The 44,970-nt window shown below is 44.9% G+C and carries 47 protein-coding genes and 3 CRISPR repeat arrays; of the genes, 20 read left to right on the top strand and 27 right to left on the bottom strand.

Annotated features, from left to right (window positions below):
* Positions 1 to 209 (top strand): transposase (locus E5S67_RS16540; RefSeq protein ID WP_172189069.1); only part of this gene is annotated, 209 nt, incomplete at its 5' end.
* Positions 210 to 707: 498 nt separating this feature from the next.
* On the opposite strand, the gene E5S67_RS16535 is transcribed toward E5S67_RS16540, so the two are convergent.
* From E5S67_RS16535 to E5S67_RS16510, 6 genes are all read right to left on the bottom strand, one after another.
* Positions 708 to 950: a hypothetical protein gene (locus tag E5S67_RS16535; protein ID WP_172189067.1), complete on the bottom strand. Its 243-nt coding sequence runs from the start codon at positions 948 to 950 to the stop codon at positions 708 to 710.
* Positions 951 to 995: 45 nt separating this feature from the next.
* Positions 996 to 1,655: an adenylate/guanylate cyclase domain-containing protein gene (locus E5S67_RS16530; RefSeq protein ID WP_172189065.1), complete on the bottom strand. Its 660-nt coding sequence runs from the start codon at positions 1,653 to 1,655 to the stop codon at positions 996 to 998.
* A 216-nt stretch (positions 1,656 to 1,871) separates the two neighbouring features.
* Positions 1,872 to 2,159, bottom strand: a complete 288-nt coding sequence (locus tag E5S67_RS16525) for a hypothetical protein (RefSeq protein WP_172189063.1) — start codon at positions 2,157 to 2,159, stop codon at positions 1,872 to 1,874.
* Positions 2,160 to 2,606, bottom strand: coding sequence for a hypothetical protein (locus E5S67_RS16520; protein ID WP_246276819.1), 447 nt, complete (start codon positions 2,604 to 2,606; stop codon positions 2,160 to 2,162).
* A gap of 123 nt (positions 2,607 to 2,729) precedes the next feature.
* Positions 2,730 to 3,374: a Uma2 family endonuclease gene (locus E5S67_RS16515; RefSeq protein WP_172189061.1), complete on the bottom strand. Its 645-nt coding sequence runs from the start codon at positions 3,372 to 3,374 to the stop codon at positions 2,730 to 2,732.
* Between the two features lie 39 nt (positions 3,375 to 3,413).
* Positions 3,414 to 3,614: a hypothetical protein gene (locus tag E5S67_RS16510; protein ID WP_172189059.1), complete on the bottom strand. Its 201-nt coding sequence runs from the start codon at positions 3,612 to 3,614 to the stop codon at positions 3,414 to 3,416.
* 296 nt (positions 3,615 to 3,910) lie between these two features.
* Between E5S67_RS16510 and E5S67_RS16505 the strand changes: the two genes are divergently transcribed.
* The 5 genes from E5S67_RS16505 to E5S67_RS16485 all read left to right on the top strand — a co-directional run bounded on the left by E5S67_RS16505 (position 3,911) and on the right by E5S67_RS16485 (position 8,925).
* Positions 3,911 to 4,528 carry a hypothetical protein gene (locus tag E5S67_RS16505; RefSeq protein ID WP_172189057.1) on the top strand — a complete coding sequence of 206 codons (618 nt, stop codon included), beginning with the start codon at positions 3,911 to 3,913 and terminating at the stop codon, positions 4,526 to 4,528.
* Entirely contained in the window at positions 4,525 to 4,710 is a 186-nt protein-coding gene (locus tag E5S67_RS16500; protein ID WP_172189055.1) for a hypothetical protein, read from the top strand. The genes E5S67_RS16505 and E5S67_RS16500 overlap by 4 nt, the downstream gene beginning before the upstream one ends.
* Before the next feature lie 140 nt (positions 4,711 to 4,850).
* Positions 4,851 to 4,994, top strand: coding sequence for a hypothetical protein (locus E5S67_RS16495; protein WP_172189053.1), 144 nt, complete (start codon positions 4,851 to 4,853; stop codon positions 4,992 to 4,994).
* A 116-nt stretch (positions 4,995 to 5,110) separates the two neighbouring features.
* Complete coding sequence (locus E5S67_RS34440; protein ID WP_172189052.1) at positions 5,111 to 5,983, top strand: exonuclease domain-containing protein; 873 nt, start codon at positions 5,111 to 5,113, stop codon at positions 5,981 to 5,983.
* Positions 5,980 to 8,925, top strand: coding sequence for a DEAD/DEAH box helicase (locus tag E5S67_RS16485; protein ID WP_246276818.1), 2,946 nt, complete (start codon positions 5,980 to 5,982; stop codon positions 8,923 to 8,925). The genes E5S67_RS34440 and E5S67_RS16485 overlap by 4 nt, the downstream gene beginning before the upstream one ends.
* On the opposite strand, the gene E5S67_RS16480 is transcribed toward E5S67_RS16485, so the two are convergent.
* Both E5S67_RS16480 and E5S67_RS16475 read right to left on the bottom strand, forming a co-directional pair.
* Positions 8,906 to 9,298, bottom strand: coding sequence for an HNH endonuclease (locus tag E5S67_RS16480; RefSeq protein ID WP_172189051.1), 393 nt, complete (start codon positions 9,296 to 9,298; stop codon positions 8,906 to 8,908). The genes E5S67_RS16485 and E5S67_RS16480 overlap by 20 nt on opposite strands.
* Positions 9,299 to 9,361: 63 nt before the next feature.
* Complete coding sequence (locus E5S67_RS16475) at positions 9,362 to 9,574, bottom strand: hypothetical protein (RefSeq protein ID WP_172189050.1); 213 nt, start codon at positions 9,572 to 9,574, stop codon at positions 9,362 to 9,364.
* A gap of 308 nt (positions 9,575 to 9,882) precedes the next feature.
* Between E5S67_RS16475 and E5S67_RS16470 the strand changes: the two genes are divergently transcribed.
* A complete protein-coding gene (locus E5S67_RS16470) occupies positions 9,883 to 10,143 on the top strand; it encodes a hypothetical protein (protein WP_246276817.1) in 261 nt (86 codons plus the stop codon).
* Positions 10,144 to 10,241: 98 nt separating this feature from the next.
* On the opposite strand, the gene E5S67_RS16465 is transcribed toward E5S67_RS16470, so the two are convergent.
* The 4 genes from E5S67_RS16465 to E5S67_RS16455 all read right to left on the bottom strand — a co-directional run bounded on the left by E5S67_RS16465 (position 10,242) and on the right by E5S67_RS16455 (position 13,538).
* Complete coding sequence (locus E5S67_RS16465) at positions 10,242 to 10,847, bottom strand: hypothetical protein (RefSeq protein ID WP_172189049.1); 606 nt, start codon at positions 10,845 to 10,847, stop codon at positions 10,242 to 10,244.
* The gene (locus E5S67_RS16460) at positions 10,831 to 12,558 is read right to left on the bottom strand and encodes a hypothetical protein (protein ID WP_172189048.1); all 1,728 of its coding nucleotides are present in this window, start codon (positions 12,556 to 12,558) and stop codon (positions 10,831 to 10,833) included. Before E5S67_RS16460 ends, E5S67_RS16465 begins: the two co-directional genes overlap by 17 nt.
* Before the next feature lie 154 nt (positions 12,559 to 12,712).
* Positions 12,713 to 12,919 carry a DUF6753 family protein gene (locus tag E5S67_RS34775; RefSeq protein WP_422614753.1) on the bottom strand — a complete coding sequence of 69 codons (207 nt, stop codon included), beginning with the start codon at positions 12,917 to 12,919 and terminating at the stop codon, positions 12,713 to 12,715.
* A gap of 268 nt (positions 12,920 to 13,187) precedes the next feature.
* Positions 13,188 to 13,538, bottom strand: coding sequence for a hypothetical protein (locus tag E5S67_RS16455; RefSeq protein ID WP_172189047.1), 351 nt, complete (start codon positions 13,536 to 13,538; stop codon positions 13,188 to 13,190).
* A 177-nt stretch (positions 13,539 to 13,715) separates the two neighbouring features.
* On the opposite strand from E5S67_RS16455, the gene E5S67_RS16450 reads away from it, so the two are divergent.
* The 8 genes from E5S67_RS16450 (at position 13,716) to E5S67_RS16425 (ending at position 19,504) form a co-directional block, all read left to right on the top strand.
* The gene (locus E5S67_RS16450) at positions 13,716 to 14,024 is read left to right on the top strand and encodes a nucleotidyltransferase family protein (protein WP_172189046.1); all 309 of its coding nucleotides are present in this window, start codon (positions 13,716 to 13,718) and stop codon (positions 14,022 to 14,024) included.
* The gene (locus tag E5S67_RS16445) at positions 14,021 to 14,362 is read left to right on the top strand and encodes a HepT-like ribonuclease domain-containing protein (RefSeq protein WP_172189044.1); all 342 of its coding nucleotides are present in this window, start codon (positions 14,021 to 14,023) and stop codon (positions 14,360 to 14,362) included. The genes E5S67_RS16450 and E5S67_RS16445 overlap by 4 nt, the downstream gene beginning before the upstream one ends.
* Entirely contained in the window at positions 14,359 to 14,586 is a 228-nt protein-coding gene (locus tag E5S67_RS16440) for a hypothetical protein (RefSeq protein WP_172189042.1), read from the top strand. The genes E5S67_RS16445 and E5S67_RS16440 overlap by 4 nt, the downstream gene beginning before the upstream one ends.
* 143 nt (positions 14,587 to 14,729) lie before the next feature.
* Positions 14,730 to 14,873, top strand: coding sequence for a hypothetical protein (locus tag E5S67_RS32485; protein WP_216670508.1), 144 nt, complete (start codon positions 14,730 to 14,732; stop codon positions 14,871 to 14,873).
* A 225-nt stretch (positions 14,874 to 15,098) separates the two neighbouring features.
* Positions 15,099 to 18,053 (top strand): pentapeptide repeat-containing protein, encoded by a 2,955-nt coding sequence (locus tag E5S67_RS16435; RefSeq protein WP_172189077.1) that lies wholly within the window; start codon positions 15,099 to 15,101, stop codon positions 18,051 to 18,053.
* A gap of 266 nt (positions 18,054 to 18,319) precedes the next feature.
* On the top strand, positions 18,320 to 18,670 hold the full coding sequence (locus E5S67_RS16430; protein WP_172189040.1) for a hypothetical protein: 351 nt from the start codon (positions 18,320 to 18,322) through the stop codon (positions 18,668 to 18,670).
* Between the two features lie 229 nt (positions 18,671 to 18,899).
* Positions 18,900 to 19,022 (top strand): DUF6753 family protein, encoded by a 123-nt coding sequence (locus E5S67_RS34770; RefSeq protein ID WP_422614752.1) that lies wholly within the window; start codon positions 18,900 to 18,902, stop codon positions 19,020 to 19,022.
* 86 nt (positions 19,023 to 19,108) lie between these two features.
* Positions 19,109 to 19,504 (top strand): hypothetical protein, encoded by a 396-nt coding sequence (locus E5S67_RS16425; RefSeq protein ID WP_172189038.1) that lies wholly within the window; start codon positions 19,109 to 19,111, stop codon positions 19,502 to 19,504.
* Positions 19,505 to 19,621: 117 nt separating this feature from the next.
* Here the strand turns inward: E5S67_RS16425 and E5S67_RS16420 are convergent, their stop codons facing one another.
* The 8 genes from E5S67_RS16420 to E5S67_RS16385 all read right to left on the bottom strand — a co-directional run bounded on the left by E5S67_RS16420 (position 19,622) and on the right by E5S67_RS16385 (position 32,334).
* Complete coding sequence (locus E5S67_RS16420) at positions 19,622 to 20,677, bottom strand: GIY-YIG nuclease family protein (RefSeq protein WP_339382888.1); 1,056 nt, start codon at positions 20,675 to 20,677, stop codon at positions 19,622 to 19,624.
* 75 nt (positions 20,678 to 20,752) lie between these two features.
* Positions 20,753 to 21,400 (bottom strand): tyrosine-type recombinase/integrase, encoded by a 648-nt coding sequence (locus E5S67_RS16415; RefSeq protein ID WP_343045296.1) that lies wholly within the window; start codon positions 21,398 to 21,400, stop codon positions 20,753 to 20,755.
* Positions 21,401 to 22,080: 680 nt separating this feature from the next.
* A CRISPR array of direct repeats spans positions 22,081 to 23,500; the repeat unit is 36 nt; unit sequence GTTTCCATTCAATTAGTTTCCCCAACGAGTGGGGAG.
* 127 nt (positions 23,501 to 23,627) lie between these two features.
* A CRISPR array of direct repeats spans positions 23,628 to 24,613; the repeat unit is 36 nt; unit sequence GTTTCCATTCAATTAGTTTCCCCAACGAGTGGGGAG.
* Positions 24,614 to 25,049: 436 nt separating this feature from the next.
* On the bottom strand, positions 25,050 to 26,642 hold the full coding sequence (locus E5S67_RS16410) for a hypothetical protein (protein ID WP_172189032.1): 1,593 nt from the start codon (positions 26,640 to 26,642) through the stop codon (positions 25,050 to 25,052).
* Positions 26,642 to 28,387, bottom strand: a complete 1,746-nt coding sequence (locus E5S67_RS16405) for an RAMP superfamily protein (protein ID WP_172189030.1) — start codon at positions 28,385 to 28,387, stop codon at positions 26,642 to 26,644. The genes E5S67_RS16410 and E5S67_RS16405 overlap by 1 nt, the downstream gene beginning before the upstream one ends.
* Positions 28,384 to 28,809 (bottom strand): hypothetical protein, encoded by a 426-nt coding sequence (locus E5S67_RS16400; protein ID WP_172189028.1) that lies wholly within the window; start codon positions 28,807 to 28,809, stop codon positions 28,384 to 28,386. Before E5S67_RS16400 ends, E5S67_RS16405 begins: the two co-directional genes overlap by 4 nt.
* Positions 28,809 to 29,636 (bottom strand): RAMP superfamily CRISPR-associated protein, encoded by an 828-nt coding sequence (locus tag E5S67_RS16395; protein ID WP_172189026.1) that lies wholly within the window; start codon positions 29,634 to 29,636, stop codon positions 28,809 to 28,811. The genes E5S67_RS16400 and E5S67_RS16395 overlap by 1 nt, the downstream gene beginning before the upstream one ends.
* Complete coding sequence (locus E5S67_RS16390) at positions 29,612 to 30,757, bottom strand: type III-B CRISPR module-associated Cmr3 family protein (protein ID WP_172189024.1); 1,146 nt, start codon at positions 30,755 to 30,757, stop codon at positions 29,612 to 29,614. Before E5S67_RS16390 ends, E5S67_RS16395 begins: the two co-directional genes overlap by 25 nt.
* Entirely contained in the window at positions 30,733 to 32,334 is a 1,602-nt protein-coding gene (locus tag E5S67_RS16385) for a Cas10/Cmr2 second palm domain-containing protein (RefSeq protein ID WP_172189022.1), read from the bottom strand. The genes E5S67_RS16390 and E5S67_RS16385 overlap by 25 nt, the downstream gene beginning before the upstream one ends.
* 144 nt (positions 32,335 to 32,478) lie before the next feature.
* Between E5S67_RS16385 and E5S67_RS16380 the strand changes: the two genes are divergently transcribed.
* Positions 32,479 to 33,864 carry a helix-turn-helix transcriptional regulator gene (locus E5S67_RS16380; RefSeq protein WP_246276816.1) on the top strand — a complete coding sequence of 462 codons (1,386 nt, stop codon included), beginning with the start codon at positions 32,479 to 32,481 and terminating at the stop codon, positions 33,862 to 33,864.
* A 523-nt stretch (positions 33,865 to 34,387) separates the two neighbouring features.
* Positions 34,388 to 35,525: a CRISPR direct-repeat array (repeat unit 36 nt; unit sequence CTCCCCACTCGCTGGGGAAACAAATTGAATGGAAAC).
* Between the two features lie 856 nt (positions 35,526 to 36,381).
* Here the strand turns inward: E5S67_RS16380 and E5S67_RS16375 are convergent.
* From E5S67_RS16375 to E5S67_RS16360, 4 genes are read right to left on the bottom strand one after another with little or no spacing between them, the layout of a single operon-like run.
* Complete coding sequence (locus tag E5S67_RS16375; RefSeq protein ID WP_172189004.1) at positions 36,382 to 36,798, bottom strand: CopG family transcriptional regulator; 417 nt, start codon at positions 36,796 to 36,798, stop codon at positions 36,382 to 36,384.
* Positions 36,795 to 37,097, bottom strand: coding sequence for a hypothetical protein (locus E5S67_RS16370; protein ID WP_172189020.1), 303 nt, complete (start codon positions 37,095 to 37,097; stop codon positions 36,795 to 36,797). Before E5S67_RS16370 ends, E5S67_RS16375 begins: the two co-directional genes overlap by 4 nt.
* A 35-nt stretch (positions 37,098 to 37,132) precedes the next feature.
* Positions 37,133 to 38,242, bottom strand: coding sequence for a ParB/RepB/Spo0J family partition protein (locus E5S67_RS16365; protein WP_172189018.1), 1,110 nt, complete (start codon positions 38,240 to 38,242; stop codon positions 37,133 to 37,135).
* Positions 38,242 to 39,042, bottom strand: coding sequence for a ParA family protein (locus E5S67_RS16360; protein WP_172189016.1), 801 nt, complete (start codon positions 39,040 to 39,042; stop codon positions 38,242 to 38,244). Before E5S67_RS16360 ends, E5S67_RS16365 begins: the two co-directional genes overlap by 1 nt.
* A 327-nt stretch (positions 39,043 to 39,369) precedes the next feature.
* On the opposite strand from E5S67_RS16360, the gene E5S67_RS16355 reads away from it, so the two are divergent.
* Positions 39,370 to 40,269, top strand: coding sequence for a DNA/RNA non-specific endonuclease (locus tag E5S67_RS16355; RefSeq protein WP_339382887.1), 900 nt, complete (start codon positions 39,370 to 39,372; stop codon positions 40,267 to 40,269).
* Between the two features lie 12 nt (positions 40,270 to 40,281).
* Here E5S67_RS16355 and E5S67_RS16350 read toward each other — a convergent pair whose 3' ends face one another.
* Both E5S67_RS16350 and E5S67_RS16345 read right to left on the bottom strand, forming a co-directional pair.
* Positions 40,282 to 40,446 (bottom strand): LysM peptidoglycan-binding domain-containing protein, encoded by a 165-nt coding sequence (locus E5S67_RS16350; RefSeq protein WP_172189014.1) that lies wholly within the window; start codon positions 40,444 to 40,446, stop codon positions 40,282 to 40,284.
* 81 nt (positions 40,447 to 40,527) lie between these two features.
* Complete coding sequence (locus tag E5S67_RS16345) at positions 40,528 to 40,923, bottom strand: nuclease A inhibitor family protein (RefSeq protein WP_172189071.1); 396 nt, start codon at positions 40,921 to 40,923, stop codon at positions 40,528 to 40,530.
* Positions 40,924 to 41,060: 137 nt separating this feature from the next.
* Between E5S67_RS16345 and E5S67_RS33405 the strand changes: the two genes are divergently transcribed.
* A complete protein-coding gene (locus tag E5S67_RS33405; RefSeq protein ID WP_172189012.1) occupies positions 41,061 to 43,241 on the top strand; it encodes a pentapeptide repeat-containing protein in 2,181 nt (726 codons plus the stop codon).
* A gap of 73 nt (positions 43,242 to 43,314) precedes the next feature.
* Here the strand turns inward: E5S67_RS33405 and E5S67_RS16335 are convergent, their stop codons facing one another.
* Positions 43,315 to 43,683: a DUF4087 domain-containing protein gene (locus E5S67_RS16335; RefSeq protein ID WP_172189010.1), complete on the bottom strand. Its 369-nt coding sequence runs from the start codon at positions 43,681 to 43,683 to the stop codon at positions 43,315 to 43,317.
* A 362-nt stretch (positions 43,684 to 44,045) separates the two neighbouring features.
* On the opposite strand from E5S67_RS16335, the gene E5S67_RS16330 reads away from it, so the two are divergent.
* A complete protein-coding gene (locus E5S67_RS16330; RefSeq protein ID WP_216670506.1) occupies positions 44,046 to 44,564 on the top strand; it encodes a hypothetical protein in 519 nt (172 codons plus the stop codon).
* 131 nt (positions 44,565 to 44,695) lie between these two features.
* Positions 44,696 to 44,878: a hypothetical protein gene (locus tag E5S67_RS16325; protein ID WP_172189006.1), complete on the top strand. Its 183-nt coding sequence runs from the start codon at positions 44,696 to 44,698 to the stop codon at positions 44,876 to 44,878.
* The last annotated feature ends 92 nt before the right edge of the window (positions 44,879 to 44,970 follow it).

Genomic DNA, 44,970 nt, shown 5'->3' with positions numbered 1-44,970 from the left:
AGAAAGATATTCTGAGCCAAATATCAGCCGAAATGCCTTATATTATTTTAGAATTTTTGCCACCTTACAGCCCAGATTATAATTTGATTGAGTTGGTCTGGCATTCAGCGAAAGAATATATAGCACATCGACTGTTTAAGTCAGTAGAAGAATTGTCAGAATTACTACATAGATTATTAAACGAAGGAGAAATGGTTATCAAATGGTAGCGAAAAATCAAAAATAAAGGCAATGCTATTTTATCCGGTTTAGCTGCGTAGCAGCTTACCCCCCTCAACTCCCTCAACTCCCTCAAACCCAGTACCAGTAACGATTAAAACTCCCTCAGTAACTCCCTCACAACTACCACCGACTACCCCCCTAACTCCCTCAAATGTGGGAGCTAGCCATAAAACGTTTGTAGAAGGCGACCGCGTGACAATTGTGGAAAACGACAACATCTATAAAGGGCAAACCGGGACTATAACCAAATCCCGCAAGGTTGCGGAGTGAACTGAACACACAATCCAATTGGAGAAAGAATCCCATTTTGCCCACGTGGTTGTCGTTACGGTTCCAACAGCCCCACACTTCCCTGTACTGATGAAGCTGTAGCAGTTCTGGCGGGTTAGGTATGTCAAAGAGCGCTTATAAATATCTAACAGCCACAACTGCTACAGGTTACCCAAAGCATTCTGTAACCGCTATATGTAACCGCTAGTTTTCTATCAACTCCTTGTGTCACGCGGTTCAACCTTAGAAATATCCTCTTGAATTTCTACCGCCGGAGAATTCGGGAGAATGTATCCATAATAAGTTGCTGCTGCTTCCCAATTATTTGGATACATTATTTGCAAAGTAAGAAGGTCTGGTCTGATAATTTCGGATTTTGAGGTAATTACCTCTGGATTAACCAAGGCTTCCGAGTACATCTCTTTGAATTCCTGCAAATACTCAGCGTTTTTGGACAATATCGGTCGTTGCGGTCATAAAGCAAGATTTTGGCTCGACAAAAATTAAGCCTTCAATCCAATCAACTCATAAACATTGAATGGGTTTCCTTCGGGTGTCAGTTGGGTCGAGTCTCTTTCTCTCACTTGAACATACTCCGCACAACTTTCATACGTCTTTTGACCAATCAAAATATCGCAGGCATATTGCTGCGTTTGTTGACTCAAATGATTAGCCACATTCACCCCATGCCCCACGGCAGTAAAGTCCATTCGTTGAGGGGAACCAACATTACCACAGAAAACACGATCTGTATTGATGCCGATTCCTATACTCAGCGGATGTTGCTCTTCTGGAAACCAGGAACTGTTGATTTCTGGTAGTCGCTCTCGCATTGCCAATGCCGTTTTAATTGCCATCAGTGGATGGTCTTCTAGGGGCATTGGTGACTTAAAAACTACCATAATCGTTGAGCCAATGTATTTATCTACTGTGCCTTGATGTTCAAAAACAGTCTCCACCATCACTTGAAAATAGTGGTGGAACAGCTCGACGCGAGTTTCTACTTCCATTTGCTGAGTTAAGCGCTCAACTCCGTAAAGATTTACGAAGAAAATGGAAACTTCTTTCTCTTCACCGTGAAAGTTTTTCAGTTGTTCCAGTAAGTCAGGATTGGGGCGAAAGTTTTTCAGTAATTCATCAAACTCATCAGATTCATTCGGCATATTAACCAAGGGTACGTTTTATAGATGGAACACTAACTGATATTCTGCCAAAGCCGATCGCGAGTCCGTTAAGAGCCACTCTAGCTGCCTGTAAAGACTTATGAACGATCAAGATATGAGCATATCCTGACCCAGGACTTAAAAGCGCTAAGGCTAGGTCAGGAAAACCAATATTGCGGGTATACACCAAACTCTGACAGGCATCTTGGTCTTAGATTAAAGTTGAGTTTTGCTTTTCTTCCAAAGTTTAACTAGCCGTTTAAAATCCTCATTCTCATCGTTGCTTAGCATCGCTTTCACCGCTTCTTTGACTCCCAATTCATGGACGCGGCAATAGACATCACGGGCTGCTGCGGGGTCATTGTCGGCGATCGCTTGGAGCGCACGCTCAACCAGTTCTAGTTCGTTTTCGTTGAGATTTGAGTCAGCAGCGGATTCTAAAACTAAATAACGCCTGTCAAGGAATTTTGGAATTAGAAAAACCCCAATAGTTGCCGAGTGCAATTAGCCCGGTTCCTCCTCACCCCCCGGAATTCTCCAAGGATCGATGCCGTTCTCTCTGAGTAAACGCTCAAAGTAGTCGCGCTCGGCTCTGGCTTCATCGTCAACCCAAAACGCTTCTCTGATATTGCGCTCAAGTTCTTGAACTCGCTGGCTGAGCAATTCGTTTCTTTCAGTCTCGGTGCGGGTAACGCCGAAAGCTTCGTCAAACCGACGTTCGAGAGATTCGGTAATCAGTCCCATGCTCATAGTCAAGGCAGCTTTGTTCCCCCGGTGAGCTTGCCACAGCCAGTAAGCGCTGGCAATTTCTGGAGGGACGGACAGAAACCGACTTTGCCCCCGACTACCGGGTTCAGACTCGATTTCGATTTCTTCTCGCTCAAAAATCGTACTCGTGTAACCTTCACCCAGCAAGCTTTCGCCGGCGTTTGAGCGTAAAAAATCGGACACGTTGCGCTGTTTGAGAGCCCGCTGCTTCGGCGACTTGGGTTTGGCTCATCCGATACGAGCCGTCTGGCACCATGAACCCATCGTGTAATGGAACCTATTTGCCAGATCGCCCCCCCAGTCCTTCTAGCTCGGCTCGGTTAAGGGCAGACCGGCTCGAAAAATCAACTCGGCAGTCAAGTTCAATTCCGGGAAAGCCAGCGATTCAACTCGGTCATCTCCCCGAAACTGTTTTACCTGATACTCGCCGTCAACCAACTGGCAAACCGAGAGCGTGGGTTGTTTGGGAGTGCCGATGAACTTGCGGCCGCCCAAACCGAGGTAGTCCGCAATCCAGTATTCGGGGATGCCCATTTCTTCGTAGTCGGCGAATTTGAGATGGTAATCGTCCCGCCAGTTCGTGCTGACGACCTCTACAGCCAGCCGTACCGAAGACCCCATCGCGATGATGGATTCCCTATCCCAGCGCGGTTCTCTCTGGCGCAGAGCTGCTTCGTCTAGGACAACTGCGTCTGGCAGGTAGCCCGCCTCGTTGCGGACGGGTTTGAGCAGGCAGTCGCCGGGGATGGAATAAGGTAAGGAGCGGCGGTCAATTTCGATTGATAGTTTTGAACGGATGAAACCTGTAACGCGGGAATGGCGACCAGTTCCTAAAGGCATTTCAACAATTGCTCCGTGGTGCAGTTCGTAGCGGCGAATAGAGTTCTCTGGATACCAGGCTGCGAACTCATCAAACGTGATTGTTTGGGGGATTGTTTGGGTTTGGCTCATAACATTTTCAGTTGGTAGACATTAGGTATGGAGTCAGCCCTATGATTTTCGGTCGCTTTCACTTTCAGGGCGATCGTTCCGCTGATTCTGTTCTATGTACTGTTTGACCAAATCGATAAGCACTTCATTCATGTTTTTTCCGTTCAACGCACAAATAGCCTTGAACCGTTCTCGAAGCGTCCGAGAAGGAAATGTGACTTTCAAGGTGGGTACTGGTTCTGTAGTTTTTCGCTCGGTCACTGGGATATCTAATGCAATTACTTTATATATCCCAGACTACCCGTTAAAGCTCGTTTTTTGCTTAATGGGTCAATAGACGCATACGGGATGTTTGCATTAAACATCCCGTATGAGTTATCATACACCCACGAACGCCTGCAAACCAAGCAGAAGCATAAAACAGTTATCTGTACTTCCGATATGGTTGCTTCACTAAGCTTTGTTAGCGTCAAAAACCCCAAACCACACCCCGCCCCCTATGACTGGAAATCGAATGGGGCAGGGTGTGGCACTCACATTAATGAGGTTTTTCAATCATGACACAACCGCAGATACCGATACCCGCTGAATCGGCTGCAACTTTTTCGGCAGCACCTGCACCCGCAGCCGCATCAGAACCAGGTACAACAGCAACTTCCGCTTTGTACCGCCAGTTGTTGGCATCTGTTAGCGCGATGCCGCACCGGGAACTGAGCGCTTTGATGGAAGCCTCCGTCTATTCGTTCCGTCAAAGCGATACCCTCACCCGCGCTATCAAAGAATGCTCCACGATCGAATTATTCGGGGATAAGTGGCCTCTGGCTTTCGACTTCCTGCCAACATCCGCTGAAGCTTTGAGTTTGGTGCGAGCGATCGCCGACCAATTCTCGTGCAGCCAACTCCATCCATGCTGGCAAGAACTCCTGACAACCAGTACCGCCACTCAGAAGAAGGCGCTCATTGAAGGCATCGCCTACGCCCAGCACTACTCCTGCACTGTGTGGGAGGCATTAGGAGAGTGTTCCGTCTTAGAGTTGTTTCCAATATCTGAACATTTAAATGTTTGGATGTCTGAAAGTGAAGCGCTGCAAATGGTTCGCTTGCTCTCGGGTTCTCTGTTAGCCCAAAGTTCAGAGACATTGCCCAATGCCGGTGACGGGAGGGACGATCGATGAAAGCACTCAGAAGCCATCAATTTCGGTGGAGCGTTACCGTTACCCGCAAGTACAATCCACCCCGCAAGATCGTAGTGTTCGGGCGATCGCCAGCAGAAGCCCTCCAAGGTGCCGTATCTTCTGCCCGCGAAGTCTGGGGTATCTGGGATGCCAAATCGTTTAGCGCGCCGGAAAGAAAATAATTTTTTTTTGATTCTTCGTTAGCTACTTCGAGCGACTCCGAAAACAGCTAACGAAAGAATCAGAGTTTCAAGCGTTTTAGCTAATAAGTAGCCAATCAAATGCCTGTAGACGTAGCTGTTTTTAACAGCCGATGCGGCCAATGGAACCATCGAGTTTACTAAAATTGGGAGTCACGGCAAGCAGTCGAGATGTGTTTGGCTGCGGTACGGGAGGTAAAGCATTCCAGAAAGCGACAGACTGGTATCATGCCCTTGAGTCAACATTTGGAAAGGTTGGGGAATAGCAGCAAATTGGGGTAAAAGTCAAGCGCTCCATTACCAAGAAATACGGTATTAGTAGTTGTTTTCATTTTCCTTGATGATGCGATAATAAAATGGCAGAGATGGGGAACCTGCAATTGTGGAACTAACAAAATACAGTTGGTGGGGCGAACCTAACGAACCGCCACCACACCTGAAAACTAAAAAGCAACTCGGAGAACTTGGTTTATCGCCTCTGAAACCTTCAGGCGTTATTCCTACTCGAAAATACGACGTGTTCCTTTACGATATCCACAATCTTGAATGCTGCCGACCCAAAAGAAAGCCTACCCAAAAGCAGTTGCAAACCCTTGCTGCCAACCGGCTCAAAGCCAAAATCAAGCGTGATTATCAAGAATGGTATCGCGAAGTAGGTTTCATAGAAAAAGATAGAGTGAGTGCTGTTCTTTGGGCAAGAGAACAATTAAGCCAGAACGATTTGGTGATTCTGGATACTGAAACAACGGGGTTAGATGATGCGGAAATTGTAGAGATAACAATTATCGATCGTCTCGGTGAAATGTTGCTGGATGCGCTCATAAAGCCCTCAATTCCGATACCCGCAGAAGTAACAGACATTCACGGCATAACTGATGCAATGGTAGCCGATGCTCCTACTTTTACCGAAGTCTATCCCCGCATTGCCGAAGTGCTTGAGGATAAACGGATTTTGATATACAATGCCGAATTCGACATCAAAATATTAAATTACTGCTGCCACCTTCACAACTTGCCAAGTTTAAATTTAAAAGAACGTTCCGAATGCCTGATGGAATGGGCGGCACAGTGGGGAGGAGATTGGAGCTACTATTACAAAGATTATAAGTATTTCCCTTTATCGAGCGGGAACCACCGAGCGTTGGGAGATTGCATAGCAGCCCTCCAATTAATTAAGAAGATGGCAGCGGATTCGGATCGAATCAATTGCCCCGTGCCGATTCCTGAGAGTAAGCGCAAATCCAACAGTCAATGACGCCGCCTTCTTCGGGAGAGAATGCCAGCAGTCTGGAAGAAGAAGCTTATGATGAAGCAATTGGAGTTATCCCCAAAACAATGACCAACCCCGAACCCGTTGACTATGCTGCTCTTATCCGCGCTGTGACTCCCAACAGCGAACGAAAGCATCCTGAGTGGCTAGACCCTGGGCAGCCGCTCAGTTCTCCCAAGTACGGACAAGGCGAGGTTATGTCTTGGATGGGTAACACACTTATAGTGAAGTTTCCCGGATACTCGGTTCCCGTTCTATACAAAGATTGGCAGCAAGCTGTTGAAAGGAATGAAATCGCCCCTGGGAACGTACCTAAAACACCTGAATCCTTATCCAAAGCTGAAGAAAATGGTGCAGGTGAAATACAGTCTGCTAGCTTTTCTCAGGTAAGTGCAGCAGAAATTGCCGCTATTCCTCAACCTCAATTTAGAGCGATCGCACTTGAGTTAGCTTCAAATCTTAGCGCTGTTCGCATTACCCCTCCCGCATCTGGTTCGTTGTACGCCATTCCACAAGACTTACCCTCCCCCTTACAAAATGCTCTTCAGGGATTGGGAATTCACCAACTGTATTCGCATCAAATTGAAGCCTTAGATTGCTTGCGGAAGGGCTGCGATTTAAGTATTGTGACTCCTACAGCATCGGGAAAAAGCCTGTGCTACAACCTCCCCATTCTCGAAGATTGTTTGAATCGCCCTCAAACTTCCGCGCTCTATATCTTTCCGCTGAAAGCTCTAGCTTTCGATCAGTTTCGCAAACTGCAACGTATTGTCGAAACCTTTCCCCCGGAACAGCGTGTAAAAGTGGGGCAAATGACAGGCGATACTCCCTATACCGAACGTTTGGGACTCTTTGTGCCTCATCTCCCTAATATTTTAGCGGTCAGTCCCGACTTGCTGCACCATCAATTAGCAAAGATTCCTCGCGTCTCACAATGGGAACCCTGGCGGAAATTCCTGCGACGATTGCGGTGGGTAGTGATTGATGAAAGTCATACCTATACAGGCGCGTTTGGAGCTCATTTTACCAACCTAATGCGCCGTTTGCGTAGGGCTGTTGACAGCGTGGGAGGCAACAGCAGCAAGCTCCAATTTATTTGTTCTTCCGCTACAATTGGCAACCCCCGAGACATGGCAATGAGATTTAGCGGTAGAACGTCTCAACCCGATCGCTTGCATTTAATTGAAAGCAGCGGGGCGGGTACGGCTGGAAAAACTGTTTTGTGTTTAGCTCCCAGCGAAACAGCGAATTCCGATGCTTGCAAGATTGTTTTAGCTTGGCTGCAACAAGACTTGAGCGGAATTGTTTTTTGCAATAGTAGAGGAGCCGTTAAAAAACTCGTAGATTTAATTCAAAAAGAAAGTACGCGACAGGGAAATAGTTATTTAGCGCAAAAAGTGACGGCTTTCTACGGCTCTTTAAAAAGTGAGCGTCGCCAAAATATCATCAGTCAACTGGGAACAAGAAAACTTAAAGTAATTATTTCCACATCAGCACTAGAAGCAGGTCTGGATTTACCGGAATTAGATTGCTGTTTGGTGAAGGGATATCCCGGTTCAATTATGTCCTTTCGTCAACGCCTTGGACGTGCTGGAAGAATCAGTCCGGGATTGGTAATTTTCTTGCCAGTTGCCCAAAGTTCCTTAGACTACTATTACGGCAAGCATCCCGAACAATTGCTCACAGGAGAAGCAGAAAGCGCCGCATTCAATCCCAATTATCCCACCATTGTGAGCAAGCACCTGGAATGCTGCTGTGTCGAAAGCGGTTTGCCTGCTGTTGAGGTTGAAAGTCGATTTGAGGCTGTGGGAGGTGCCGTTGCTGAGGGACTGCTGGATCAAAACAGACTTTCCCTTTCTCCCAATAGTACGCTCCGAGGGCGAGGAGAACCTCATGGGCGAGTCAATATTAGAGGCAACGCTATAGATGCTATTGAATTAATTGACGAGAATACGGGAGAATCCTTTGAAGAAATGTCGCGTGACATTGCCTATCGAGAAGTCTTTCCCGGTGCAATTTATACAGCTTTTGATGAAGGCAATACTTTAGTGACTTATCGGTGTCAAAGCTTAGATATCGAGCAGAACAAAGCAATACTCCAGCCTTTTGAAGAAGACGCTAGCTTATTTACTGAACCTGATGTAGGTTTACAAATCGAACTTTTAGAAAAGCTAGAAGAACCCCGCATTATTCCTACCAGCTTACCCGAAGCAAGGCTGAGATTAACTTTGGGATGGGGGAAGATTACCTCAGAAGTTACGGGATATAAGCTTTGTAAAAGAGAATATCGACAAACTTGCACTAATGTCAAATGCCGTCCCCACCAACAACCTCTTGAAGGCAAAGTATGCCCGTCTTGTGGTCAGACTTTGAAATCGATCGAAATAAGTAAGCTTATTCAAATAGTAAGATTCGATCCGTCCTATCAAATACAATATGAAGCTCCCGTCGTTAAAGTCGAAGTCAACCCGGCTCTAATTGCAGCAATTACAGGCGAAGTTAACCGCCAAAAAGCTAGTGCAAAAGCCCAATATGGAGATGATATACCTCAAGATTTGGAAGGTTTGTTTAAAAGTCATCCAATTGCAGTTGCGTTGCACAGTATGGCTCATCAAATTCAACTAGCTGTTCCCCTAGTCGTGCTTTCCTCTACTCACGATGTGAACTCTACGGTAGAGCAAGATGATTCGGGTATCATCGCCTATTTTTTTGATACCACAGATGGGGGAAATGGAGCATCTGAAGAAATCGGGAAGCAGTTACCGTTATTCGCTGCTAAAGCCATGTTTCTAGCCTTAAATTGCGAGTGTTCGGACGGCTGCCCTAAATGCTTGATTCAGATTGGCTGTCCCCAACAAAACCAGGGACTGCACAAGAAAGTCGGTCTGTTTCTGCTTGAAGCAATAGCTACAAATTCTTCAATTTAACAGCCGATAAATTGTCCGGTTCCGATTCCTGGTAAAAATTCATGATATCCCAATCAATGCCATCATCAGGGAACAGGGATAATTGCCCCGGTGATACGTTAGACTGACCCCTATTGTGATACGAAAGGTGACACGCGGTACACAGAGCGATTAAGTTTTCAGGGCGGTTGTCCTCCGGTATCCGATTGCGGTGGTGCACCGCCAAAGTTAAAGCGCATCGTTCAGATTTGGTTAAGCCGCTTTGTTTGCCGGGTCGGAGTTTACCGGGTCGGAGGCATTGTTGATGGCACTTAGCGCAGCGCCACCCTGCGTTTTCTTTCACCGAGAGCGCAATCTCTTGCCAATTGTCGGGATACCTCTTTGGTTTTGCCACAGCTCATTTCTCCAACAATATGGCGATCGCTCTGTTATCGAAGTGAAAGTAAATTCTAAATTATCAGCAGTCAAGGTCAACTTCAACGCTTTCTTGATTCTCCCACAGGAATTCTACCAGTAAGCGAAAATCTTCGAGTTCGGGCTCGAACCCGCAACCTGCTTCCCAAGCCTCGGTTAAAGCTGCCCCTCCTTCGGGAGTGTCGGGTTTTTGGCGCACCCGAGTGAAGAAATTGGTTTTGATGCGGGCTTCTGATGGGTTAATCCCCGACCTCACCAGTGGCAGCTTGAATGGGCGAAGGCTGCTGTGGGAAGGATGTCGGCGTAGTCGGTGTCCAGCAAATTGATTTGTTCGAGCGACCAGTCAGTCATTTTTTGCATCCCATATTTCTTAGTGCCTCCCCATCATTTCACGCTTGTCTGACTCTTGAGCGATCGCCAAGTGAGAGCACACAAAATACACAGCAGCAGAAACTCGCTTGACGATCGCACACAGTCCCGGCCACCCCTGGGTTTTTTAACTTGCTATCCTCAAGTTGGCTTACTGGTAGAGGTAAGCCTTTTCGATTTATTCGGACTCACTCAATGGCTACGGCTACCAATGTCTATTTGATGCTGTATCCTAAACCTGCTCTTGCCAAAGTGCTTTTGGATAAGCCAGGATTGCTCAAAGAGGTGTGGCAGGCGCTCGATCGCATTTCTGATCAGACGTTGATGGGTGAGGGGCGCGTGTATGGGGGTGGGTTGCATAAGCTGGAGCCGAGGGAATTGGGTAATGCTCTAGCTGAGAAGATTCTTGAGATTAGATTTTACCCGAATTGTTCACCGACTAGCCTCGTAGTCTAACGGTCGTGTTCAGCGGCGGCTAGAGTCTTTTGTGTCTCACTGATAATCTCTATTCCGTCCGCTGCAACACAGTTGTTAGACTGTTTCTAACACCCAAACTACAAGAAAGTGATTTTCAAGGTTGAATTTTGATTGATTTTATAAAAATTCTCTCTAATCACAGTAGCATCACCACTAATGTGAAGCTTATCCAAAAAATCAATGAAATCAGGGAGAGCTATTTGGCTTTTTAAGGATTCATCTAGCATCCCAAAAATTGCTTCTGCTGTCATTTCTCTGTTTTCGATTTCAGGGTTAAGCCTTAATTCAGCAAGAATGTACTTCTCGCTCTTTTTAAGCTTGACTTTCTCAATATCAATAAGCAATGGCAGAACGGTAGGCAGAACATATCCGGGAATACTATCAAACCCAGACAGGTATAAGAGCCCAGCTAGTGATGCAGCCACTAGACTCGTTTTCAAAACGTTATTACTAACTTTCACTGTCCAACCTCCCGGCTCTAAGGCTAGCTGCTGATTAGAGTGGGGGTTTCCAGAATAGTATAAAAACGAGGAAGAGAACACCGACCTTGCTTCTTCATCAAGAAAGCCACTTTCAGTTTCTGGAACATTTGAGTTCCAGAAACGCAATACATCTGCCTCGGAAACAGTAGAATTCGAGGAACCGTCTTCAATCAAATCAAAAATATTAATGAAATCCGTCATTATCAAACTCCTTTCGTGCAAAGTTGGATTGCATTGCATTAAAACTGAAACACATTTCTTCTTGCATAAGATGTTTTAGCACGAGGCTCACATCTGCTTTATAGTGTTCAAACTTTTCTGCATCTTGGGAAAGCTTTTCTCCAAGTTTAAAGCTCTCTACAAAGTAGATAATAGCACTTGCTGTTAGTTCGCTACAAGGAGCCAAAAATAGAATACTATCATTATCGCGCTCGCACGAAAAGACGAGTGTAATAACAGATATCTCCTCTGATTGGAGGCTTACCAGATTCAAGTTGATTTGCTCATACCGATTAATCAGTGTTCTTTCGATATGCTCGAATGGAGACAAGTCAAACAAAATAGTTTTTTGCCCAACCTTATTAATCACTTCTCTCCACTTATTCGTCCATTGTTTAGTCGCCATTAAGATCATTGAGGTATTGCTGAAAATTTTAATAGCGGAATAATTGTCAACCTCTATCAATTGCTCAGCTTCTTCAAGCAAATAAATCCTTATTACCTTTTGACCGTTCTCAAGATCATATTTCCTGAATCCAACGACAAAATCTTCTTCATTTTTCAGTAATAGCTCCCTATCTTGATCTGAAATACTATATTGATTAATTAGACTTTCTTTTGTTCTGGAGACAAGGAAGTAATACTTAATCTCACCGCTTGTATTTGAAAGGTTTTCCCATTCTCTTCTTTCAATAGAACTGAAATCATAAATTCTCATCTCTATTGGAGATTCTGCTATGTAGAGGGCTTCCCTTGTAAAACTTTTTAAGTCATACAATAGACTTTCCGATTCCGTGTTAGCAATAAGTGGAATCCTTGCACGCTCAAATGGATATATTTTGTTTACAGCACTCAATAATTCATCCAAATACCCTAAGTGTTCTCCTGTAATGAAACATTCTTGCCCAACTTGTGAGAACATTTCTTTCATAGAAGCATCCAGATAGGCACTTAATTCCTCAGACAAATTTTCATATTCCGTGTCTGATATAGAGCTAAATTTAAAGTCATTCCTGGTTAGTATACACAACAAATAATTTGTATCAAAGCTATTATTGTTTTCAATAAATACTTCCAACCACTTGTCCCAATGCTTCTGATTTAGAACAGCACTAATTAATCTTAAGCGAGAATCAGGATAGTGTTTGGTTCTTATTTTTGCAACGGAAAAATCTCTGATATTTGGCAAGCAGACTGCATAGAAAATAGGGTTTTGTAAACAGGCTTTTATGATACTTTCCAACGCAATTATCTTCAAAAAAATACTTGCTCTCTGGGGTAACAGGCTCTCAGCTTGATTAATGTACTTTTTGTATTCAGGATATTGATCGATAAAGGTTTCCCGGTTAAGACTATGATTTTCAGAAGCTTGAAAAGCTAACAGACTGGTATAAGTTGCATATATTTCGTGGGATTCCCTACAATTGTTGGTTAAAGCACGGAGGAGCTCCAGATACTCATGATTTTGAGTTTCTCTTGCAAGATATGCGATGGCAATCAATATGTTTCCATATACAGTTGAATGGTTTAAAGCGTAGTGAAGTGATTCATGTAAGCTAGTGAGCTGAGCGAACGTAGGATTGCTCTCTCCCCCATCCAGAATTAATTTCCAGTTGAGATGATCGTATGATCCTTTACTTGCACTTTGCCCACTGATTAGCAACTCGACCAGTCTGGAATAATCACTTTGCATTAGGGAGTGTCTGAATATCTCGACGGTTAACAAACTAAATCTTAACCGTGACAAAAAACTAGCACAGCCACTATCACTATATAAGCAGTCTAACTATTAATTGTGCCGTAGTTGCGGTCTAACACACCATTATAGCCCATAAAACCGCAAACATTTAATTCCTAAATCTACGCTTTTCCACAGGGTCTACCCAAATTGTGCAAAATCCTTCTGTAGCTGGCCTTCCCTCCACCTCCAGAGTCACCCCCAGACGCTTGACATCTTTTTTACATTCTAGATCAGTAAGACTATCCGCATTCCACTTCATCAAATTCCGAGCAAACTTCCCCTCAGCGCTAGTTGCCCAGTCCAAAGCCTCCACCTGTTCTTGAGGCAGGTGAATCGGCTCCCCCGGCGCAAATCCCCCTCAGACCAAAGTAAACCTATCCATCTCATCAAAGCACCACACCAACACACAACGTCGTCAACAGAATACCCGCCATCACCAAAGAACGCGCAGAAGTCGCTACCCTCGTCAATTCTGTCTGACGAACCAGAGAACTGACAGCAAAAGCAATTTCCCCGACTAAGTTTTCATTGCATCGTAGCCAATAAAACTAACGATCGCCCAATCACTATGAACGATCGCCTCACACCGAATCATCGATCCACCCGCAAGCCGAACAATCCCAATGAACCGGGGGCGTTCCGTACTGGGGATAAGTCATTTCACATTGGGGACACCGACCAGTAAACAGTGGGTGCGTGTCCAAAAGTTCTAACTGTTGCTCTGGTGTCCACCGCTGCTGTGGTTGCAGAATGAGTTCGCCGTTGTAGTAGCTTGCCCCTTCGGGTTCCCACAGTTCATCGGGTTCCGCATTAGGGTTTTCTCGAAAGTCAATGCAAGTATCGGTGTTAGGGCCTGTCGGATGAACTGCACAGACGAGGTATGGGTTGCGGGCGTAGAGCAAGCATCGATCGCACTCATGGATTTTGGGCATGGCGGAGGTGTTGAGGTTTTGGGTTTGGGTTTAGTTTCCCAAAAATTGAGGTGTTGGTGGCGATCGCAAATGGCGTTGTGTAGCGATAGCTTGCGTAATTGGGCGTAACTTGTTGCTGAAAGTGCCAGACTAGAAATAGCGATGAGGGCACCATTTTAAGGCGTTGAGGAGGGTTTGATGAGCAAAACAGGATTAGGCATTCAAGAATTACTGTATTATGAGCGATCGCAAATTCTCGCCATTGCCCAAAAGCACGGAGCCTACAACGTGCGCGTATTCGGTTCGGTAGCACGGGGCGAAGCGACCCCAGAAAGTGATATTGATTTGTTAGTGGATTACGATTTAGAAAAAATTACGCCTTGGTTTCCAGGTGGGTTATTGCTTGATTTAGAACAACTACTCAATCGTAAGGTCGATATCGCCACAGTGGATATGTTGAAAGAACGTATTCGGGAGCGCGTTTTACAGGAGGCTGTACCACTTTGAGACGAGAAGCGGAACGGCTGCAAGATATATTAGATGCAATAGCTGCAATTGAACGATATGCTAGCCTTGGCAGGCAGGCATTTGATAACCAAGAATTGATTCAAATTTGGATTGTTCATCACCTCCAGATTATCGGAGAAGCAACAAATGCGTTATCGTCCGAGTTAACTAGCCGATATTCTCAAGTCCCTTGGGCGCAAATTGTAGCGTTTAGGAATCTGGTAGTGCATGAATATTTCCGAGTGTCGCTGAACCTAGTTTGGGCGATCGTACAAAATAATTTACCTCCGTTGAAGGTAACAGTACAACAGATTTTACAGGAGTTGCTAGATACGTGAGTTCAGCAGCGTTTCTGGCAGCAGCGTTTCTGGCAGCAGCGTTTCTGGCAGCAGCGTTTTTCCCCAGAGTTTCTGATGACCGTAAAAGCGCCCCGTGGTCTAATGCACTGCCAGCATCTTTATTCGCCACAGAAGAAGGGAGAACGCATGAGCGAGGGACTTCAACGCCCCTGGACGATCGATTGGGTATTCTGCTCGTCCTGCACATCGACTGCATTTACTGAAAGCCTTGTAAGCGTTACTGAATTCACTGCGAGTTCAAGTGGTTTTTCGATCGGCTTCCCCAAATAAAGAATACCGAGAGAAAAAGCACTTCCTAAAAACAGCGATTCTTCTAATAAGAAGGTGAAAACACGAATCGGTTAGAATGTTTTCTGACAAAGAAGTGCGGGAGAAACTGGTTTCTAGTTGTCGTATCACATTGCGCGACTGGCACGCAGTTTGGGCAAGCCGAGGAAAAAGGTGCAATTTGCGATCGCAGATTCGATCGAGTATCCAAGGCAAACATTAGCAGGCAGGCTTTCTGCGACAAGGAGATCGGACTGCCCAAAGCACAAGCTCTAGCATTGAGATATGCGTTCGCTTCCAATCTGCACAGGACTTAAGCAAAAAAATCGGTTTTCTAGGATCGTCGTGCATAAGTCCTGCTGCATACAGTACAGCAGGCGCGGTGAAACTCCTGATTATTCCTAAGTCTGCTTGTATAAAGATGCGAGCCACTCTTCCGCTATCAACGATGCCTCAAGACTTCTCCCATCAAAATCTCCGAGGACGCAATTTCAAAGGTCAAGACCTTACAGGTGCAAACTTCATGGGTGCAGACATCCGAGGTGCAGACTTCACCAATGCCATCCTCATAGAAGCTGACTTCACCCGTGCCAAAGCCGGACTGCAACGCCGCCGGACAATTTTTCTAGTAACTATCTCACTATTTCTATCGTTAATATCGGGATTGATGTCAGCCCTTGCTGGTTTTTGGGTAGCAGTTTTTTTCACTCCAGATAACATCAAACAGTACACCATTTTTCCCGGTGTGGTTGTGTTGATAGTTGTGGCAATCTTCTTTATAGCTACTATCCGCCAAGGTATAGGCACAGCGGCAGGGGCAGTGGTAGTGGCAGGGGCAGTGGCAGTGGTAGTGGCAGTGGCAGTGGCAGTGGCAGGGGCAGCGGCAGGGGCAGGGGCAGTGGCAGGACTAGGTATTTACATTGCTTGGCGTGCCCTGGCTGGGGATGAGAAACACGCCTTTGTTCGCAAAATTGCCATTGCTTTTGCCACTACAGGCGGCACTAGCTTTCGCAATGCCGATTTAACTGATGCCAATTTCACTAAGGCAACTCTCAAAAGTACAGATTTTAGAACAGCCAATCTCACTCGCACTTGCTTCCGCAATACAGAAAGACTCGATCGCGCGCGAGTCGGTAATTCAATATTAGCTGATACCCGCGTCCGAGAATTACTCATCACTGGCAATGGCTACAAAAAATCATATTTCCGTGCGGATCTCCAAGGAGCAAACCTGACAGGTGTTAATCTCAACGAGGCTAATCTCAACGAGGCTAATCTCAGCAAAGCAACTTTGCATCAAGCTAATTTGGAATGGGCATACCTCACTGAAACTCAAGCTTTAGCAACAGATTTTACAGAAGCTTATTTTACAGGTGCTTGTTTGAAAGCTTGGAACATTGACGCTAATACAAAGCTCGATCGCGTTGACTGTCGGTTTGTTTATCTTCTGGAAAACGCCAAACCGGGAACTGACGATCGCGAACGCCGCCCCAGCAGTGGCGAATTTAGACGCGGAGTATTTACCAAACTGTTTGAAGAAGTTTTAAATACCATTGACCTAATTTTTGATAAAGGAATTGACTGGAAAGCCTTTGTCGCCGCCTTCAAAAAAGTAGAAGCAGAAAATGAAGGCACTGAACTCGCTATCCAGAGTATTGAAAACAAAAGCGATGGCGTGGTTGTCGTCAGAGTCAGCGTTCCTCCAGATACTAATAAGGAAAAAATTCATAGTGAATTTACGCAAAATTATCAACTTGCACTTAAAGAACTAGAAAAATACAAAAACTTCTATGAAGAAGAGCGGAAAAAATATTCAGATATGCACGAAATTGTTAAATTATTAGCTAACCATTCTCATGTAACTCAAGTTAACTCAATATCGATGAGTGACTCTGTGCAAGAAAACAATCAATATAACCTGCCAGATGCCAATAGAGTTAGCTTAACATCGGAGAGTAACCCTGTGCAAGAAAACAATCAATACAACCTGCCAGATGCCAATGAAGTTAGCTCAACATCGGAGAGTAACTTTGTGCAAGAAAACAATCAATACAACCTGCCAGATGTCACAGTAGCAGGCAGCAATATCGGGACAAACCACGGCATTCAAATAGGTACACAGTTTAACTACGCCGTTGAACAAAATCTAGCTAAAGCCGCAGAAGATATTGATAAGCTACAATTTAACACTGAAACAACACAGATTGAAGAGAAGACTAAACATCTAGAGCGACCTAAGTTTTCTGTAGTATATCCAGAAAATATATCTTATGATAAATGGCATTCACTGTATTTTTTTATGTATAGTCAAGAACTTTCAAAAATTGTTAAAACAAAAATAAATAAGCTAACTAAGATAACAAAGATTAAACGTGGCTGGGATTATGAAAAACATTCGTCAATATTCTCTAGTGTAATTCCTGAAGGCAGCCTTGTAGAAATAAGCTGGTTTTCAGAAGAAGTAAAAGTTAATCCAGAAAAAATATCATTTAATTGGTTTGAAGATTTTCAGGAATTTAACTTCAGAATAAAATACCAGAAAAGCAAAGAAATTAATGAAAAAATAAATCTGGGTTTATTAGATTATGTATATTTGCATATTGATATATCTGTAAATACCTTACCTGTCATTTTTCCTATTACCTTAGCGATCGGAATAGGTAACACTCAGGATTCAAAGATATCAACTATAGATTTGGGTTTGATCGAAACTATTTTTGCATCATATTCAGAGGCAGATGACGAAGTAGTAGAGGATTTCAAAGAAAAGTATGAAGCTATTGGAATTTCAATGTTTACAGAAGCAATACCTTATCGCAATCCAGGAGTTAGAGATCAAGCATTGCAAATGCAAGAACTTTTTGGAATAATTGAGTCTAGTGATATTTTTCAGCTTTTCTGGTCATCTTCAGCACAGCAGTGTGAAGGTGTAAAAAGAGAAACGGCGAAGGCAATAGAGTTAATACAGGATGGGAAAAAGCCTAATTTCTTTAGAGGTGTTTACTGGGAAGAACAATTTCCAGAATTACCTGCCGAAATGGTAGGTATGCCATTCTCCAAACTTCCTCGGTTGAGAGCTTATCGCAAGGAAAAAGCAGGTTTAGTGAATGCTATAGAACGGGAAGCTGCCAGACCTATAGCTATAACAACCACAGCTATAGCCGAGAGTAGATCTGACTCAGATAGTTTCGATATTAATCAAAGTCATGCAGTCACTCCTAGCGCAGCAATAGCTAAAGACCAAGCCACACAACAATTCAACCTTTCTAGTGTTACATCAGAACCACAGTGTACACCTGAGCAAATATTGGTACAAAATTTACTTAGAAAGTTGCAACAATTTATTAAACCTATTGTAAAAAAAATAGGTCTTATAGTTAAAAGTTTGCTCAATTTTAGGTGAAAGTTTGAATTATTGTGTTGATTGGCATCTCCTTAAACTTGCCCAGCCTGCTAGATTATAAAAATGCCTAAACTTTCCATAGTAGCACAAAATTATTTTGCAATAGGTCTAATAATATTTTGTACGAAGTTGCATCCAAACTGCGCCAGCCCGATGCTGCCATTGAAATTGCCAACTCTGCAATCTCAAAGTAGGCGTAAGCCTGCGAAAAATCAGCGTTCTACCTTAACGTTCCCAAACTTGACATACAGCCCAACCCGCCCGCCATGCCCAAACTTCCCGAATGCGATCGCTGCCTCCTCTTTGCCCGCAACCCACACCTCGTCTGTGCCGTGCATCCCACAGGCCCTAACACTAATACTTGCATTGATTTTCGAGAAGACCCCGACGCCGAACCGGAGGAACTATGGGAACCCGAAGGTGCAAGCTACTACAACGGCGAACTTATCCTGCAACCGAGGCAGCGGTGGACACCAGAGCAACAATTAGAACTGCTGGACACCCACCCCTTGTTTACCGGCCGCTGTCCCCAATGTGAAATGACTTATCCCAAGTACGAAACGCCGCCGGTGCACTGGGACTGCCCGGAGTGCGGGTGGATGGACGATTCGGTTTGAGGCGATCGCAAAAGCTTTCAGTTATCTGGTTCGCCAAACCAAATTGACTGGGGAGCTGCTTCTTCGCGTTCTTTAGTATCTGCGGTTATCCGGATCTGCCGTTTGGTGTTTGTATTTTGAGAGAATTAATGGGTTTGTTTTGGTGGCAAGGAGAGTTTGCGCTCCTTGCAACGAGTTCATCTGACAAAGCGAGCAAGGAAAAGCTCTGCGCGGTGGATGACTAGCGCCCTTGGTAAAGTTGGCTCGGAATTTGATGAAGTGGAATTCGGATAGTCTGACTAATTTAGAGTGTAAAAAGGATGTTCGGCGTTTGGGGGTGACTCTGGAGGTGGCGGGAAAGCCTGCTACTTAAGGATTCTGCATGATTTGGGTAGAATCTGTGGAACAGCGTAAATTTAAGAATTAATATTAATGGCTGGAGTTTTAGGAGCTTAAAATATGTCTGATATCTTTAACATCGATCAGAGTAAGGCGACCCATCCTAGCACTAACTTGGCGAAAGATAGTTCTAAACAACAAGTGAATGTTACAACTAATGTTCAAGCGCAAAAACAGAGCTTAGTTGATGCTGTTTCAGAAATTGAGGAACTGCTTAATGACTTAGCACAGCGATATCCGCCGAATGCTTCTGAACGTCAGAAGCAGATAGTCTTACAAATGGAGCTTGAACAGCTAGCCCAAAATGATCCATCGTTAAGAGATCGTTTTTTGGCTGCTGCAAAGGCAGGCAGCCTTGAGCTTGTTAAAGTTCTCACTAATAATCCTTTCGTAACTGTATCCTTAGAAACGGCGAAGGGATGGTTTGAAGCAGAGTCAGGTCATAAGTATAAGTAGAAAACGATCGTCAAACTTGACAAATCCAATCCAGCTCCTAGCCAATTACGCGCCAGCATCCACGAAGAAAGAAAATGGCATCAAGTTGCCTAAGAAATCTTACCAGCACAAGACGGGTTATTTGACTTCGGGGAAGTAGCGCAAGCTGAGAACATCGACATCAACATCACTCAAAGTTTTGGGTTCCATCCCGTACAAATCATTCAGCACCGCCTTGACGTTCGGAAACGCAAAATACTCTGTCAGTTTCCCAATGCGATAATTAAAAGCTTTGTAGCGGTGCTTGAAGTACAGCTCCACATTCCCCCGGTGTTCCCACAGTCCCAGCAAATTGACGGTCACATCCGAGTAATGCGCTTTCACATCCCGCTGCACTTCGGCGATGCGTTCCTCGATCGATCGAGTTGTCACCCCAATTTTATAGAAGCAGCTTTCGTCAGCTTTGACTTCCAGAAAATAGAGCGAATTCACCAGAATCCGACGAAGCTGCGCTCGATAAATCAGCAAATCAGCCCGCCGTTCTTCCAAACAAGATAAACCCGCAGCTTCCGCAATCTCTACAGAGCCTTCCAACTTCATTAACTCTGACAGCAGCAAAGGTTCTTGGACTTGGTTGAACAACACCAGGGGAAGCGCGCCGACGGGGATTTTACCCAAGTCGGTAAAGTGATAAGTGCGTAGGAACGGGGCGTAGCCATCGCCCGACGACTCCACCAATCCTTTGAGTTCCCACCGAAAGTTTACCAAGTCTTTGGGAATGGCGTAATTTTGTGCGCCGTACTCTTTCCACAGCACCTTCAACTGTTCTAATTCCTCACCCTTAAGCTGGATGTTGAAGCTGTCGTAGAGAGGCAGCGATGGGAAAGCTTTGGTTTTAATCCGCTGACTGACGAACTTGCAAGTTTTTTCACTGTGTGCGAAGTGATGTTCTTTCACCGAGCCCTTTTTCGCTGTCAATCCGCCACCGCAGTAGAGACAAGTTAGCTGAGTTTTTCCGCGCACAACTTCATCAATGCTCGCCAGTTCGCCACTGGGAGCAACACCAAATTTTAGCCACATTGTCAAAAGTTCTCCTAAAAGCAGGTTTTGGAGATGCACCCGCTCCACATGACCAACGATTCTAACAAATCCAGGGGTTAGGGCTTCTGCCTTGGGAAAGAAAGCGATCGGCACTCGATGCTCTTGATGCGTGACTTTAACCTTGCGTCCAAAATCTAAAATCTAAAATCTAAAATCTAAAATTGCTCGTCACCAATCGGGAATTTCTTCAGGCTCCGAGTCTGATAGGCCTTGTGACAGTTGCTCTCTCGGTAACGGCCCAGCGGGTAATTCATCCTGTACGCGGGGAAATACCTCTTTCCCCGCGTAGGAAAGCATGGAAAGTGAAGCGATCGCTCCTTTGACTTGATCCGGCTTCACCTCTAAGTATTTCTGCAACTGTTCGAGGTTACTGTGACCGCTGATTTCTTGAATAATCCGCAGCGGAATTCCGGCGTTGCTCATCTGAGTCAGAGCAGTGCGACGGAAGCTGTGGGTGGATGCTCCCTCGATGCCGGCGCTCACGAACGCTTCTCTCAAAATCCGATCCGCTGAGTTGGGGTGCAAATGCTTCCAGTGGTGTTTCGGGTAGCGGCCGGGGAATAAATAAGTCTGACCCGCGTTGGGTTTCCAAGATGTTAGGAGACTTCGCAAATCTTCAATGACCGGAATCGTTCGGGTTTGGAGTTTTCCTTTGGTGTTGCGCTTGCGGAAGTTGATTGTAGGTCGGACTGCACCTCTGGCAGTGTAAATATCAATGACTTCTAAGGAACAAGCTTCAGCAATCCGACAAGCCGTGTAGAGACAAACTCCGAAGAGGGTGCGATCGCGTGAGGTTTGCAAAGCTTCGTTGAACAAAAGCTGGATTTCCTCTTGTGTGAATATCTTGGCCTGCCCATGTCCCTCTATCTTCATGCTTGGTAAACTTGACCCAATACCACAAAGTTTGCCGCAAATACTGCATTGCTGCATCGATCGGGGGTATTTCTTAACGTGGTAGGAGAGGTGTCAAGGAAAATAAGGGTCATCGTAGATTCGATGAGCGACGATCGCTATCGGGTATTCTAAAAATAAATCTGGATTTAAGATAGAAATTTAATTGCGCCTTGCGATCGCACTTCTGCCACAGTCAGAACCTCTGCCAGTACCTAGCCGCTAATCCGACACTTTCTGCCGTGACAGGGGGTGTGCCACTATTTCCCGTCTAAACAAGGGTTTGAGTGCTTTTAAGTTTTGTTCTAATTGTCCGGCGATCCTAGTCGGTGTTGTTCTAATCCCTACCAAAAAAGGCGATCGGCTCAGGGTGCAGGGTAAGGTTAGGCAGGGAAATGCTTATATCCTGATGAATCTGTAGCAGTGTTAAGCCCTGGGTCAGGATATGAACCTATTTTGAGAGTTGTAGGGGTTCCAAATCCAAGATGGAGAAATTGATTTTCCTGAGCTAGTTGCACCGATCGCAAACTCTCTAGCCTCATCGTTTAACTGCCGTCAACGAGTGAAGACAGAAAACCCGGACTGCCACCATAGGCTATCCGGGTTTTTCCATTCAATTAGTTTCCCCAGCGAATGGGGAGTACATTCCACTGAGAGTACAACGCACATGAATGAAAGTTTCCATTCAATTAGTTTCCCCAATGAGTGGGGATTAGACCTCCTCTTCAGGTTGAAGTAGTCACAAAAATTCCTGTGTTTCCATTCAATTAGTTTCCCCAACGAGTGGGGAGTCGTGGATCAATTTTGAGGTGTGGTTCGAGTTGTGGGAAAAAGGATTCCCGTTTCCATTCAATTTGTTTCCCCAGCGAGTGGGGAGATTGGGGGTTCGGAGTTCACTATCTAGCCTATACGTTTCCATTCAATTAGTTTCCCCAACGAGTGGGGAGAACATTTACTATCTCTAATCATTAACGGGGATGTTTCCATTCAATTAGTTTCCCCAACGAGTGGGGAGCACATACATTAGCTGGAGTTACTGGTCAAGGAATTAAAATGTTTCCATTCAATTAGTTTCCCCAACGAGTGGGGAGTCTTGACTTTAATGCTGGAAATATCGAGGCATGGTTGCGTTTCCATTCAATTAGTTTCCCCAACGAGTGGGGAGTGACACACATAACAGAGAGTATCATAACGTGAAGAGAACAGTTTCCATTCAATTAGTTTCCCCAACGAGTGGGGAGGTAATCAAGACTACCAAGAAGGTTATGGATAGCCAGCTATCTAAGTTTCCATTCAATTAGTTTCCCCAACGAGTGGGGAGGTGAATCTGTTCACCTATGCAGAGGTATCCATGATGTTTCCATTCAATTAGTTTCCCCAACGAGTGGGGAGTCGCAGAAGATGTAGGTACAGATGCTGAAGAGGTATATGTTTCCATTCAATTGGTTTCCCCAACGAGTGGGGAGATTTATATGCTACTGTCTTTAGACTTTATTTTGAGGAATTGTTTCCATTCAATTAGTTTCCCCAACGAGTGGGGAGTTGCCTAACAAGCTACTCATGTTGACGCTTAATTCAGGTTTCCATTCAATTAGTTTCCCCAACGAGTGGGGAGTTTGCAGTGGTTGTACTTGGTGCTACCTTTACGACGTTTCCATTCAATTAGTTTCCCCAACGAGTGGGGAGACAATCTTTGCGTCGGTCGGCATAAATACATTGATGTTTCCATTCAATTAGTTTCCCCAGCGAGTGGGGAGAGGTTTTGTGCCTCACAAAACAACTAACGGTATGGTGTACCAATTCAAGTTTCCATTCAATTAGTTTCCCTAGCGAGTGGGGAGGTAATTCGGCAGGCGATCGAGGCAGGCAAGAAATTTGACCGTTTCCATTCAATTAGTTTCCCCAGCGAGTGGGGAGCGATGACAATAACCTGACGCTGCTAGGCGGCGACTTTGCGGTTGCTGACTTGATAAAGTTGTACGCTCAGAAGTTTCCATTCAATTAGTTTCCCCAGCGAGTGGGGAGACAAACAACCATCTACCGCTCGGTTTCCAGTGTTTAGAGTCTTGGGGTTTGTTTCCATTCAATTAGTTTCCCCAGCAGCAAGTGGGGAGTGTTGACGTGCTACCTGACGAGTGTACTCGTGAGTGGACGTTTCCATTCAATTAGTTTCCCCAACGAGTGGGAAGCTTTCACCAGAATCCAGAAAAGAAATAGACGAACTGATGAAGTTTCCATTCAATTAGTTTCCCCAACGAGTGGGGAGCATACAAACACGAGCTTTGATTGTCTAACCCGTACTGGTGTGTTTCCATTCAATTAGTTTCCCCAGCGAGTGGGGAGCGGTTTTGTACCGAGATCGCAACTGGCGACTGGGAGTTTCCATTCAATTAGTTTCCCCAGCGAGTGGGGAGCAAAATAAAAATAGCTTGGAGCAGCCGTGGGCTCTTATGGCTTTTCCATTCAATTTGTTTCCCCAGCGAGTGGGGAGCAATCCGTATGATGATTATCGAGATATGAACAATGGTGTTTCCATTCAATGAGTTTCCCCAGCGAGTGGGGAGCTATTGGAACAGATCGAGTATTACGTGCAACTTGTGTTTCCATTCAATGAGTTTCCCCAGCGAGTGGGGAGCCCAAAGAGGTAAGTGTAGGCAAAACATATCTGAAATTGTTTCCATTCAATTAGTTTCCCCAGCGAGTGGGGAGATACTTTAAAAATTGGTGTAAAAGCTGTGGAGTTTCCATTCAATTTGTTTCCCCAGCGAGTGGGGAGTGGCACAATGATGCGTCAAGAAACACTTGACAATTTTTCCATTCAATTAGTTTCCCCAGCAAGTGGGGAGAGAGCCCAAAAAACAAGTTGTTTTAACCACTTCGATTGCTTTTCCATTCAATTAGTTTCCCCAGCAAGTGGGGAGTGTAGATTACGGAAAATCACCCACTGACCCTTTTCCATTCAATTAGTTTCCCCAGCAAGTGGGGAGAACGCTTGAAGCTCAAGCTAACCGTGAGTTGGCTATTGATTTTCCATTCAATTAGTTTCCCCAGTAAGTGGGGAGTCCACGTGGAGAGTTTGCGGTTCATATCGATTCAGAAAAATTTTCCATTCAATTAGTTTCCCCAGTAAGTGGGGAGAGTTCGTCGCACAGACCATACCCAGAGCGGGGTTCAGCCGTCAAATCGACGCACCGCTAAAATATAGCACAGGTAAACGAGAAAAAGCATCGAACTATAAGCCTCAAACCCAATGCCTGCATAGCATCGACGCACCTCAACAAAACCACAAGGGTTACACCAATCAAGCGAGGTGCGTCGATATGGGCTAGATTACCCCCTCAAACTCAATAAAAAAGTCCTCACTTCAGCCCATTTCGGCGAGTGGGCAGATGAGAGTGATAGTGCCGTTGACGGTGGCTAAGGAAAAGTTGCGGATTGTAGATGCGTGCGATGTGATGTACATAGTTGGACTATTTTGTGTTGAATATGGATGGTAAAGTTTGGTTGTAGATAGTGGTTGAGGCCCCCGGCGGCTCTGTGCAGTTGTGGCAGATTTATTGGCGGGCGATCGCTTTTAGGTTTGGAGGTTGTTAGGGGCGATCGCATTTACTAATTTCTGATGTACTTTGAACATGAGGCTAGCTTCTTCTAAAGACTCAAGCTTGTTTGGTATATCTTTCTCAGCAATGAAGTTGAGACAACCTAGAACTATTTCAATCCACTCATCTTTATTGGCTACATCCCAAGCATCATATATTTCTTGCTCTTGTAAACCTTCCAACCGATGAAAAAGATTATTGCGTTCTTGAAAAATATCTTTACCTTGGTAATGTTGCTCAAGGGGGTTGCAGAAAAGAGCAATATTTCGGTTACTTTGCCAATTGGTATTAGTCTCTCGCAGTAATGAAAATAAACACTTACCGTAAAGACCAATCTCTTGTTTATATTTTCCTGTTTTTCCCTTTTCAAACCAGGATTTCATATTATTTATGCTGTCACAGATTGAAAGATTAAGTTGAAGCCCTTTTTTCGGATCTCGTCGAATATGGTTCTGATACGTTCTCTCAGCCCACAAACCCGCTGAACCTTCTACAGCGCGGAAACTATGAAACATCGCATCGACAGGACTGCCTTGCTCTAAACGAACCCAAGCCAAATAAGCAGATTCAAAGCCTAGTCTCCACCAAGGAAAACTGGCTTTAGGTAACAAATTACCATCGTTAACTATTTTTTTGAACTTCTGAAATTCAGCAAAATTCCACTGTTCTCCTGCATCGAGCAGATGTTTTATACGTTTTTCTTCAGGGTTACTGGGAATTGTTTTAGTCAATCCTAAAATATCCCGAACACCTGCATAGTCATGGCGTTTTAAAAGTGCTTGAGCCTCCTGCATTTGGATAGCTCCGAGATAAGTAGAACGGGGAATTTTATCCGTTTCTTGATTATATTCATTGCTAACTAAAAACTCGACATTGTTTCTAAAACGTGCCAAGCTAACAAATTGCACCGCAGATGAAATCGCTGGAGTCCCAGCTTGATGGCTGACATATACTGTCTTGATTTCTTCATTTTTGATTTCTTCACCATCAAACTCGATCGCACGTAGTTTTTCACGAACCAAATCGAGAACGTAATTCCAGTCATCTAATCCTTTATCGCTAGATGTTGGAGGCAAGAAAATAGGTTTGTATTTTGCCTGGGGGAATTTATCCTGAAAATACCTCCGCAAAATTGGCTCTAACTTGCAGGTATCTTGCCAGTAAGCACATTTCTGTTTCCCTCTCGTGTTTTTATCTTTAAAAATCTCAGATTGATCGGTTAAAAGCACGGCGATCGCATCTGGAGAAGAGTTTTCTAACTCTCCCACAAAGTTATCTAGTAACGGAAAGGTTAAGTATGACCAGATCTCATCCCGGACGGTTGAAGAACTTTCCTCATAAACAGTCCCCAAAATTCTTGCTTCAATCCGGTAAGGCTCCTCTTTGTCCTTGTAGGATTGTTTCGGTTCAAAGGGGATGTCATGACAGTCTGGCTTAATCTCATCTTCATACCAGTAACGCCAAACTTTATCGCTTCTCTTTTGCTCGTTTCTGTCTTTTTTACGACATTCGCTGTCGCTATCGAGTTGTACATCACTGCTACCGATCGTGACTATCCAAATATTCATTATTGCTCCTCTCCCCACAGTAGTTTAAATCCATCAGGTTTAGCATTCAGAAAATCCAAAAAATCATTTGACTCTGGTGAACCATCGGGAAAGAGCGTGATCAGTTCCAAATAGCGAGGAGTTGGTTTAATAATCGGCTTTCGCGGATTGTCAGGATTATTTTTAACAAGAATCAAAGGGTAAAGTCGATGCCAGATAAGACTAATTTGCCCAATTTTTCCTGTTACAGATGATTGATAAATTGAGCCTTCTAGCTGAATGCCTTGTATTTTTTGTTGGTAGGGTTTGTGGAACCACCGCACGGCGGCACTTTCATCAGTATCGTCTGCAATTCGACCCCAAACCTGAACATTACTTGGATGCCAAGCTTCTCGCCAATCTTGTGCCCATTCAGTTTGTCGTAGCGGCTTGTTTTGAGATTGTATCCACTCTCTAGCTATTTGTCGGACTATCTCTAAAAATTCACCTACCTTCTCTAATCGGCTAACCTGCAGATTTCGTGATTGTGTAATCTCTCCTAACCATTGCCAGTGACAACCAATCAATGCTTTGTAGTTATTTTCGTAATATTCTTCAAAAAATTTGCGGTGATCAACTCGTCGCCATGATTTACCAAATCCTCCCATAACCATTGCAAACTGCATTAACTTGCTAACCAACTTTTTCAGAAGAGATTCTTGTTCAGGATCAGATAATGGTTTAGCTAAAAACCAAATTAGTTCTCCCTCTACTTCGTAGGCAGGTTGAGCATACTTCCCAGAGCCAAAAGATTTTACCTCTAATTTAGAAGCATGAAATTGGAACCCTAGCAACCCGACAGTTGCTTCTTTTTGCTGGATACCTCCAAACAAGTTCTGTACTAATTCTTCGGCGGTTTCACTATCTGTTATACCACCAAAAATTCTTAAGGCATGACCGCGCAGTGCAGCTCGAAAAATGTTAGGACGAAACTCCCCCGTACCATCAATCAGTTTAGCAGCTTGTCCTTGTCCTTTGAGTTTTGCCCGATAAACAATCGGGTGAGAAGTTTTGGTAATTTGTCCATAGCCTGTAGAGACTTTTGAACCTAATCCGGCCGCGATGGCTGCTTCCCAAATTTGCCAAATTTGCTGCCACCGATCCGATGATAGGGGTTTAGAACAGGAGATAGCAAATCTTAGGGTCGGCTGGTAAAGAGAAACTTGAGCGTATGCACTCTCTCCTCTTGGTTTCTCATCAGTATCACGAGTCATAACTTGCCAACCCTGTTGAGGATGAACTAAGTCTAGTAACCCTTGTGTCCAATCATTAGTAGGATAAGCGCCCTGAAACCGCAAAATCCCTGGTGTAATTTCAGACTCATCGCCACAATAATTATTACAGGTTCCTAGCGGTATATCACCTGCTTTTTCCGCTTGTTCGCAAGCTTGGCGAAACGCTCCTTTCATACTGCTACCAGGATAAAATGGAATCCCTGAAGCACCGATTACAGGACGAAGCATTCCATCATCTTGCCCGCCATTGCAGACAAACCGCCAAGAGATTTGGTAAGATTTTGCTCCGTATGTCTCAGTCTGTACGTCTTGTGCATCTTCCGTAGAAATAAACTCAGCTTTGTCAGTCCATTCATCTGCCCACCTTTCAACATCTTGTTGTTCGCCAGCCCTTTTCTTGTCAGGGTCAAGATATTGCAGTTGCGATCGCCCTTGCACCTGTGCCCGAAACATCATGGGAATCTTTTTGTGTGCATTAGGAATCAATTTCATTGACGACCCTCCCGAACTTTATAGCGTTGTGTCCACCACACAAGACAATCGCATAATTGAGTCAAGACTGCGATCGCCACTCGCTGATCTTCCACAGGCAGTGCCCAAAGACTTTCAGACATAGCCTGAATTTCTTTAGTCGGAATTTTGCCCTTACTGTCAGGATGTAAAGGCTGGTTGGGAATTGTCACTCCTCCCTTGTCCATGATTGTTTCTAGAGCATCCCAGGTTTCTTTCCAGAAAATTGATTTGTTTTCTTCTTTACCTTTAAGTCTCAAGTGTTCGCCCCAAAAGCGCTCTAACCCATAAGCTACAGCCATTCGCATATTATGAGACTGATTGAGGGATTTTGGATCGCGCTCCCGTGCGTGGAGAACTAACTTTTGAGCAGCGCGATCGAGTTCGTAAGATTTCCAACCCATTACTGATAATCTCCTGAAAGTGATACAAGACAACGACCAAAACCAATTGATTCCAAACCACCGAAATATAACTCTGATGAATTCTCATTTTCGCCAAAGGGTTTCCAATCGCTTTGCTTCAACGCGATCGGAAATACTAAAATACTTCCTTCTGGCAAAGCTTCAGTATTGAAAAAAGCACCACCATCAACTTTTTTTTCGTTGGGTTTTTCTTTCGAGCCCAATTTGACACGACTTTGCCGATAGAGTGCCATATCGTGCAGCATGGCAATATCGTTATCGTGAACCACGACTAACTTATTTGCATCTAAATCTGTGCCCGTGGGAATCCAAGCTGATAAGTCCTCCTCATGCTCAAATTCAAGAAACCCTAAATTAAAAAAGAGAATTTTGCCTCGGTCTTCCATCTGCCGACCCTGTAAACCTTTCTGTGCTGTGTAAGGTTCAGGAATATCTGCTGTTACGCCTGCAATGCGTTTAAACCGTTTCAACAGTAGAGGGCAACTTACCCAAACTACAGGCTGACCAGGACAGAACACGGGGAACCAAACCAGTGAAGCATATTCAAACTTCACAAGTGCTTCGGTTGTCCCGCCATCAGAACGACCATCAACAACTTCATGTCCATACCATAGTTGTTCTTCGCCCGGTTCCCTATCTCTTAAGTCTGCGCGAAACCGTCCCCGAATAGAACTGCCTGGAATAATTCCAGTTTGCGTAAACTGATCGCGAAAAATCAGGTTGAGATTGCCAGTTTCTTCCCCTGCGGTTGCGCCCACATGGACGGGTGCAAGGGTTTCAATTACTCCGTAAGCTTTGCGGTACATTGCGGTAATCCTTGAATATCAATGGGTAAACACAAACCACACCCCAAATGTTTGAGGGGAAATCCTTCTTTTGGGAACCACTCGTCTGGGAAATCCCACCAAGTAAGTTCGAGGGAATGTTTGAAAACATAAACGCTTCCTGCTGGAACGGCGTAGCGTCCCCGGCTGAGTCGCCCGGTTTTCTTGGCATCGTAGCGTGAGCCCTCACCTTCTGTTTCTTCCTCTTTCCTGGAATGACCGATACGATAGCGGTAGGGCACTGGTTTATCGGTCAACATTTTCAGCCCTTGCCGAGGAAAACTAGGATGGTGAGGGTAACGGTAGGATAATTTATTCGATCCCCAGACTCCAGGTGTAATCAGAGCAAAGGCTTGCTGAATCTTATTCTTAGAGTTAAGTAATCGATTGATTTTGTGTTTTTCTGAGAGAGGGTGACTTTTAATTTCCACCAGATGCCCTTCACCGCCCAATCGATACCACCCATTAGGTATTTCATAATTAGAGAGATATACCAAGCAGTAATCTTCACCGAGCTGGACTGCGCTTTCTAAAAAAAGTCCATTCTTTTCGACAACGTGACGCTCTTCTGACTTTATTTTGGGATGCAGAAACGAGACAAATTCCCACGGTGCTTTGGCGATCGCTTTTCTTTCTCGCAGTTCTTCAGCGGGTAAATTCCAGGCATCAATTGACTGCCAACTATATTCTGGTTTCAAATCTTTGTTCTGGCGCTCCCATTGATGCTGACCCAGACACCATTTATCCTTATCTACTTCAACAATACCTGGTTCATTAGATTTCTTTTTCACAAAAACCCATTCATCATCCTCTTTTTCAGCAATTACTTGATGCCAAGGAATTGGCACGTAGAATTGTTTAGGTGTATCCTGTTTTGCCCAAAAAGGGCCTGAAATTACGAGCTTATCTCTAAGCTCTTGGTGAGAAGCAAACTTCTGTTCGCGATTGGCATTCAAAAACAGTCCAGCGAGCGCGGCGCTATCCGGTGGAAACTTACTACCCGATCGCCCGACTAGATTCTCTGGAGACAGAAAAGCTCCTGCACTGCCATACATGAATCCCAAGGGAGAAACCGCAATTAAATATTGGAATTCTTTCGACATAACTGCCATCCCACTTGAACAAGGTCATCGATCCAATTCACGATCGCAGAGTTAGAGTTATCCCCTGCCAAATCGCTCCATTTCCTTTCTTGGTTAAACTTCTCTCCAGCGTTATCGAAATATAAATTGAATATGACAAGAGCTAGTTCCTTGTTTATAGAAAGCTCTTCCATTTCTTGAAGTCGAATAGCATGACGTGCTTTTAGTTGAGCCCAATCATTGTAAAGGTGAGTCCAGTTGGGTTCTTCCCCCCAAGTTTTACCATCCCGATCGCGATAATTCCTCAACACATGAAGATAATTCCAAGGACAAGTCCACTGCACAAATTGACCACTGTTAAAAACTACTCGCATCGTAAGCCGATCACGCCCTAAACTCTTTGCCCGTTTCTCGGCTTCCCGACAATGTTGCAAAATGTCTCGTTGCGGTATGCTATGTGCTGCCCAAACAAAACCAACGCTGACCGTAATATCTTGTCCGTGCTGATTCCATTGTTGGTTCAATTCCATTAACCATTTGAGTGCTGCTGAAGTAGGTATAGGTGCTTTGGGATTTTTGCTATAAAGCACTCCCATAAAATCATCACCACCTGCATAAACAACTCGCCCTAAGTCACGCGGAAACTCACCTTTGAAACTTCTACCCCATTTCCGCATTGCATTGCTGAACTCTTTAAGCTGTTGTGTGTCATTAGGATCTTTAACAAGCTCTTTTAGTTTCTTGCCAACTTCATCGCCATCTCCCATAAACCAACCCGTCCAGTGTCCTGGTTGACCTGGTTTAGGTAATCGAACCATTTCAGAGAAACTTTTAAGGCGAAACTCCTTACCCAAATGTTCTCCAATATCGTCATAGCGAGTGACTAATCTTTTTACTAACTCAGGAATACTCAACTTCTCACTTGAATCGAGAAATTTACCTTCAAATGGATCGTTGCTAGGAGTTTCTAGAATTTGAGAGAGCCGCTGATAAAAATCTTTCTGTTCTTGTGTTTCTTTTGGTGTGAGCGCTAGCCCTGGGTCTTTTGACTCTTTACCTAATTGATGCCATGCGATCGCATCCGTCCCCGTCAAACTGGAACTCTCACCTACCCAATTAATAGCTGTCCAATCTCGTTTCAGTTTCCGGCGTTCTAAATCCCGCATTGCTGCATCGGGATTTTTACCAGTCCCCCAAAATACTTCCCAGGTATAGCTACCCCAGCGTTCCCATTCGCCTTTCTGTTGTCCCTTTTGTTCTTCTGTTTGTGACCAGTAATACTTTTCAGCAGGTACGTTCTTTTCTACCCATTTTCGGCAAACCTCCAAAACTTTTTGCCACTCATCCAAGAGAGTCTTCCTCACAATATTTTTGTCAAATACCTTCTCGCCCCTAACCAAAATTCGGTTTGGCATTCCTTCTTTGACATTAGGGAGTCCGGGAGAAATGATCTCTAAGCCAAGGCATTCTGCCTGTTCTACAATTTTGGAACTTAAGTAAGACAGAATGAGTGAAGCCCCAAATAAATCTCGGAGTTTCCGGGATTTCTCGATAAAACCTTGAACGGGTGCAAACGAGATCGCCGTATATACAGACATAGGTTCAATTTTTGGGGATATTTGTCTGTTTTCCTGACTATAAGACTAACTAAGTGAATTTCTCAACGTAAAGTGCGATCGACTTATTGATTTATATACTCCTTACGAGATGACGCAAATCAGGAGACTCTGCCTCCAATTTTCATGAAAGCTGGCGAGGCTCTTCCTTTAGATATTACTTCCCCGACTCAACTCAATATATCAGCCGAGCCAGCTTCGAGTCTCGCAATTTACAATATTTATCAAATCTCTTGGAAAACCTACAGCTATCTACATAAGGGCTTTGAGGTTTTTCTATATTTTTGTGTCAATATTGTCTTTTCCTTGACTTTTACCTGCCTTACCCCCATCATGGCAAAAAAACCAACCCCTCACCCCTATGCCGACAAACTAACGTTCGATCGCATCATGCTCCTCATCGCCACATTGGTAAAGCATCCGGGCATCGGACACTCCGACACAGGAGCCTCCGACACTAAATATCACGACGCCTTGCTAGAAGTTCAATCTCAATTACAGAAAGTTGCTGCCGAGTCCATCAGCATCGATTTTCCAGAAAACTATCCTGCAACTCCTACCATCCGCAAAGATTTAGAAACTCTGCGCCACTACGGAATCCTTGACAAACGAATGTATCGCTTCGGATATTATCTCGGTACTGGCGCAATGAATCGCGAAGAACTACTATTCGCATTTCAAGCCATAGCATCTCAAGCCAAATATCAAGGAAATCCTCAAGCTCGCCAAATTTGTGAAAAACTCACTAAACGGTTGCGCGGATTAGATATCGAGCTCAAAGGTCAATTGTTCTATCCCGTTCGCGAATACCTAAATCGTGCGATTATTTACACCGACCCTGTAGAAATGCTCGATCGCCAAGAATATCGCAATACCTTATTTCACAAACTAGACATCGTAGAAACAGCCATCGTTCGGGGCCAGGCGATCGAACTTCACCGCCAAAGTGATCCTTACGGTCAAGGTCAGGTCGGTTTCCGACGCATCTGGCCCCTACAACTGATTTATCACGATATCGCCTGGTATCTCATTTACGAAAATTACGATAACGGACACTTGAAGGTAGTACGGGTCAATCGCTTTACCGACTACTGCGAAATTATCAATGCAGAAGAGCGCGGCTTAGCTGTACAGGGACAACGTTTGAAAATAGCTCAAAAGTTGTTAAAAAACGGCTGGGGGTTGTTCTTAGGCAATCCAGAGCAACAGCAGGCTGAATTGCAGGGTACGCTGAAGTTAGAAAAAGTGAAAGTGCGATTTTTCGAGAAAGTGGTAGGATTTATTTTAGAGGGCGATCGGCGGCATCCGCGACAAAAGATTAGAGAAGGCCCGAGGGATAGTTTTGGCAAAGTGGCTTATGTGGATTATCAGATCGATTTGCCCGATCGCTCCCTCAACGAATTCAGTCTGTGGGTGAACAAATATATGGATAGCGCCCAAGTGCTTTCCCCGCCGAGTTTGGTAGAAAAACACCGACAAGCAGCCAGAGATTTAGCCGATCGATACAGCTAACGTGAGTTAAACAACAAATCATTGCTAAGAATTGTATAATCCCTTGTAGGTAACACTCTCACGTAAACAAACAGCGACCGTTGCCAGACAATACACCGATGAAATCAGCAAAACTGATGGCGCACCAGTCTTAGTAACGACACATTTATATTCCAGCAATGGGCAACGGTTGGCTGGAAAAGTTAGGCTAGCTGATATCAGTTTCTTGTTGTGGCTAGACGATCGCACCAGTTAATCAGACCTAGAGCCGACATAGGATGCCATTTCACGAGGCCTCTATCTACCAGTTCCAGCCTTAGACCGGAAAACACTATTGACTTTAGGAGACTAATCTAGCCAATATCGACGCACCTTGCTTGGTTCGTGTAACCCTTACGGTTTGGTTGAGGTGCGTCGATGCTTTGCAGGGATTGAGTTTGAGGCTTATAGTTCGATGCTTTTTCTCGTTTACCCGTGCTATATTTTAGCGGTGCGTCGATTTGACGGCTGAATCCCGAGCTGGGTATAGTCTCTGGGGCGAACTCTCCCCACTCGCTGGGGAAACAAATTGAATGGAAACGCAGTAGTCCAACCCCAGGTATCGCCTTTGTTTTCTCCCCACTCGCTGGGGAAACAAATTGAATGGAAACTTTAGCCTTTGGGATTGGACACTGGTTAAATTCGACTCCCCACTCGCTGGGGAAACAAATTGAATGGAAACTTGCCCCACCAGCCAAAAGTGCTAAAACACAACCAAATAACTCCCCACTCGCTGGGGAAACAAATTGAATGGAAACTCAGATTATATTTCCTCCAGCCCGTTTTCAGTAATGACTCCCCACTCGCTGGGGAAACAAATTGAATGGAAACGTTCAGTTTCTTCGTCTTCTGACCCTGAAAACAAATTCTTCACTCCCCACTCGCTGGGGAAACAAATTGAATGGAAACGTAACCTTCCCTCTCTTCATCAACTGAAGAAAACTCATCTCCCCACTCGCTGGGGAAACAAATTGAATGGAAACCCCGCTCTTCCCTTTCTAAAGAAAAGGAGGTTATCTCCCCACTCGCTGGGGAAACAAATTGAATGGAAACCATCTCTGCTCTATTCTCTGCTCTACGGCAGACATGATTACACTCCCCACTCGCTGGGGAAACAAATTGAATGGAAACCTTCCCTTTTGTTTGAACTGGAAGGTACCTATATGTTCTCCCCACTCGCTGGGGAAACAAATTGAATGGAAACTAAATATCAAACTATCCTTCAGAAAAAATCTGCTGTTTAACTCCCCACTCGCTGGGGAAACAAATTGAATGGAAACACAACTGATTCAAACAGTTTAGGTTCACCTCCTTCTCTCCCCACTCGCTGGGGAAACAAATTGAATGGAAACGTTTTGCACTCTCCATGAGTACCTACAATTATAAGGCTCCCCACTCGCTGGGGAAACAAATTGAATGGAAACTATACCTGTTATAGGTATGGACTTAATTTGAGTATCCCCTCCCCACTCGCTGGGGAAACTAATTGAATGGAAACTCTACGGCATTATCGATCGTAGCGGGGATATTCATACTCCCCACTCGCTGGGGAAACTAATTGAATGGAAACCTTTTGTATCTGGCTTGATGACAAACACAAAATTTTTCTCCCCACTCGCTGGGGAAACAAATTGAATGGAAACGCTAAAACAAAATTCGTGGAAGTCTTCTATTAATGCGACAGTTTAAGGGCAACCATAAATAGCTGTTGACAAAAGACTAGATTTCTAATAGTCTAAATTTGGGGGGATGCCTTTTGGGGGACGCCTCTACCGCATAGAGTGAACGTCCTTAAGGCATCGTCCTATTCCCCAGCCGAAGGGTGACGGCACTGTCTAGCAAATTTAACTTGTCACTTGCTAGAAATACATAACTAAGACAAAGTGTGTCGAAGTCTTCTATTAATGCGGAATCGAAGGAGGCTTCGACTTCACACGACACCGCAAACAGAAATCAAAAATCAGAGCCTTCTGTAGTGCCAAAAGCTCTAACTTTTTAAGCTCTGGAAAACTCCAAAGACAAACTTTTACAACTCAAATTTCAGCAATTAATCCGAATTGTGAAGAATTAACAAGCACAAAAAAAGCCCCATACTTGGGGCAAAATCTAACTATCTTCAGTCGTTGGGTGGCAGGTTTATTATATTGTTGGTGAAACTCTCCCCTACGAGAATTGGGGCAGACACGATCGCTTATTACGGAGTCACCAAAACCCAATCGTCCGCTGTTTTGACAATCTCAGAATTCTGCAAACCTAAATCTTTTAAAACAGGTTGAATAGAAACAACCGATCGCAGCCACGGAACTTAACGCTAAATACTTCCCACTCGTGGGGCAAGCTAATTGAATGGAAACGGGCGATCGTCAAAGTTCAAGAGATACCAGGTTTTCATTAGAAGCTCCCCACTTGTTGGGAAAACTTCTGTTTCTTAACCCAGTCAATTCCTCCGAGCGATCGTCACCTTCCGAGTAGAGCGATCGCCGAATATGAAGAGAACCCTTACCCCTCCACCTCCTTAAGCCCCTCCTCCAACAACATCCTCACAATATCCACTTTCTTGCGCCCCGTCCTGGCTGCCAGCATCGACAGTTTACGGTGCAGAGTTTCAGACATATCCACGGTAAACCTGACCGTCGCTTCTTTATCGGGTGCTTGCAGTTTGGTCATCAGGCTAGGCTCCTTTGATTGGATGGAAACTGGTTCTGGTGCTGATACTGCCGGCTGCGATGATATTACAGTGGGCAATGCAATTCTTGGTGGTGTTGCGGGCGATGCAGCTTCTGGTGTTAGCGATGCTGTAGGCGTTGGTGCTGGCGATATAACCTCTGGTGGTGTTTGTGGTGCAGCTTCCTTCTTTGTACCGAAGACAAACTCTTTCATTGCGCTGCCGAGCGGTCTGCGTTTCTTGGTACTCATTTCAGCGCTCCCATGATTTCCTTAAACAGTCGGCTGTACTCTTTACCAGAATATGAGGCAGGTTGACCGCCCAAATCCCACACCGTAGCTGCTTGCCTCGAAGAATCAGCAATCACTTGTTTTTGGTGAACGACTGGGTTGAGCACTTTGATGGTGCGGGCAAGTTTCCCCAACAACTCCATAGCTTCAGTTTTGAGTTTTGTCCCCTTCACGGCGCGACTGAGAAACATTACCGTTTGGGGCAGGCTTTGTCTCACCGAATGAATCGAGCAGGGGGCGATCGCCATTTTTTCTGTCAACCAGAAAGCCTAAGCCATTTTTAAATTTATGATGTTTAGCTCAAAATTTCATCAATTTCCAAAAGCTTCTGTTGTAAAACTTGGCGCAACTCCGTAAGTTGTTCCGCGCTAGTCGAAACCATCACTCCTTTCGATAACTTCTTAACGCCCCGCACCAATGTTGTGACTTCTTTCGAGTCAGAAGTAACTGATTTTAGGTATTTAGCTTTGATTTGTCCCACCAATTCGCGAGTCTTCGCTACTGTCAAATCTTGCTCAATCACTTGGTTAGTCGCTTCAATCCTCTCTTTCTTAGCGTGACGCTCAGAAGTCTTTAAAGTTTTAGCAGACAAAACCGTCAAAGCTAAAGCGTGCGCTCCTTTGAGTCCTTGCTCTCGAATTGCTGTCTTCAAATCCTTTGGCAGGGACAACATAGGAATCAAGTTAGCCTTCACCGAAGCGGGATTTAAAGCCAAATCCAACAAAGCTAACAGCAACTTTTCCTCCGTTTCGCTCACTCCCAAAGATTTCACTCCTTGCTGCTGTCCCTCTGTCGCAGCCGTCACGAGGGCAGTCAGTTGATGAGCCTGGGAAGAACGTTCCAAACGCCGCAATACCGTTGACAGTACAGTAGAAATTTCTTCAGCCTCAAGACCGGTAGTGGTAGCTATTTCCTGAATAATCGCCTCAGCCTTATCCAAAGGGTTGAGATCCTCATGATGGATAAACGTCAACAACGCTTTGCGATGTAGATCTTGAGGCATGGGGGCAGTGACAGCCCGCATTGTTTTCCAACCCAACTGTTTAGCCGCTTCCCAACGGCGCTGTCCGTCCCACAGCAAGTATCTTTCACCTTGAGAAATGACGATCAGTGGAGTAATTTGCCCATCGTGAGCCAAACTCCGAGCCAAAGTTTGAATGCTTTCCGGTGTGATTGTCTGGCGAGGTTGGTAGTGATTGGGGTCTATTAAATCTACAGCTACTTCTAATTCACCCAACTGCGCTTTCAGTTGCTCTCGCAAAGCTGCCATTTGTTGCTCAAGCTCTGGAGATGGTGTGGCTCGCAGCCTCTCTACTTCAGTTTGTAATTGGGCAATCCGTTGGGCTTGGTCAGTCGCTTGATAAGCACCCGCAAAGCGTTCGTTTATTTTGGGCAGTTTAGCCATTAAAGTTTTCCTTTCTTCACTAAGGTAACGAGGTCGTCAACGATCGATTTGAAGTCTTTGCAAGCGGGATGGGATGGGCGGTATTTTTGTAAGGGCAGGCCGTTGGCGCTCGCATTCTTGAATTCTGAGGAATCTCGAATCTGCGGGTATAGTTTTACTCGCAGTTGTTGGGCGACTTCAGGTAACTGCTGGAGGTACTGGCGGTGAATGGCGCGACTGTTGTCATATAAGCTGGGAACTAAGCCTAAGACTGGAGGGCGTGGTTCTAACTTTAAGTCGTCAGAAATTCCAATCAACCACTGCGTCAAGTCAGCTACGCCGGAGACAGATTTCATTTCTAATTGAAGGGGAATTAGTATTCCGGTGGCAGCCGCAACTGCATTTTCGCAAATGATTCCAATGGTGGCAGGGCAGTCTAGGATGACCACATCATGGCGTAGGGGATGGCTCTTTAAGCGATCGGCCAGCACGTACTCACCGCGTCTCCGAATGACCAAATCGCTTGCCACCTGTGCGGTAGCGGGATGACCTTGACAGATTTCGATATCGGGATGGTTCCAAGCCGAAACCAAGGGCCAATTTCCGTCGAATTCTTTGTCAAATACTCGGACAACTGTGTTTTCAACTTCTGCGCTCGGTAAGCCACAGAATACATCTAAAGCTCGTTGGGGGTCGAGGTCGATTAAAGCTACTTTGAGTCCCCGTTTGCATGTCTCGTAAGCTAGATGTACTGCTAACGTTGTTTTCCCAACACCGCCAGCATTGGCTAAAATTCCAATAATAATTTTCTGCTTTGCCATAACTCCACTCTGAAAAGTCGTATTTTAAGATACGACAGAAAGTTTGCCTCGTCGTATTTTAAGATACGACAGAACGTTTGCTTCGTCTTTTAAGATACGACTAGCGGTCAATGCCGATCGCCGATTGGTTAAAAGGGGAAGTTACTCACACGATAGTCCGCTTTTTACAGCACTTGACTTGCAATAAATCATTCCACACAAACACTGAAAAGTACCTACAGTTTTTTTGGGATCACAACTGGTTTGAAATAATGGTCGGCATTCTTTCTGTTAAGTGGCAGGTTGCTGATAAGCTTGGCATAGAAGATGTAAGAGGAGCGGCAGAGAGTGAGGAAATTGTGGCAACGGGGGGCGATCGCTCTGATTTTGTTAGGAATTCTTAGCGCTTGCGATGTGACAGCGCCATCGCCACCGTCTCGGCTTCCTCAAATTAATCGCGAGAAACCGAGGGTACAGCAACCCAAACCAGGCACCAGAGAACCCATCAGCTCAAGCGTCAACAACCGCAACTTGCTCCTGGGCAATCCCAGCAATGCAGCTCCCAGCGCTGCCAGCACCGACAACTACTTGATGGTAAAGCAGCAGTACGTGATGAGCTACAACAACAAAACGCACATTGCTAACTGGGTTTCGTGGCAACTGAATCGCTCTTGGATTGGAGCAGCCGACCGCCAAGACAACTTCCGCCCCGATGATTCCCTGCCGGATGCTTGGTACAAAGTGCGACCAAACGATTACGCGGGAAGCGGCTACGACCGGGGACACATTGCACCGAGTGCTGATAGAACTCGGAACGAACCCGACAACAGCAGCACATTTCTGATGACCAACATGATGCCGCAAGTGCCAGAACTCAACCGAGGTGTGTGGGGGGATCTGGAGGAGTATTCTCGCGAATTGGTGCAGCAGGGCAAGGAACTTTACATCGTAGCCGGGCCCGTCGGGAAGCAAGGCGCGATCGGCAAAACACAAAAGATTGCGGTGCCGACAAAGACTTGGAAAGTCATTGTTGTCTTAGACCGACCGGGATTGGGGTTGCAGGGAATTGACGCAAATACCCGGACGATTGCCGTGATGATGCCGAATGATGCCAGCGTCAAAGGCCGGGGATGGAAAACTTTTCGAGTACCGGTGAAGCAAGTGGAGCGGGAGACAAAACTGAATTTCTTGTCAAATGTATCGCCCCAGGTTCAGCAGGTGATAGAGAGCAAAGCGGACAATCAGTAAAGGATAATTAAGCTAGGGAATTGTTAATTCCTGTCCAGGTTCAATTAAATCCGGGTCATCTCCAATCACTGCTTGATTGGCTTGGTAAATCTTTTCCCATTCGTTGCCGTCGCCGTAAAACTGTTCGGCAATACCGTAAAGCGTATCGCCTTCTTTGACTGTGTAAGATTGAGGCATACATCCCTCTGGGTTGATTAAAGCTGCTTAAGTTTTACTGTTTGCCCGAGCTTTTTTCTCTACCTTGAGACTGAAAAACTGTTAAGTTTCCACTAGCTGAGTTGACAGCCCCGCCCAATCGCCATTTTGAGTTACCCCGATGATGTAAGCATCAATCTCAATGCTGCCCACTCGGTAAACCTGCAACTGCGATAGGTTTTGCTTTAGAATGCTGACCAAGTTCTGAAACCGCTGCACCGTTTCCCGTTCCTCCCGGTCGTGCCAGTCTTCTTGTGCGGTGGCGATCGCAAAGAAGTCGTCAACCGTCCGCAGTTCTACGGGAGCGTCGGGCGGATGGTTCGTCAGTTGCAGCAGCTTCGCCGGGGTGAGTTCTCCCTGTGCCGGCCAGTGAATAACCTCAAAGGGGGCGTCGGTTTCGCTGAGGAAGAGCAAGCCCTCGGAAGCTTTTTGGAGTGGGTCGGCGATGGAGTCGGTCATGGCGGCTGTAGGTTTTATTTCAGCTTTAAAACTATACTTCATGTGACTAATAACCGCTATAGTTTCTTATTATCAAAAATTTATGCTATTCATGTATTAAGCTATGCGTGTAAGTTTTCCATTTTTTTCTAAGTGCTATGAAATCTGAAGAGGTTTTAAGACGTTACGCTGATGGAAATTTTAGTTTTTGTGGGGAAAATATTAAAGGACAAAGCTTTCAAGGAAAAGATTTATCTAAAATTGACTTCAGTAATGCTTATATTCAAGGAGCAAATTTCACTAACGCTATATTAATAGGAGCAAATTTCACTGGAGCAAAAGCAGGACTGCAAAAACGTTGGCTTGTTGGACTCTTGCTTGCTTCACTTTTTTTATCGGGAGTGGCTGGGTTTATATGGTCATTCACTGGTGTTTGGGTAGCATATTTATTTAAGACAACTATTATTAGCGATTTCACGATTTTTCCAGGTCTCTTTGTTTTGGTAATACTTGCAAGCTTATGTTTTATAGCTATTGAGAAAGGCTTAGGAAGAGCTTTGGGTTTTGGAGCGGGAACCTTGGCAGTTGCTGGAACAACTGCTATAGGTATTGCTGTTGCCTTTTCCGGTGCGGGAAGCTTAGCCGTAGTATTAGCAGGAAATGGATCGCTGGCGATTGCTGGAGCATTAGCGGGATTGCTAGGTGGGACTGTTTCGATAGCGATAATTTCTGCCATTGGCAATGCTCTATGTAGATCCGTAGCAATAGTAATTGCATCAGCCTCAACTTTAATGCTAGCTTTAGCATTAGGTTCTAGAACAATTGATGCTGCTGTTCATGTTAATTGGGCTTCAACAGGGGCAATATTAGGAGGGACTTTAGGCATCATATTAAGTAATTATTTAGCTTTAAAAACTTTATCAGGGGATGAGAGATTCTCATTTTCTTTGAAAATAGTATCTGATTTTTGTACAATAGGCAGCACCACTTTCCATGGAGCGGATTTGACTAATGCTATTTTTAAATATGTAAATCTAAAAGGTACTAATTTGGAGGGTGCAAATATTGTTGGAACCTGTTGGCTTTCTGCCCGAAGTTTAAGTCTTTGTAAAAGTGATCAAGGGTATCTAATATACTCGGATGCACGCCAACTTGTTGTTAGTAATAATGGTCAAAACCAAAAATTTGTTAGAATGAATTTGGAAGGAGTAAATCTGCAAAATGCAAAACTGCAAGATGCCAGTTTTATTGGAACAAACCTCAACAGCGCTAATTTACGGAATGCTGATTTGTCCAGAGCCATCCTGAAGCAAGCGCAACTTGACGGTACAGATATGACGGGAGCAATTCTCACGGGAGCTTGTATCGAAGATTGGGGAATTACAGGTAGCACCAAGCTAGAGGACGTGCAATGCGACTATGTATTCATGCGCCTGGAAACCAAAGATAATCCCAACCGATTGCGAAAACCGGATAATTGGGGAGCAACCTTTGCTGAGGGAGAGTTTGCAGATTTCATCAAGCCTTACGTGGATACTCTAGATTTGTACCACAGTCAGGATATTGACCCCCGCGCTATCTCCATTGCACTTAAAAACTTATCCACCAACCATCCAGAGCAAGAGCTACGGTTTGTGGCGATCGAACGGCGGGGCAACAATGGTTTGAATCTCAGGTTTACAACTGCACCGGGAGCCGACAAATCTGAGTTAAGCCATCAGTATTTTAGAGATTACGCTCGAATTAAGAAAGAACTGCCGCTTGCCGTTCAGCTAAGATTGGCCGAACGAGATGCTGAAATTCGCACCCTCAAGGGAACCATCGAGCAGTTTATTGAAACAGGCAGGCATCAATCTAAGATTCAAGCAGAAACAATTCAAATCATTAAAGGAGAATTAATCGTGACTCAGAACAAGGGAATCAACATTCGTTCAGGCGGTGGCAACATTGGCGATATCACCGGGTTAGTTGGCGGTGATGTCAGCGGAGTCGTCAATCTGGGTACGATTAGCGGCAACGTGACTAATACGATCGCTCGGTTGCCCGAGTCCGAAGAACCTTCGGAACCCAACATCAAAGAACTTTTAACACAACTCCAACAAGCGATCGAAAATGATTCCGATCTATCCGACCCCGACAAAGCGGATTTATTAGAGCAGGTGCAAGCTTTAGCAGAAGCTAAGCAAACAGAGGAACCTGCTAAAAAAGAAGGGCTGACACGGAAAGCGAGGAAGATGTTTGAGGCAACATTGAGCAGTTTGCCCCAGACTGCCAGCATTGTAGAGGCGTGCAGCAAGTTATTGCCAACAATATTGAAGGCATTAGGGTTGCCGGCGTAGCGTTGCAGTATTTACAGGCATAGCTGTAGCGATTTGCAACACTAATCTCTACAGCTAACAGGTTCTTGTGGTGTCAAGAAGGACTTTTTGGCACATTTGGATCTTCGCGGCAAGTTGACAGTGGCAAGGCTTCACCGCCTTGAATCTCCAGAATTCTCCTTAGATTGCTGTTGACTTTAACATTCAAACAAGTACAGTTATATCCATAATTGCCGTTAGTTCGCACAACTTCCTTGTCATCAGAATTGGGAATGTTTTCTATTCCTTTGGCTTGATATCCACCTTGCGCTCCAATAGTCCAAGTACCATCTTTGTCAATTAAGTACCTATTACCGGGTGTAGGAACTAGCAACCATCCGCACCTAGTTTCAACTGCTCTAGCAGGAAGCGCAACGATAAAAAGAGATGAAATAATAACGGATATAAACAAATTTTTCTTCATAAATTTAAGTTTAGTCAGTTTTTACCCAACTATAGCAGCAAATTCATCAGCACTGATTAATGTCGGTTAAGCAACAGCCCAATCCCGCAATCCCTATTTGTTCGATTGCGATAAAAATTGGAGTTCCAGGAACTGCTGCTTATGGGCGGGGGATTAACGAAGGTCAGAGCAGAATAGCGCCCCTAATCTCCCACACTTTGTCAAGCATACCGCGCCTCTTCATCAGCTTGAGCCTGTACTATTGGACAATAAGCCAAGGTGTATGAGAGTGGCATAGCAGATTGCTGCGTTGCTACAGCGGGGTTGGAGGCGATCGCCATAGTGCAACTCCTAGAATAGACAATGGTGCCGACTTTATTATTATGCTTTCCAACTGTTCAACCTGCCGATTCCACACATCCCACCAACATCACTGCACGGATATCGGGTGTGCAGTCAATCCGAGCTATTGGGCGCTGTGGAAACGCCTCCACTCTCTACCGCCAGAACTAGAGGGTGCATCGCTCATCAACTACTGTGGCGATTATCAACTAAATGCTCCCATCTCTACGGCTTCTACAGTAGAAAAGCTGGTAGGCTTTTGGAATTACAAAGTTAGTTTTGCCACCACTACCTATCGAATTCAAATTGAATTAAATGAGGAGCAATTAATTGGAAGCTATATTATTCCAGCCGAGAATGACAGCCTTTTTGAATTCACTGTGTACGAATTTCCCGGAAGAGGCAGACCTGTAATTACCATCGCACAAATTGCTCAACTAATACCGAACTCTTCCTATCGTGCTGTCCTCAGTGGTAGGTTGGATAATGAGCGTTTAATTACCGGCGACTTTGTGGATGTCGATGACAATCGTGGCACGTTCAAGATGATGAAACAATAAGGAATCGCCACACCCGCTTCTCTGCTTCCAGGGAATCATGTTAAAAGCTACCGTCAGCCTACACTTCAAGCGCAATCGCTTTGAAGTTTTGTGAGATTGGGTGAAAAGCTGCTGTCCAGCTCGATTGTAGAATGAACCAGAGTTTACAAAGGTGGCATAGCCGATTACTGCTTGGGACAGCGGGTTTGCAGGCGATCGCTCTGGAACTCCTAAAACTCCTGAAACTGCCTATGATGATGATGCTGGGTGAGTTTTGGTGTTTACAGGGAATCGGTCAAGAATGGAATCAATACTTTTCCATCCACATACTCTGAACGTATCCGCTCAATAAGTAGCGGTAGCACAGAAAAAAAAATAAGCAGAGTACACAAAGTGTCATAAAATAGGACACATGACGCCAAAGATT

The organism is Microcoleus asticus IPMA8 (genome assembly GCF_013179805.1).
GTDB classification, from domain to species: domain Bacteria; phylum Cyanobacteriota; class Cyanobacteriia; order Cyanobacteriales; family Microcoleaceae; genus Microcoleus; species Microcoleus asticus.
The sequence above is the reverse complement of the archived record's forward strand: the minus strand, read 5'-3'. Positions and strand labels throughout refer to the sequence as shown.

Coding starts and splice junctions, on each gene's coding strand:
- E5S67_RS16410 (WP_172189032.1), bottom strand. CDS start 26,642: ATGAATATTTGGATAGTCACGATCGGTAGCAGTGATGTACAACTCGAT.
- E5S67_RS16325 (WP_172189006.1), top strand. CDS start 44,696: ATGAACCAGAGTTTACAAAGGTGGCATAGCCGATTACTGCTTGGGACA.
- E5S67_RS16330 (WP_216670506.1), top strand. CDS start 44,046: ATGCTTTCCAACTGTTCAACCTGCCGATTCCACACATCCCACCAACAT.
- E5S67_RS16345 (WP_172189071.1), bottom strand. CDS start 40,923: ATGACCGACTCCATCGCCGACCCACTCCAAAAAGCTTCCGAGGGCTTG.
- E5S67_RS16360 (WP_172189016.1), bottom strand. CDS start 39,042: ATGGCAAAGCAGAAAATTATTATTGGAATTTTAGCCAATGCTGGCGGT.
- E5S67_RS16350 (WP_172189014.1), bottom strand. CDS start 40,446: ATGCCTCAATCTTACACAGTCAAAGAAGGCGATACGCTTTACGGTATT.
- E5S67_RS16515 (WP_172189061.1), bottom strand. CDS start 3,374: ATGAGCCAAACCCAAACAATCCCCCAAACAATCACGTTTGATGAGTTC.
- E5S67_RS16405 (WP_172189030.1), bottom strand. CDS start 28,387: ATGAAATTGATTCCTAATGCACACAAAAAGATTCCCATGATGTTTCGG.
- E5S67_RS16470 (WP_246276817.1), top strand. CDS start 9,883: ATGGCTACGGCTACCAATGTCTATTTGATGCTGTATCCTAAACCTGCT.
- E5S67_RS16500 (WP_172189055.1), top strand. CDS start 4,525: ATGAAAGCACTCAGAAGCCATCAATTTCGGTGGAGCGTTACCGTTACC.
- E5S67_RS16375 (WP_172189004.1), bottom strand. CDS start 36,798: ATGAGTACCAAGAAACGCAGACCGCTCGGCAGCGCAATGAAAGAGTTT.
- E5S67_RS16400 (WP_172189028.1), bottom strand. CDS start 28,809: ATGGGTTGGAAATCTTACGAACTCGATCGCGCTGCTCAAAAGTTAGTT.
- E5S67_RS16450 (WP_172189046.1), top strand. CDS start 13,716: ATGAGCAAAACAGGATTAGGCATTCAAGAATTACTGTATTATGAGCGA.
- E5S67_RS16395 (WP_172189026.1), bottom strand. CDS start 29,636: ATGTACCGCAAAGCTTACGGAGTAATTGAAACCCTTGCACCCGTCCAT.
- E5S67_RS33405 (WP_172189012.1), top strand. CDS start 41,061: ATGAAATCTGAAGAGGTTTTAAGACGTTACGCTGATGGAAATTTTAGT.
- E5S67_RS16485 (WP_246276818.1), top strand. CDS start 5,980: ATGACGCCGCCTTCTTCGGGAGAGAATGCCAGCAGTCTGGAAGAAGAA.
- E5S67_RS16425 (WP_172189038.1), top strand. CDS start 19,109: ATGTCTGATATCTTTAACATCGATCAGAGTAAGGCGACCCATCCTAGC.
- E5S67_RS16435 (WP_172189077.1), top strand. CDS start 15,099: ATGCCTCAAGACTTCTCCCATCAAAATCTCCGAGGACGCAATTTCAAA.
- E5S67_RS16365 (WP_172189018.1), bottom strand. CDS start 38,242: ATGGCTAAACTGCCCAAAATAAACGAACGCTTTGCGGGTGCTTATCAA.
- E5S67_RS16335 (WP_172189010.1), bottom strand. CDS start 43,683: ATGAAGAAAAATTTGTTTATATCCGTTATTATTTCATCTCTTTTTATC.
- E5S67_RS16380 (WP_246276816.1), top strand. CDS start 32,479: ATGAAAGCTGGCGAGGCTCTTCCTTTAGATATTACTTCCCCGACTCAA.
- E5S67_RS16455 (WP_172189047.1), bottom strand. CDS start 13,538: ATGCCCAAAATCCATGAGTGCGATCGATGCTTGCTCTACGCCCGCAAC.
- E5S67_RS16505 (WP_172189057.1), top strand. CDS start 3,911: ATGACACAACCGCAGATACCGATACCCGCTGAATCGGCTGCAACTTTT.
- E5S67_RS16495 (WP_172189053.1), top strand. CDS start 4,851: ATGGAACCATCGAGTTTACTAAAATTGGGAGTCACGGCAAGCAGTCGA.
- E5S67_RS16385 (WP_172189022.1), bottom strand. CDS start 32,334: ATGTCTGTATATACGGCGATCTCGTTTGCACCCGTTCAAGGTTTTATC.
- E5S67_RS16530 (WP_172189065.1), bottom strand. CDS start 1,655: ATGCCGAATGAATCTGATGAGTTTGATGAATTACTGAAAAACTTTCGC.
- E5S67_RS16460 (WP_172189048.1), bottom strand. CDS start 12,558: ATGCAAAGTGATTATTCCAGACTGGTCGAGTTGCTAATCAGTGGGCAA.
- E5S67_RS32485 (WP_216670508.1), top strand. CDS start 14,730: ATGTTTTCTGACAAAGAAGTGCGGGAGAAACTGGTTTCTAGTTGTCGT.
- E5S67_RS16430 (WP_172189040.1), top strand. CDS start 18,320: ATGCCCAAACTTCCCGAATGCGATCGCTGCCTCCTCTTTGCCCGCAAC.
- E5S67_RS16390 (WP_172189024.1), bottom strand. CDS start 30,757: ATGTCGAAAGAATTCCAATATTTAATTGCGGTTTCTCCCTTGGGATTC.
- E5S67_RS16465 (WP_172189049.1), bottom strand. CDS start 10,847: ATGACGGATTTCATTAATATTTTTGATTTGATTGAAGACGGTTCCTCG.